Raw genomic sequence first — 57,671 nt, 5'->3', positions numbered from 1 at the left:
CAACCATCATGGCCGGGATCAATCAGACGATCATGATGGCACTCGCCATGGTCGTCATCGCCTCGATGATCGGCGTTCAGGGTCTTGGCCAGCCGGTGCTGAAGGCGATCGCCAACCAGTATTTTACCCTCGGCATCTTCAATGGCCTCGCCATCGTCGGCATCGCCATCATGTTCGACCGCATCAGCCAGGCCTATGGCAAGCGTCTCCAGAGGCACCGGGAGATCGCCCATGGCTGAGCACGTCTTTGGCGGAATCAAGATCCGCCACCTCTACAAGATCTTTGGACCCAACCCGCGAGCCCACATCGAAGCCGTCAAGAACGGACTGACCAAGACCGAACTGAACGCAAAGCACGGGCACGTGCTCGGGCTGCGCGACATCAATATCGAAATGCCGTCGGGCTCCATCCAGGTCATCATGGGGCTGTCCGGTTCCGGAAAGTCAACGCTGATCCGCCACATCAACCGCCTGATCGATCCGACGGCCGGCGAGGTCCTCGTCGATGGCGTCGACGTGGTGAAGATGCACGAGGCAGACCTGCGCGAGTTCCGCCGCCACCAGACCGCGATGGTTTTCCAGAAGTTCGCTCTGCTCCCCCACCGAACCGTGCTCGACAACACGATCTTCGGCCTCGAGCTCCAGGGCGTGTCTCGCCCGGCGTGCGTCTACACCGCCATGCGATGGCTCGAGCGCGTTGGCCTGAAGGGCTTCGAGCAGAAGTACCCGAACCAGCTTTCGGGCGGCATGCAGCAGCGCGTCGGGCTCGCCCGGGCGCTCGCCAACGACGCGCCGGTTCTCCTGATGGACGAAGCCTTTTCGGCGCTCGATCCGCTGATCCGCATGGACATGCAGACGGTCCTTCTCGACCTCCAGAAGGAGATCAAGAAGACGGTCGTCTTCATCACCCACGACCTCGACGAGGCGCTCAGGCTCGGCGACCAGATCGCCATCCTGCGCGACGGCGAGGTCATCCAGCAGGGCACCAGCCAGGACATCGTCCTGCGACCGGCCGACGACTACGTCGCCAACTTCGTCAAGGAGGTGAACCGCGGCCGCGTCGTGCATGTCGAGGCCGTGATGAGCCCGCTGAAAGCGGTGATCGCTGCGGGAGGGCGGCCGTCAATTTCGGCCGGCGTCACGATCGAGGAGGCCGTGCGCGCCCTCGCATCGGCGCCCGAGGGGGATATCACGGTCGTGGATTCGTCCGGCAAACCGCTCGGCACCGTCACCTTCCGCCAACTGGCGGGTGCGATGGTCAACGCCCATGGCGCCAGCCACCGGGCCGCAGCCTAAAGAAGCGGGCCGGCGAAATCGCCGGCCTTTTTCGTGGCTTGGTAATTCCTGAAATCAATTGCATTTGGAATCGCGCGATGTCGAAAAAATTCCCTCGCCTGTTCTCGCCCCTCAAGCTGCGCTCCCACACGCTGAAGAACAGGATCGTTTTCGGCGCGCATACCGCCAATATGGCCGTCGAGGGCCTGCCCACCGAGCGGCACGCCGCCTATTACGAAGAGCGGGCGATCGGCGGCGCGGCGATGATTGTCGTCGAACCCATGCCCGTGCACGCGGCGGCCGTACTCACCCGCGGCAATTTCCGTCATTGCGACGACGCGGTGGTTCCGCACTTCAAGAAGGTGGTCGAGGCCATCAAGGGGCATGGGGCTGTGGCGATCCAGCAGCTCTATCACGTCGGGGCGCATGGCGACTCCGACAACTCGTTCCATCCGCATTGGTCGCCATCCGGCATGCCCAGCTATCACGACAGTGACGGATCGCATCCGATGACAGAGGCGGAAGTCCTCGAGACGATCGACGGCTTCGTTGAGGCGGCGCGGCGATGCCGCGACGCCGGCTTCGACGGCGTCGAAGTCTGGGCGGCCTATCTCGGCATGGTCGATCAGTTCTGGACACCGTGGTGCAACCGGCGCGACGACCAATGGGGCGGCTCGCTCGAAAACCGCACGCGCATGTCGCGAGAAATCCTGGCGCGCATCCGCGAGGTGTGCGGCTCCGACTTCATCATTGGGCTTGCCGTCAGCGACGAGCCGGACGTGAAGGTCGCCCTCCAGCGCGATGAGCTCGCCGAGATCATAAGGCTGCACGACGAACTTGGCCTCGTGGACTATGTCACCTGCGGCTCGGGCGGCTATCTCGATTTCTACAAGCTCATGCCGACCTTCCTCTATCCGGAAAAGCTCGGCGCCGATCTCGCCTCCATCCTGAAGGGCGTCGTCAAAAACGCCGTCGTGATTGCCGAAAGCCATATCCGGACCCCGGAAAACGCGGAGACGGTGCTCGGCGAGGGCGCGGCCGACCTCGTTTCGATCGTGCGCGGCCAGATCGCCGACCCGCATCTCGCGACGAAGGCCGGCGAGGATCGCCCCGAGGACATTCGCGGCTGCATCTCCTGCAACCAGATGTGCTGGGGGCGCCGATCACGGGACTACTGGATCAGTTGCCTGATCAACCCGTCCGTTGGGCGCGAGTTCGAATGGAATGGCGATCGCTTCCACAAGGCCGGCGTTCCGAAACGCGTGCAGGTGATCGGCGGCGGCCCGGCCGGATTGGAGGCGGCAAGGGTGGCCGCCGAACGTGGCCATCAGGTCGTGCTCGCCGAAGCGTCGAGCCGCCTCGGCGGCAGCTTCCTCCTGGCGGGCATGCAGCCCCGCCGCGCCCAGATTCTCGATCTCATCGCCTGGTATGAGCGGCAGCTCGAAAAGCTCGGCGTCGAGGTTCGCCTCAACACCTATGTCGAGGCGGAGGACATCGACCCTGCCGACGTGGATGTCGTTGTCGTCGCGACAGGCTCCTACGCCGCCGAAACGGGGTTTCAGAAAGCGCTCCCGACAGTCGAGACGATGCCGGGCATCGATGGCGGCAAGGTCTTTACCATCGAGGCCATCATGGCTCGGCAGGCGAGGGCGGACAGGCGCGTTCTGCTTCTCGACGAAGGCGGCGGCTGGCGCGGCTGCGGAACCGCCTGGAAACTCGCCGAGGAAGGTCACGAGGTGACGATCATCACGCCGGATCCGTTCGTCGGCAAGGAACTACAAAGAACCGCTGCCGACGTTCCGATGCGGCAGGCGCTGCGTAAACTCGGCGTCCAATGGATCGTCGAAGCCAGCATCGCCGAATGGCATGGAACCGGCGCGACCATCATCGATCATAACACCGGCGAGAGACGGTTTGTCGAGGCCGACACGCTGGTCACGGCGACCACCAACATGCCGGCCGACTGGCTGATACCGGGCCTGGCGGAGCAGGGGTTGGCGATACGCCAGATCGGAGACTGCGCAGCGCCGCGGCAGGCGCCGTACGCCTTCTTCGAAGGCCGGAAGACAGGACTGGAGATCTGACACAGCAAGACCGGTCGAGTTCGAGGCCGGCCTGCCTCCTGCGACCACGCCCGCGGACCCGCCGGAGCACGGCGGAGCCTAACCAGGTGTCCGGAAGGGTCGCAATCCTGGCGATCAGCCCGCCATCCGCCAGCGGGTGATCCTGCGGCGGTCATCCATGTTGATCTGGGAATAGGTGCGTGTCATGCGCTGGCCCTCGCGTGAGATAAGGCATTGTTATATCCCGCAAGTCGCACTTCAAATTTGAACCCACCACACTCAACGCGACGGCGAGGCCCACAGCAGCGCAAACATTCTGCCCATGGATCGAGTCTATGCAAACAAAAGTGGAGTTTCCGACCACCGTTCAGGGCCACGAGCAATCATCGATCCGCGTCCGTAATGCTCCCAGAAGGAGACGTGACGTCGGCGCGAAAATCTTGATTGGCGGAACTCGTTGTAACTCGGATATTCGATGCGCCGCCAAGCACGGTATTCAGGGCTTGGAGCAAACCCGAGCTCTTCCAGCGCTGGTGGGTGCCAAAATCTGCACCTGGCATTTTGCTCCTATCGTGCGACATGGACGTCCGTACGGGCGGCACATATCGCCTGGAATTCGGTGCCGGCGGTTCAGAAACGATGGCCTTCTACGGCAAGTACCTCGAAGTGGTGGCGAATGAGCGCATCGTCTGGACCAATGACGAGGGCGAAGAGGGCGCGGTCACGACCGTGACTTTCGAAGATCAGGGCGGGAAGACAGTGCTGACCTTCCACGAAGTTTACCCGTCCCAGGAAACGCTTGAGGAGGCACTCCAAGGCAGTGCGGCCGCCTTGCCGGAACAACTGGAGCAGCTCGACGAATTGTTTTCCGGCAGGGGCGGGTAGCGGGCATCGGGAAACCTGCCTTTGCACAACACACTCCTAATGTTGGCTTCTTAACCAGCAGCGACAGGAGACCGCCGCCAAAGCGCCAACGGGGGGAAGTGACTTCAGCTTCGCGCCGCCCTTTCGGTCGTTCACACCACCCGCTCGAACTCCTGAAAGCCGTCCGTCCGCTTCGCTAATGTAGCCCCGTCCGGAACGCGCCAAGAGGAGATATGGCGACCGACCATGGTTCGGCGGTGCGAACAATAACGGGTTGCCTGGCTAACTCTTCTCCGGCCAATACACTGGCTTCGCCGTTGCAAACGTGAATATCACTTGTTCGCGGGAAGTGCTATAGTTCACTGGCAGCCGGAAGGGGCGCTTGCCAGTTGTTCTTACACGCTACGAAATGATAGCCAAGCTCGGTTTCGCGGCGGTGTGCCCGGTGTTTCGCCGCACCGAATAAACAGAAATGTTCGGACCGCTCCTTGGTGCATCGCCTGCACCATTGGAAGCCGAGTGTAGGAGCATCGCAAGGGATTGAGGATCGGATAACACGAGAAGAACCTCATGAGCTGGCTCGAGCCTACCACACAGGCCTTCATCGACAGCCTTGGCGGCGCAACCCCCATCTACACGCTCTCGCCCGAGGCGGCTCGCAACGTGCTCGCCGACGCACATGAAATAGGTGTCGGTGAAGCTCGCGCCCGCGCGCAGCAAGGACCGTGTCGTCAAGGTCGGTCCCAAGGGGCGCACCGACATCCGGAGCTATCGGCCAGAAAGCGCCAAGGCCCAGTGCTCGTGGTGATCTACACCCACGGCGGCGGCTGGGTGGATCACCGTCGAGCATGCGCCCGGCGGGTCGAGCGCTATCCACCGGCACAATGCACATGCGTTTGTTTACGTGTTGGAGGGCTCCGCCGTGTCGCAACTGAAGGGCGGCGTCGGATGTCCTCGAGTGGGCGCTGAACGCGCGGGCCGGCTCGTGTTCGAAACCGTTGTACCAGTCGGGTGCTCGAACCCGACCGCGAACACCGCGTTCGCCGGCAAACGTCAGCCGGTCGCCGCCGGTTGCCAACACCGGGACCGCCTTCTGCGGGAACTGGCGGCGAACCGCGAGCCGCTGGTGGCCACGCACCTGCAGTTCCCGTCTGTCTGCCATGTGGCGGCGGCCGGCGATGCCTTCCGTTGGGTACCTGCCCCCTTGGGAGTATTGACCGCTTGTCGGGCCAGGGCCGAACGGGGCGAGCGCATGCGTTTGAATACCCGGTTGAATCTCAGCTTTGTTCGACACCGCGTGTCTTCACCGGCTTGGGTTTCGCCTCCTCCACCGTGTTGCGCGCGAGAGTAGCAGTGAGCTTCAAACCGAAAGGGGAAGTCACATGACCGAGAGCAAGGAAACAGTCGATCAGGACCGCCGTCGGCTTTTGGCTGCGGCTACGGCGGGTGTTGCCGCCGCGAGTGCCTCCAGCCTGCTCCCCTCACGACTTTCAGCCACGCCCCAGGGTGACGGTATTCGTCCGTTTCGCTTCGAGGCATCCGAAGACCAACTTGCCGATCTTCGCCGGCGCGTCGCGGCAACCCGCTGGCCAGACAAGGAGCAGGTCGCCGATGAGACCCAGGGCGTGCGCCTTGCGACCGTGCAAAGTCTCGCGCAGCACTGGCAGACCAGCCATGACTGGCGGGCGGTCGAGGCGAGGCTCAACGCCTGGCCGCAGTTCATGACCGAGATCGACGGACTCGACATCCATTTCATTCACGTGCGTTCGAAGCACGAGAACGCGCTGCCAATGATCGTCACGCATGGTTGGCCCGGCTCGATCATCGAACAGATGAAAATCATCGGTCCGTTGACTGATCCCACGGCGCATGGCGGAACGGAAGCGGATGCCTTCCACCTGGTCGTGCCTTCGCTGCCTGGATATGGTTTCTCCGGCAAGCCCACGGAGGTTGGCTGGAACCCGCCGCGGATCGCCAAGGCCTGGGCCGTGCTGATGCAACGCCTCGGCTATGCACGCTACGTTGCCCAGGGTGGCGATTGGGGCAATGCGGTTACGGAGCACATGGCCTTGCAGCAGCCGCCCGGACTGATCGGAATCCATACCAACATGCCTGCCGCAGTTCCGGCCGAGATCAACAAATCCCTTGCCGCGGGAACGCCGCCCGGCGGGCTCTCCCCCGATGAGCTCGATGCCTGGAACCAGCTCGATTTCTTCAACAAGAACGGCCTTGGCTACGCGATCGAGATGAACAACCGCCCGCAGACGCTCTACGCCCTGGCCGATTCGCCCGTTGGCCTCGCAGCCTGGATGATCGATCACGACGACCGCAGCGAGAAGATGATCGCCCGCGTCTTCGCCGGCCAGACCGAGGGTCTGTCAAAGGACGATATTCTCGATAACATCACGCTCTACTGGCTCACCAACACCGGGATCTCCTCGGCGCGGCTCTATTGGGACAACGCGCATCATCCGACGGGCGGCTTCTTCGATGTACGCGGCATCACGATCCCGGTCGCCGTGACCGCCTTCCCGGACGAGATCTATACGGCGCCGCAAAGCTGGGCAGAGAAGGCCTATCCCAAGCTGATCCACTACAACAAGGCTCCCAAGGGCGGCCACTTCGCGGCCTGGGAACAGCCAACGTTTTTCGTCGAGGAGATGCGGGCGTCCTTCAAGTCGCTGCGCAATCCGACGTGACATCGGAAGGAGGCGTGCTCATGGATGGCAGCGGCCACCTGGAAGCTGTTGATTACGGCCGCCGCTCCGTCGTTGGCGCTGCGGCCGTGGCGTTTGCCGCCGTCGAGCTGGGATTAAGCGTGCCGGCAAGGGCGGCGGCCGCTGCGAGCGGGTCAGCAGCCCTCGTACCGTCCGCATTGGGCCCGCTCAAGCAGATCGATGCCGGGGTGCTCAGCATTGGATATGCAGAGCTGGGACCCGCGGCCGGCCCGCCAGTCATGCTTCTTCATGGCTGGCCATACGATATCCACACCTATGCCGATGCAGCGACACTGCTGGCGGCAAAGGGGCGCCGGGTGATTGTGCCTTATCTGCGCGGTTACGGCACGACGCGCTTTCTGTCGCACGATGCGGCGCGCAACGGTCAGCAGTCGGCGCTCGCCGTAGACGTCGTCGCTCTGATGGATGCGCTGGGCATCGAGAGGGCTACGATCGGCGGCTGCGATTGGGGTGCGCGGACGGCCAACATCGTCGCCGCGCTGTGGCCGCAACGCTGCAAGGCGATGGTCTCGGTCAGCGGCTATCTGATCGGTAGTCAGCAGCTCGGCAAGATGCCGCTGCCGCCGAAGGCGGAGCTGCAATGGTGGTACCAGTTCTACTTCGCGACCGATCGCGGCCGTGCCGGCTACGAGAAGTACACGCGCGATTTCGCCAGGCTGATCTGGGAGCTCGCGTCGCCGCAATGGCGTTTCGACGACGCCACCTTCGAGCGGAGCGCTGCAGCCTTCGACAACCCGGACCATGTCGACATCGTCATGCATAATTACCGTTGGCGGCTCGGACTTGTCGAAGGCGAGAAAGCCTACGCCACTCTTGAGCAGCAACTTGCAAAAGCCCCGGTCATCGACGTGCCGACGATAACGCTCGAGGGCGACGCGAACGGTGCGCCACACCCCGATGCCAGCGCCTATGCCAAGATGTTCACGGGCAAGTACGAGCACCGGGTGATCACGGGCGGCATTGGACACAACCTGCCGCAGGAGGCGCCCCAGGCCTTCGCAGAGGCGGTGATCGACATCGACACCGACAACTAGAACCAAGAAGTGCATCACCGGCCCCCGTGGAATGGAAAGGGACGCCTTATGGCCTTCAACATCGAAATCAACGGAAAGCCGCATACGGTCGATGTCGACGCCGACACGCCATTGCTATGGGTCCTGCGCGACGTGATCGGTATGACCGGCACCAAGTTCGGATGTGGAATGGCGCTATGCGGCGCGTGCACCGTACATATCGACGGCGTGGCGACCAGATCATGCATCACGTCGGTCCACAGCATCGGCGAGTCGAAGGTGACCACTATCGAAGCCATCGGCGCGACCCCGGCCGGGGCGGCAATCCAGAAGGCCTGGCTCGATCACCAGGTCGTGCAATGCGGCTATTGCCAGTCCGGACAGATTATGTCGGCGGCGGCGCTGCTTCAGAGCAATCCTGATCCGACCGATGCGGACATCGATAACGCGATGAGCGGCAATATCTGCCGCTGCGGGACCTATGTCCGCATACGCGAGGCGATCAAGCTCGCCGCGCAAGCTGGCAAGCAGGGAGGCTGACATGACCCTCGCTCGAACCCTATCCGCCGGCTCCAATCTTTCCCGTCGCAACTTCCTGGTGGCCAGCGCTGCTGCCGGCGGCGGGCTGATACTTGGTCTCGCTCTGCCGTTCGGTCGCAGCGAGGCCGCTGGTTCAGCCGACTTCACTCCGAACGCGTTCATTCGCATCGGCAGCAATGGCGAAGTCGTGTTGACCATGCCCTATGTCGAGATGGGGCAGGGGACCTACACCGCGATCCCGATGCTGATCGCAGAAGAACTGGAAATGAGCCTGGCGCAGGTTCGTCTGGAGCATGCCCCACCAAACGAAAAGCTCTACGCAAATCCATTGCTGGGGGTGCAGGCGACCGGCAACTCGAATGCGATTCGAGGGGCCTGGAAACCCCTGCGGGAGGCCGGGGCGACTGCGAGGACGATGCTGGTCGCGGCCGCGGCGCAGCGCTGGGGCGTTGATCAAGCGGCTTGCCGCGCGCAAAACGGGGAGGTGATCCATGAGCCGACTGGCCGGCGTGCCAGTTACGGTGACCTGGCCGCCGAGGCATCGAAGATGCCGGTTCCGGAAAGCGTGTCGCTCAAGTCACCCCAGGATTTCACGCTTATCGGCACCCCGGCCAAACGGCTGGATGCGACTGCCAAGGTCAACGGGACGGCAGTCTATGGCATCGACGCCCGCCCGGCGGGCGTGAAGATTGCGACCCTCGCGCAGTCACCGGTTTTCGGCGGCCGGGTGAAGAGCGTCGACGATACCGCATCCACGGCAGTCAAAGGCGTGCAGCAGATCGTCCGGCTCGATGATGCCGTTGCTATCGTCGCCGATCACATGGGCGCTGCGAAGAAGGGCCTGGAGGCGCTCAGGATCGAGTGGGACGACGGCCCCAACGCCGCGCTCGGTACCGAGCAAGTCGCCCGCCAGCTCGAAGAGGCGACGCTCAAAACCGGCGCGGTGGCGCAGAACGTCGGTGATGTCGAAATGGCGATGGCGAACGCCGCGACCAGGCTCAAAGCCCGTTACGAGGTGCCCTTTCTGGCCCACGCCGCGCTCGAACCGATGAACTGCACGGTGCATTTTCGCAAGGAGGAGTGCGAGATCTGGATCGGCAGCCAGGCCGTGGCTCGTGTCCAGGCGATGGCCGCCCAGGCCTTGGGCTTGCCGCAGGACAAGGTCATCGTACACAACCATCTGATCGGCGGCGGCTTCGGCCGTCGGCTGGAGGCTGATGGCGCTCTCCGCGCCGTCGAGATCGCCAAGCATGTCGACGGCCCCGTGAAGGTGGTGTGGACTCGCGAGGAAGATATCCAGCATGACATGTACCGGCCTTACTGGTTCGATCGACTTTCCGCAGGATTGGACGGGGAGGGCAGGCCAGTTGCCTGGTCCAACCGCTTTGCCGGTTCCTCGGTCATCGCGCGTTGGCTGCCCCCCGGGTTCCATGACGGCCTCGATCTCGACTCGACGGAGGGTGCTATAAACCTCCCCTATGACCTGCCGAACTTCCATGTCGAATATGTGCGCGTGGAACCGCCGGGCATACCAACCGCCTTCTGGCGCAGTGTCGGGCCCTCGCACAATGTCTTCGTCACCGAGAGCTTCATCGATGAAATGGCGGCGGCAGCGAGGCAGGACCCGGTCGCCTTTCGCAGGTCGCTTCTCTCCAAGTCGCCGCGAGCGAAGGCGGTGCTCGACCTCGCAGCGGAAAAGGCTGGATGGGGCGAAGCAGTGCCGAAGGGAAGAGGGCGAGGGGTTGCGCTGCAATTTGTGTTCGGCAGCTACCTTGCCATGGTCGCCGACGTCGAGGTGTCGGAGGACGGCGCGGTTCGTGTGCATCGGGCGGTCTGCGCCGTTGATGTCGGCACCGCCGTCAATCCCGACACCGTTGAGGCGCAGGTGCAAGGCGGCGTCATATTCGGAACGACAGCGGCGCTCTACGGCGAAATCACGTTGAAGAACGGGCGTGTCGAGCAGGCCAATTTCGACTCCTACCAGATGATCCGAATGAACGAGGCCCCGACGATCGAAGTGCACGTCGTCAAAAGCGAGGAGCCACCCGGAGGATTGGGCGAGGCCGGGACCTCATTGATCGTCCCCGCGATCGCCAATGCGGTCTTCGCCGCGACCGGCAGGCGGCTGCGCAAGATGCCGATCGGAACCGCTTTGGCGAAGCAGGGCAACTGACCGGGCGTGACACGAAAGGAACTGGGTTGAACGATTTGCTGGCTCATTCCGCTTACAAATATGTCCTCTGTCTCGCTCTGGCTGTCAGCCTGGCAGCTTCGGCATCGGCTGGTGGTGTCGAGCCTTTCCCGGCCGAATTTCACTCCGATCAGATCGCGACCAATGGCACGAGCCTGCATGTCCGCATCGGCGGCCAGGGGCCGGCGGTCGTCATGCTGCATGGCTTTGGCGATACCGGTGACATGTGGGCACCGCTAGCGGCCGTGCTGGCAAAGGACCACACCATCATCGTTCCCGACCTGCGCGGCATGGGCCTGTCGGCGCATCCGGACTCTGGTTACACCAAGAAGAACCAGGGTGTGGACATTGCCGGCGTGCTCGATCACCTGAAGATCGAAAAGGCCGATCTCGTGACCCATGATATCGGGAACATGGTCGGCTACGCCTTCGCCGCACAGTTCCCGGACCGCGTGACGCGCTGGGTCGTCATGGACGCACCGCTGCCTGGCGTCGGCGACTGGGACAATATCATACGCGATCCGCGCCTGTGGCATTTCAACTTCCGCGGCCCGGACGTCGAACGGCTGGTCGCGGGGCGTGAGCGCATCTATCTGGACCGTTTCTACAACGAACTTTCCGCCAATCCTGCCGCGATCGACGAGGCGACACGCAACCACTACGCCGAACTCTATGCGCGGCCTCTGGCGATGCATGATGCGTTCGAGCAGTTCGGCGCCTTTGCCCAGGATGCTGCGGACAACAAGGCGCTGCTTGCCAAAAGCGGGAAACTGGCCATGCCGATCCTCGCGGTCGGCGCCGAAGAGTCCTTCAACACCGCGATGGCCGACGACATGCGTTTCGTTGCTACAAACGTGACCGGCGTGGTGATCCCCAACTCCGGCCATTGGCTGATGGAGGAACAGCCGGCGGCCACAGTGAAAACCATCGCTGATTTTCTGGAAATGAAGTGAGGCGAACCGGCCAAATCGGGCGATATTTCCAATCATTGTTCGTGTAAGCTACTGCCAGAATGGCGCCACCGCCGCCATTACGAGGCGCCTAGACGCCGAAACGACAACGGGGCCTGCCAGGGCGACGCTTGTAGCCCATCGGTGCCTCGACGGTGCGGCCATGGCCGCGTTCGATGTGAGGCCAGGTCCTGGTGGTCGCGCGGCCCGAAGCGTCAAGACGGAAGCGCGACTGCAGTAGATTTTGTGATGTGAGCTCGAACGCGGAGGCGGTAGAGTGAAAGAACCATCACGCAGCTCGCCGAGCGCTACGCCGAACCCAACCGATTTGAAGAGTGCGCCGGACAGCGCCGGGCTAACCGAAGCCTCGGGCGTCGCTTCCCACGCAAAAATGGATAAATCAAACCCGTCGAACGAAACGGAAACGATTAGGCCAATCGATGACAACACTGCGCCGTCACCGACACCTCCGCCGCCAGCGGATCAGGCCAAGACCCCGTTCGCCGCAGCAACCATCGTTGCCATCAGCACTGCCGCGATCGTGGGGTTGTCGCTGTGGTATCTGGTGCAGCCGCAGCCTCTGCTGGTGCAGGGCGAGGCAGACGCGACGCGCATAGACATTGCGGCGCGCGTCGAGGGCCGCATCGGTCAGCGGCCGGTGTCTCGTGGTGACAATGTGACGGCCGGCCAATTGCTCGTCTCGATCGACAATCCGGAGCTGCGGATGAAGTTGAATGAGGCCGAAGCGGCGCGGTTGGTCGCGATTGCCGATCTCACGCGCATCGAGGTCGGTACCCGCGCCGAGGTCATCGCCGAGCGCAAGGCGGCCGTCGCTGCCGGTGAGGCGAGCCTGACGCTTGCGCAGGAGACCTATGACCGCACCGTGCAATTGACGAAGAGCGAAACCGCGTCGCTGCAGCGGCTGGACGAAGCGACGGCATCGCTCGACGTCGCCAAACGATCTTTGGAGCAGGCCAGGCTTGCCTCCGACGAGGCAGTCGCCGGATATACGGCCGAGGAGCGCGGCGTCGCAAAAGCTGCCGTCGGCAAGGCAGAAGCGGCGATCGTCACCCTCAAGGCACAGGTTGCGGAACTGACGGTCAGCGCCCCCGTTGCGGCGCAGGTCTATCAGGTTGCAGCCGAACCGGGGGAATATGTCTCGCCCGGCATTCCCCTGCTTTCGCTTGTCGATCTCGGCGACGTCTGGCTGCGGTTCGACCTTCGCGAGGACCTGCTCAAGGGACTGAAGGTCGGCGATCGCTTCTCGGCAAGGATTCCCGCGCTTGGCGACATGCCGATAGAGGTCGAGGTGCGGACGATTGCAACGCGTGGCGAATATGCCGGGTGGCGGGCGACGCGGGCAACCGGTGACTTCGACCTGCGTACCTTCGAGGTGAGGGCCTATCCGGTCAAGAAGGTCGACGCCCTGAGGCCGGGAATGAGCGCCTACGTTGACTGGCGGCCACGATAATGCCAGCCGGCCATCGCCCCGGAATTGTCAGTGTGGCAGTTCGCGAGGTAACCTGGATCTGGCGGGACAAGGTGGCGCTCCTGCTCGTGGTCGGCATTCCATTGCTCGCCTTCGCACTACTCGCTGCGACCTTCAGCAATGCCGTCATACGCAACCTCCATGTGGATGTCGTCGATCAGGACCGCTCGAAGACTTCGCTAACGTTCGTTCACGCGATCAGCGCCGCACCCGGCGTGGATGTCGACCGGCGGTCGGACGATCTCAATGATGCAATGCATGCGGTCCGATCAGGCAAGGCCATTGCGGCGGTCTATATCCCCACGGATCTCGAGCGGGACATTCAGAGCGGGCGGCGGCCGCAGATCGTGATCTTCTTCAACAAGCAGTTCTTCACGCCCGGCAATGTTGCATCCGGTGCGCTGCAGGGGGCCGTCGCAGCCGCCGTGGCCGACCTGCCACCCGGTCGACGCCCGACATCCTTTCAGCTCGGCCCGCTGATCGTCGAACAATATGTGCTGACCAATCCTGCGTTCAATTATGCGCAGTTTCTGCTGCGTGCGATCTTGCCGACGGTCCTCCACGTCGTGATCGCTATCGCTGCAGGATATGCCGTCGGCTCGGAGTTCGGGACACGCGACATCGGCGATTGGCTGGAGACTGCTGGAGGCAGCAGCCTGACCGCGCTCGTCGGCAAGCTGTTGCCCTACTTCATCATTTTCCAGCTCATGATGGTCATAGGGCTTGGCATCATTCACGGCCTGTTTGAGATACCGTTTCGGGGCAACGCGGCGCTTGTGGGCGTTTCGGCCTCCCTGCTGATCATCGCCTATCTATCCATAGGGGCGCTGCTGCAACTGCTGGTCCGAAATCTTGCCTTCGGACTGAGCTTGACGGGCATCGTCTGCTCCCCGGCCTTCGGATACGCCGGTGTGGGGTTTCCGGTCCTTGCAATGGGCGCATTTGCGCGTGGCTGGGGCGCGCTTCTGCCGCTACGCTGGTACATCCAGATTCTGTTTGACCAGGCGGCACGCGGTGTACCCGCACAGGATTCGGTCACGCCTTTCATGATGCTCGGCGGCTTGGCCATCGCCTATTTCGGCCTGGCCTGGATCAGGCTGCGCTCCGTTTCGCGTCGCCCGGTGCGCATTCCGGTGGACAGGCCGGTCCCACCCGGCCGGGGCCGGATCAGTGTCGTGCGCGCGTTCACTGACGAATACGGCCGCGTCCTTCGGGACCGCGGCGCCTTCAGCCTGATCGTGCTCGCGCCGCTCATCTATGGGCTGTTCTATCCCCAACCCTACCTTGGTCAGCTCATCAAGGATGTTCCGGTGGCCGTCGTCGACGACGATAGGTCGAACGTCAGCCTGACCATCATCCAGGCCCTCGATGCCCACGAAAATCTCAAGGTCGCGCTTCGGCCAACCACTCTGGCGGAAGCGCAGAGGGCGTGGGCGCGTCGCGAGGTTTTTGGAATCTTGAGTATTCCGGCTGGCACGGAGCGCGACGTTCTGAAGGGCGGTGGCGCAAGGTTACCTGCTTTCGTCGACTCCGCCTATTTCCTGCTCTATAATCGCACCCTTCAGGGCATTCAGGAATCGGTGGGGGCAGTCCGCGCCGATCTTGCAGCGCGAAGCGCGCGGCCGGATAGCAGCCTCTACCGGGCCGCGTTGGCTGGCAGCGCCCCCGTGGAGATCCTGAACCAGCCTCTTTTCAACCCCACCGGTGGTTACGGCAGCTACATTGTGCCAGCCGCCTTCGTCCTGATCCTGCAACAAACGCTCTTGATGGGGGTGGCAACGGTTGGCGGCGCGACGTTCGAAGGCGGTGGCCACGCCGCGCGCCGCAACCGCAACGCTTTGATGGCGGTGATCGGCCAGAGCCTTGCTCACCTGTTGCTGTCGCTGCCGGGTTACACGCTCTTCCTGGTCGTCCTTCCGCGAGTCTACGGCTTTTCCGCGAACGAACACGTCTTCGAAATCCTGGCGCTTGCCATTCCCTTCATTCTGTCCGTCAGTTTCCTCGGCCAGTTTGTTGGAAGCTGGTTCAAGCGCCGTGAGACCGCGGTGCTGCTGTTCATCGCGATCAGCCTGCCGCTCTTCTTCCTTGTCGGCGTGGCCTGGCCACCCGAAGCAATCCCTGCGGGTCTCCGCACCACCAGCATGATCCTGCCAAGCACGTCGGGAATTGACGCGCTGGTGCGCGTCAACCAGATGGGTGCTTCGCTGGTTGATGTCTTTGGTGACTGGGTGAGGCTCTGGGTGCTGGCGGGCGCATATGCGCTGCTGGCGGTGGCCGGTACCCGGATTGCATCTGCCCGGGGAGGCTAGAATGGATGCTGGATCTCGACGCCGTCTCCTGATCGCCCTGGCCGTCGCGGCCGTAACAGGTCTTTTGGCGACGAGGGGCGCACCCGCGCAAGACGCGGAGCGGTCGTTTCCCGGTATGGTCCGCCGGACGGAGATAAGGATCGCGCCGGAGATATCGGGTCGGCTGGGTTCGATTGCGGTTTCACCCGGCGAAAAGGTCCGGAAGGGCGACCTGCTTGCCGTCATCGACAATCCCGATCTCGTCGCCCTCGTGGGCGAAGCCAAGGCTGCGGCGGCGAGCGCACGGGCCGACCGCGACAGGGTCCTTTCGGGCGTCAGAAGCGAAGAAGTGGCAATCGCCGACGAAAGTGTGCACACGGCCGAGGCGAACCTCGTTCTCGCCCAACAGCAATACACGCGGACCAGCGCCCTCCTGACCAGAAACGTCGCCAGCCGCCAAGCCGCGGATGAAGCGGCCGCTTCGCTGGCAAAGGCCGAGGCCGACCTCGACCTGAAGCGGGCTCGGGCGGCGGCGGCGCGCGCCGGCCCCACGGTGGAAGAACGGGCACTGGCCGAGGCCAGGGTCGCACTTGCCGATGCGACGGTCGCGCAGCTCGGAGCGCGCCTTGACAAGACGAAGCTGATCGCGCCGTGCGACGGAACGGTCCGCATACGGGTGGCCGAACCGGGGGAGATCATGGGGCCCGGAAAGCCGGTTATGACGTTGGAGACCGACGAACGCCAGTGGTTTGCCTTCACATTGCGCGAGGACCAACTGCAAAATATCGCCCTTGGCGCTGCGGTGACGCTGGTCGCTCAGGATGGACGACGCATCGCCGCCCGCGTCACGGAACTGCGTCCGCTCGGCGAGTTCGCCACCTGGCGCGCCGCCCGAGCCGTTGGCGATCACGATGTCAACAGCTTCCGAGTGCGCTTCGACGCTGACGAAGCCGTAAACAATCTGGAACCCGGAATGACTGTCTGGCTCGCGCGTCCATAGCGCATCGGTTGAGCAATATGATGAACATCCTCGCCGATCCGTTCGTCCAGACCGGCGCTCTCGGGGCAGTCGGAGCCGTGATCACGCGCGTGTTGCTGCGCCGTCACCCGAGCGCCGCCTGATAGGCCAACTCGGGTTCTTCTTGGCGCTGACAGCCTTGCTCCTTTACCACGGCATCATCCCGTATGAACCGGGACCGTCCGTGCCCCTGTCCTCCAGCGGGTCTGTATCGCCATAGCCAAGATCATCTGGTGGACGAATGCGGCTTGGTCGCTGATCAGCATCGTCCGGGTCTTTTTGATCTTTGAGGTGCGCCTTCTTCAGGGCTGCGACCCGCCCAAAAGGTGGGGCTGGTGCTATATTGACGAGGTATTCATCGACATCGGCGACCGCATCACCCCGCAGAACGGTCCGCTTCCACGCTTTTACTAACTTTCGTCGGGGCCTTCGGAGGGTATGCGCGTGGGAAAATCCCCAGTCATTGTTCTCTTGAGAGTTCAGTAACTACTCGGTCGATGGTCAGAAGCCACGATTTTCCTCAGAACATCGCCGCTCGCGACGCGATGGCTGGTGCGCTGAAGGGAGGGGTGTCGGCTCTTGTACCACAGGGAAATCGCGCCTTTCGACATGCGTTTGATATACTAGGCCGACTACTCCTGGCGCATTGGTCCCCGCGTTGCTTCGCAACCTCAAGAAAATCGTGATGCCGCAGATGAATAAGTTTCAGCCGCCCCCTTGTCCTTCAAATCACTTAATCCAGTTTCAACCGAGCGAGGGGTGTCCGTTCGGCCGCTTCTCGGGTTCAATTTGCATATGGAAACGGATCGTCTCGACCAATGTCTACTCCGGCTAAGACCGCATCAACATGGAAGCGGTCGCCGTGGCGGCCGGTCTGCCGGATGCGCCAGTCCCGACCACACGTGCGAGAGCAGTCCGAGTTCTTCGTGTCAGAGATGCGAGAGTCGTCCAGGCCGCTACGCGGTTCGAAGTGAAAGAACACGACGCGGAATTCTCATTGATCGAAAGGAGGGAATTCGACATGAAAATATTCGCGGCTGTCCTAGCATTGGCTGGCGTCTTGCTGACAGGTTTTGTGCCCTTGGCGCAGCCGGCCAAGCCGACCATCGTCCTTGTGCACGGCGCATTCGCCGACTCGTCCAGTTGGTACGGTGTCATAAGCATACTGGAGAAGGCCGGCTACCCCGTCGTCGCTGTCGCAAATCCGCTACGCAGCGTGAAGGGCGACGCCGACACGGTCCGCAGCCTGCTTGCCACCATCAAGACGCCTGTCGTGCTCGTCGGACATTCCTACGGCGGCATGGTGATCAGCGGCGCGGCGAATGGTGAGGCGAACGTCAAAGCGCTCGTCTATGTCGCGGCCTTCGCGCCGGAGGCGGGCGAGAGCGCTGGCGGCCTTAATGCCAAGTTTCCCGGTAGCCTGATCGGCCCCGACACGCTGGCACAGCCGGTGGCCTTGGCAGGTGGCGGCAACGACCTCTATGTCCGACAGGAGAAGTTCCACGAAGCCTTCGCGCCCGACGTGCCCGTGGCCGATGCGAAACTGGCGGCGGCGGCGCAACGGCCGATCACCGACATTGCCTTCGGCGAAGCGGCAGGCGAGCCCGCCTGGAAGACCATCCCGTCCTGGTTCGTCTATGGCGACCACGACACCGCGATCCCGCCAAAGCTGCATGCGTGGATGGCTGAACGAGTTCACCCGCGCGAAACGGTGGTCGTCAAGGGCGCCTCTCATGTCGTGATGATTTCGCATCCCGAGGATGTGGCGAAAGTCATCGAAGACGCGGCAAACGCACCTTAATGCGATTCCCGCGTCGCTCGTCAGAGGCCACGCGTAACTCGAGGTGATGATCGAGAGATCGAACCATAGTCGCCACTTTCCACGAGGTCGACAGGGACGACCCCTTCGCCGCCTTGGAGGAGTTTGGGCTCTTCTCTCCGAGCTGAGGGCGGCCATCCGGTCCTTGCGGCAATCGAAATGAGATGAGCCGGCGGTTCTGCGCATGAAGCTTGGCGAGCACAGTAACGACGTGGAATTTCGCGGTATGCACCGCGATTTTGAGCTGGCGGGCGATCAGCTTGTTCGAGCCCCCGTCAGCAAGCAGCGCAAGCGTTCCCGATTCGCGGGGGCTGAGTGACAGGTTGTGAGGCGCGTCTCTTAGCAGCACTGCCTTGTTCAACGCCAGTAGCGCTTCGCATCGATCACATCGTCAAGCGCATTCTGCGCCATGCGGATCAAGTCGCCTTTCTTCTTTTGCGGCAAAATGCCTTTGGCCGCCTCTTCGTCGCTTCCCAGTTCTGCAAGCACGTTTGGCCCCGACATCAGGTCGTTAAGCGCGCCTAGATGATCCTGCAATTCCTCCATCGCCGCAATGAAACGGCGGCGCGCACCTCGCTTGTCAGAGAAAAACGATTTGAAAAACTAGCGTAGCGGAGTTTCTTGGCATCCTTTCGGATCTCATGCCGCTTCAAAAACCTAAAGGCTGCCAGTCCGTTGATCCAGCTGATGTGTTCGAGATGGGGTCGGAAGTCTACAGACCCAGCGGCCTGTGCGCGGACTTCAGTGGACGAACTGGACATCGGACAGCCCTCCTAATTGTCAAACGGATCACTGATCCGTTATGCCATACCCGGATCATTGATCCGGGTATCAAGGGGGTAAAAGTGGCTGTGCCTAAATCGCGGAATGCGATCGAGTCTGCCTCACTGACCAGGGACGAAGCGGAGATGCCTGCACCGCGACTGCGCGCCGATGCCCGCAGAAACGAGGAAGCGGTTCTGGAGGCCGCGAAGATCGTGTTCGCCCGCTCGGGGGTTGATGCGCCGATCCGGGAGATCGCGACACAAGCTGGTGTCGGCTGGGTATGCTCTACCGCCGTTTCCCGACGCGCGCCGACCTGGTGGCAGCCGTGTTTTGCCGCTGCCCTTTTGGGCGCGATGGCCTGATCAACGCCCGGCTCCGCTGCAGGCTTTCATGGAACGGTAAGCTGGTTGGCATCCTTGCCGTGGCCTTAGCGCGCAATGCAGGAAAGTTCGGCGCGGGTGTTTGCCGGTGGCGATTAGATTGCATGAAAAAGGTGCGAGTTGAATTTTCTTCTTTGGCGAGCTTTAGAAGGTGTTCAGTCGAATGTGCACTCGCGATTCACAGAGGAGGAAACGTGGCTCGAACGCTTGTCCGGCCTGGAGGTAGAAGTGAGCGCATTCAGCTTGCCGTCTATCAAGCGGTGAGAGAATTGCTCGCCGAGCGTCCCGGCGGAGAACTGACAGTGGCCATGATTGCGTCTCGCGCCGACGTCCCGCCATCGACAATATACCGCCGTTGGCAAACGCTTCAGCAACTCCTGACCGATGTCATGAGAGAGCGTTTCCTTCCCGTCAGCGTGCCGGTGGAGACGGGAAGTCTCAAGCACGACCTGGAAGTCTGGTTTGCGCAATTGGTCGACGCCATATCGTCTGGTCCTGGACATGCCATGCTGCGGGAGAGGCTGAGCGATGTCCGCATCGCGCGGATCGCCGCGGCATATGCGCGTCAGAACCTGGTCTGTCTCTGTAACCGATGTGCGACACGAGGCGAGCCGGTGCCGGTTCCGGATCGCCTCGTGGACCTGCTCGTCGCGCCGGCCATTTACCGGATCTTCTTCGCGGGCCAGACCATGTCCGCAGCCTACCAGGTCGAATTGATCGAGAACGCGCTGAAGTCTCCGATGCTAATGGAACCGTTCGAGAGCCAGTCCTCCATATGCGGTCATGGTCTCCACGAAAACGCTGGTCAGTAGTCGACGAGCAGCCAAGGTTCGTCGGTCCCGAAAAATGGCTGAACGCCAAGAAGCGGAGCCGCGCGGCTGACGATCTCCTTGACCATCGGGGCTGCTGTGTGCGCCGCCAGGCGGCGTCCCGCTTCGTCCCCCCGTGGCGCGTCGATGATCGACAGGACGATGTAGCGCGGGTTGTGCATCGGAAAACCGCCCAGAAATGCATTGAAATTGAGATCGGTGGCGTATTTACCATTCACCACCTTGTCGGCGGTCCCGGTTTTCCCGCCGACGTGAAATCCGGGCACCTGAGCGTTGCGACCGGAGCCGTTGATGCCATTGAAATTGAAGAGGTAGCGCATGTCGGCGCTCGTCTCCGGGCGAAGAACCTGGTTCGCCTGAGCCGTCACGCGGTCGGGACGTTGCGCCAGAAACGTCGGCCGGACGAGTTTGCCGCCATTCAGCAGCGCCGCAGCAGCAACGGCTGTCTGCAATGGGGTCGTCGCCATGCCATGCCCATAGGAGATGGTCGCGGAATTGATCTTCTTCCAGACGCGCGGCTGTGTCGGCGTCGCCACCTCGGGAAGTTCCGTCTCCATCCGCGACAGAAGACCGAGCCTGGTCAGGAACTCCTGGTGCGCGTCGATGCCCACCATGTCCGCTATTTTGACTGTCGCAATGTTCGACGAGTAGCGGAAGACTTCCGTGACGGTGAGCGGGCGGTTGCGGCCATGGAAGTCCTTGATCCTGAAACCGCCGATGCTGATCGGCCGCGAGGCGTCGACGACCGAGTCGAGCCTGATCTTGCCCGCGTCCAGCCCCATGGCCAGGGTGAAGCTCTTGAAAGTCGAGCCCATCTCGAACGTCGCATTGCTCATGCGGTTGAACCAGCCCTTTTCGTATTCCTTGTCGACGCTGCCATCGGGTGAGGTCCTCGCCGGCTCGTTCGGGTCGTAATCGGGGACGGAAGCCATGGCGAGAACTTCCCCGGACGCGACATCCAGCACGACCGCTCCGGCAGCCTCTGCTCGATAGGCGACCATCGCCTTCTCGATGACATCGTGCACGATGCTTTGAACGCGAAGGTCGATCGACAGCCGGACGGGTTCGAGCGGCACATCGTTCGTCATGCCCGCCGCCCTCAGGTCCGCGAGGCCCTGCCGGTCGATGTAGCGTTCCATGCCGGCCAGGCCGCGATTGTCCACATCGACGTGACCCAGAATGTGCGAGGCGGTGGCGCCGCCCGGATAGAACCGTCTCTTTTCGGGTCGAAAGCCAATGCCGGGTATGCCCTGCGCCAGGATGTCTGCCTGCTGTCGAGGCGTTAGCTGCCGCTTCAGCCACCTGAATGCGGATTTCGATCGAAGCTTTCTGTGTGTGTCGGCCCAGTCGAGGTCGGGGATGACGGCCACCAGCCTTTCGACAACTTCGTCGGGGTCTATGATCCTTCTGGGTTCAGCATAGAGCGACACCATGTTGATGTCGGTGGCCAGAAGGCTTCCGTTACGGTCGACGATATCGGGACGCGACGCCGCGGACGCGATGCTGCCGATCGCTCCAGTCGGAGCGGGCACCGCAAGGCCGTACTGGACGAGTCGCGCACCAATGACCAGATAGACTGTGGCAACGCAAGCCATCAGCAGTCCGAGCCGCCGTTTCCCCATCCGGGAGCGGGGCTTGCCGATGGCGGTTCGATGATCAGCGGCGCCCCGTCTCGTCACCAGAAAATGGGACCGACTCCTCAGCCTCACGACGCGAGCGATGATTGTCATTCCGGATTTACCCCAGACTATGGCTGCGACTGCGCGGGGCGCAGCGTCCAACTCACGATCGCGAGCATGCGCCACGCAGACGGAGCGCCTGACGAACACGAGAACGAAAGGTTCCCGGCTCTTAATGCGAGTAAAATCGCATTAAGAGCGTTACTAACACGTTAACGGACTGAAGATGTTGCCGTGCCGCTAGCGCTCGCCGAGGTGATATCGTGTCTTGCAGGCGAGGCTATCCTGCAAGTGTGGCACCGTTCACCGGCGGCACCGTCCTCTCAGAGGAGCACAAGCTCAAGCTGCCACCCGCGACCATCACGCAAAGCGGTTTGGCTCATAGGAGGTTTCCCTCTTCAACCCTGCGGCTGGGCGAGGAAATGCGGCTGGAGCGGGGGACCATCGTTTTCTATGGTTCTGCTATTTGGGTCGGATCGGATCGGCCTTAAAGCGGACATCTGTCGGATCGTGGAGGCGGCAACTTTGCGCCGGCATAACGGCCATTTCAGTCGTCGTGGCCTATTCCCCAAAGCTGACATGACGGCCTGCGACAACGCCGTCAGCCGCCCGGCTGCCCGCCTGCAATCTAAGACCAATCCTGGTTTGTCAGAGAGGTCCTCGCGCGAAGGTGGAGGTTGTTCTGCCATGCCATTTGAATGCGCGCCTCGATGACCTGGAGGGCCATGCGGTGGGCGCGAGCGACGTCGAAATCGCCCTGACGATGAGCGAACTGCAGCCAGAACCCATAGGACAAGGAGACGATCGTTTCGGCAATGTCGTCGGCCTCGTCCTTGGAGACGATATCCTTGAGGGACTTGGCCAGGTACTTGCGCAATTGATAGTCGCAGATGCGCTGCATCCGGTCGAACGCTGGGTCGTAGGGCACGCGGCTCCAGAAATAGAGCCAGGCCGACACGGCCGTCGGCGACACTTGCGATGGCGCGAAATTGCCGTCGACAATGGCGACGATCTCGTCGATCGTGCTGGTGGCCTGCTTGCGACGGTCGCGGACCTCGCGCAGAAGGCTGCCGACCAGGTCCGACATGGTGTCGGCGATCAGCGCTTCCTTGGTGCCGAAGTAGTGTGTGATGATACTGGTTGCGACGCCGGCTTCCGTCGCGATCTTCTTCAGCGTCAAGTCGTCGATGCCATCGCGATGCAGAACCAGGTAAGTGGCTTCGATCAGTTGCTTTCGGCGAATGGGCGCCATGCCCAATTTTGGCATCTCAATTATTCTCCTGTACGCAATCGGCCGCCTTCGTTCACTATCAAAAGTGGCGTCGGACGCCGCATGGCTGCGACGTATACATAGGCAAAACCCGGTTTCGGCGCTAGCTCCAGTGCTGAGCGCGGCAGAAGCGGGCGGACCGTGCAGACAGGAACATGTTGAAACGACCGGTACTTCTTGAGGACAAGGCGGTAGTTTCAGGCGCACATCGACCAAACAAAATCGGACTGCGGACGACACGCGCCGTCCGCAGTCCGACAAAGATGGCAAAAAATCCGCCCTACGATGCAGCGCCGAGTTGAGCGACCGCTATTCGGCGGCGTCCTGGACAGGAATGCTCGGTTCGAGGCCGCGCGGGATCTTCTTCTCCTTGTCGTAGAGCGGCATGTCGTCAAGGACAGCCGCATGCGACTTGCCATCGCGGCAGAGCACCTCGACGGCCGTGCCCGCTGCCATCGAACTGTCGAGGCGGACGATCGCCACGCCCTGTTTTAGATAGGGAGACCAGGCGCCGGCGGTGACGAAACCGACCTTCTTGCCATCCAACGACACGGCGCCGAGGCGCAGCGGCTCGCCCCCCGGGCACTTTAGCCCGACGACACGATTCGAGCCGGTGGCCTTGGCCAGCGCCGCCTTGCCGACGAAGTCGTCCTTGCTGAGGTCGACGAATGCGCCTAGGCCGGCTTCGAACGGGGTCATGGTCTCATCCATGTCCGAACCGTTGTTGAGGATCCCCCCCTCGATGCGGCGAATGTCCATGCTGTCGAGCGCGCAGATTTCCATGCCGTGCGGCTTGCCGGCGGCGAGGAAGCGTTCCCACATGGCCGCGCCGTCGAACTTGCCGCCGTTCGGCAACGTGTAGACTTCGAAGCCCATCTCATTGGTCCAGCCGGTGCGAGACAGGATCACCGGTTGGCCGCCGATAGTCGTCCTTGCCACGGAGAAGTACTTGAACTCGGCCGGAACGCCGGTGTCGCTCAGCGTGGCGAGGATGTCGAGCGAGGCCGGGCCCTGGATCTGCGTCACCCAGGAATCGGGATCCGATATCTCGACGTCGAGATCCTGCGAGTGGGCGATGAACCACGAAAAAACCGGACCGTCGGCCTGGACGTACCAGTAGGTGTCCTCCTCAAGGCGCATCAGCACGCCATCGCAGAGGATGGTGCCATTGGGATAGCAGAGCAGGCCGTAGCCGGCGCGGCCGGGCTTTAGCTTGGCGCAGTCACGCGTGAAGACGCGGTTGCAGAACTTGGCGGCATCAGGCCCCTTGATCTGGATCGGGCGCTCACCAGTGTCGAACAGGCCCGCCTTGGTGCGCAATGCCCAATAGCCGTCGAGGCGGTCGATCTTCTGCGAAACCGGCATCAGACGATTGTTGTACACGCAGTATTTGGCGCCGTTGGCGACATGGAATCGCGAGTACGGACCGCGGATCGTGCCATAGTCCCAGCCCGGCTCCTCATGGGCCGAGACAACGAGGCGGGTGAGATTGTCTGTCATTTATGGTCCTCCTTTGATGACAACGGTTGTTCTGGTGACGGGGAACGGGCAGCGACTCAGAGCGCCGCCTCCAAATTCCCCTGGCCTTGCGCCGCACCCTGCGACTGCAGGTTCCGCAGCCATTCGGCAGTGCGCTCGAAGCTGCCGAATGGGTAGAAGTGAACCGACCGGAACGTCGGGCACCCGGTCTTGCGCACGCCCGCCAGTTCGAGCAGCGTGTCTTCTGGCGAAAAAGACGTGGCCAGCTTGAAGGCGCGGCTGGCGTGGCGAGCCAGCATGCCGAGCGAGGCACCGACGCCGCAATCCTTGGCGAAGCGCATGAGGGTGGTCATTTTGGCGAGGCCAGGCAGCCCGACATCGACGGCGATCCCCGGCGCGGTCGGTTCGATGAAATCGGCATGCCAGGCAAACAGCTTGTCGGTGTCGAACAGGAACTGCGTGGTGAGCGAAATTTCCAAGCCGGCCTTGGCGGCGTATTCGCACTTGTCGATCAATGCGTTGCGCAGGACCTCGCGGCTCACCGCCGGGTGGCCGTCGGGGTGACCGGCCAGGCTTACCTTCTCGATACCGTGGCCTTCGAGCATGCCGGTCTTGAGAACGTCGAGTGAAGAGGCGTAGGGACCTTCCGGACTGGCAATATCACCGCCAACCAGCAGCACCTGCTTGACCGCGGCTCGCGAGGCGAGTGAACCGAGGAACCCCTTGAGTTCGTCATGGCTGACAAAGCGCCGCGCCGGGATGTGCGGTACCGGAACCATGCCCTGGTGCCGGAGCTTTTCAGACGCGCCGACAATCTCGGCGGTAGAACCGGACGTATAGGCAACATAGACCCGCGTGCCGGCGGGAAGATGATCGCGAAAATCATCGAACTTTTGCGTGTCTTTTGGCAAAACCTCGATGGAGAAGTTGTCGACGAGTTTGCAAAGACTCTCGTCGACATCGCTCCTGGTGGCTGACAAGTCCATTCCTTCCCTCCCGTTTTTTGCGCCGCACAAGCGGTTGAGCAGCCGATCGACCATGCGGGCGCTTTTTCATAGTATCGTGATACGATCATAGCAAGCCCCTCATTTTGATCCAGCCAGGGAGCCGTGGGATCCGTCGAGACTGTCTTGCTCAGGAAGCGAAGAGACGCGGAAAATCCAAATTTTTATTGTTTTGTAATAATATCAATATGTTGCGGAGGTTCGCCTCCCCAATGCGCGATTCTCGAACTGCGCATGTTTTGCAGAAATCACCTAAAGACCATAGGGCAAGTTGGGCTGCAGGCCCGGTCCCAGGCGAGCGGGCAGCGCCGATCTGCTGCAAAAGTTCGTTGTAAATCGTATTGGTGTACGATAAAAATCTGCCGACGATCGGAGGAGGTCGTCCTCAGAAACTTTCGAACAATGGCTGAACCGGTTTCGCCGTGCCGAGCACAAGGTTTGGCCGCCGGCTCTGAGAGGAGGAATTTATGACAGATATCGCCATGACGGTCCCGGCGCGGGAGGACCATCGGCTCATTCGCTCCCTGACCTGGAGAGATGCCTTCTGGGTGACTAGCGGGGTGCCGGCGCTCGTCCTGTTCACCATCGGTCCGATCGCGGCTACCGCCGGCAACATCTCGGTTGCCATCTGGACCGCCTCGATCCTGATGGGGTTCATCCAGGCATTCACCTATGGTGAGATCGCCGGCCTTTTCCCGCACAAGTCGGGCGGGGCGTCCGTCTACGGCGCAATCGGCTGGGTGCGCTACGGCAAGCTGCTTGCTCCCATCTCCGTGTGGTGCAACTGGTTTGCCTGGACGCCGGTGCTGGCGATCGGCGTCAGCCTGGGCGCCGGCTATATCCTCGGCGTGCTGTTTGCGGCCGACTCGGTGGTCAACACCTGGCAGTTCACACTGGTCGATCTCGGCTGGCTGCGCACCGGGCTCACACTGCGCATCAACTCGACCTTCCTGCTCGGCTTCGTGCTGATGCTGATCGTCTTCGCGATCCAGCACCGCGGCATCCTGTCGACGGCGAAGCTTCAGAAGATTTTCGCCGTGTCGTCGCTGCTGCCGCTGGTCCTGATCGGCGTCGTTCCGCTCTTTACCGGCGACGTCGTGTCGTCGAACTTCGCCCCCTTCGTCCCGCTCGCCCGTGATGCCGCCGGCAATGCCGTTAACGGCGCCTGGAACTGGCCCGGCATGGTGGTCGTCGCCGGCAGCATGCTGATGGCGGCATGGTCCACTTACGGCTTCGAGACGGCGGTCTGCTACACGCGCGAATTCAAGAACCCTGCCGCCGACACCTTCAAGGCGCTGCTCTATTCCGGCCTCTTCTGCCTCGCCATCTTCATCCTTGTCCCGCTGGCCTTCCAGGGATCGCTCGGCCTCGCCGGCATGCTGGCGCCCGACATCTACAGCGGCATGGGCGTCGCCAAGGCGATGGCAGCGATGGTTCATGCCGGCGGTGTCATGACCAATGTCATCGTTGTTATGCTGGTCTGCACCCTGTTGCTGTCGATCATGACGGCGATGGCCGGCTCTTCGCGCACGCTCTACCAGGGCGCCGTGGATGGCTGGCTGCCGCGCTACCTCGACCGCGTCAACGAGCACGGCGCGCCGACCCGGGCCATGTGGACCGATCTCGGCTTCAACCTCATCCTGCTCTTGCTGTCGGACATCGTCTTCATCCTGGCAGCGTCCAACGTCGGCTACATCATCTTCATCTTCATGAACCTGAATTCCGGCTGGATCCACCGCATCGACCGCAAGGACTGGGCGCGTCCCTTCCGGACGCCGGACTGGCTGCTCGCGGCAGGCACGTTCCTGGCCTACGTCAATCTCGTCTTCCTCGGCATGGGCGCCGATATCTGGGGCGAGGGAACGCTGGTGACCGGCCTGTTCTTTGCCTCCCTCATCGTGCCCGTTTTCGTCTTCCGCCACTACATCCAGGACAAGGGGCATTTCCCCGAGGCGATGAAGGAAGACATGTATCTAGGCCATGAGGAAGGGGCGGCGGTCAGGGCCGGCATGCTGCCCTACCTCGCGCTGCTGGGCGGGTGCGCGGTCGTGGCAATCTCCCACTGGCTGGCCAGCATGTAAGCCGGCTTCTCCGGGCGAAGGCGCGCCTGCGCCTTCGCCCCCGCTCCAGCGGGTGCGGAGCACTTGGCCGAAACGGTCTACCTGCCGATAGCGGCACCGCCCTTCGGAAGCCCCTCGCACCACCGTTCCAGGTTTCAGGAGTAGCCCATGAATGCGCCTCACAACCACTCGATCTTTGAAGCCGGGACGCCGATCCCCGAAAAGCAGGCGGCCCATCGGTCCCCGCGCCCAGTCGGCAAGGCGGCGGTCGAGTTCCTTGTGCTGGTTCTGCCCGGCTTTTCGCAGCTCTCCCTCGGCTCGCTGATCGAACCGTTGCGTCTGTCCAATGCGCTCACTCGGGACACCCCCTTCACCTGGCGCATCGTAAGTCTCGATGGCGAGCCGGTGGAATGCGCCAGCGGATTTTTTGTCAGCGTTGCCGGCAGCCTGTTCGAGGTGGAAAAGTCGCTCGGTCCGAAGGCGAGCCTCGTGCTGTGCGCCGGCGAAAATGTCGAGAATTGCGCAACTGCAGCGCTCCGTGGCGTACTGCGCCGCGCGTGGCGCGCCGGCGCCCAAATCTATGCGCTCGGCACGGCGACCTGGCTGCTTGCCGACGCAGCCGTCCTGCTCGACGCCCGCTGCACAATCCACTGGAGCCGCCTCGCGGCGCTGTCGGAGAAATATGCGAGCCTCGCCGTCGACGACGTTCTGTTCGTGCGCGACGGCCCGATCGTTACCTGCGCGGGCGGCCTTGCGGCCTTCGATCTCGCGGTCGACCTCATTCAGCAGATGGGCGGCCCGGAGCTGGCCCGCAGCGTTTGCCAGCACGTCACCGCTGACCGTTGGCGCGATGGAGCCAGTTGCCAGCCCATGCCGTTCGCCCTGCGCGGTGCCGGCAAGAGACTGATGCCGATCATCAGGCTTATGGAAACTCATATCGAGGAACCGCTGTCGCTTGAGGACATATCGCGGCGTGTTTCGCTGTCGCGCAGGCAGATCGAGCGCCTGTTCGAGAAGCATCTGTCGCGCACGCCCTGGCGACACTACCTCGCCCTGCGCTTGACAAAGGCCAGGCAGTTGGTTGAGCTCACCGACATGCCGATCACTGAGGTGGCGGTCGCCTGCGGCTTTGTCTCGCCCACGCATTTCTCGAGGACATTCCGCGACTATTTCGGGGCGCTCCCGAGGCTGCGCAACGTGCCCGGTACGAAGCGGTGAGGCAAGAACCCCGTCGCGGGCAAATACCGTTTCCCAGTATAATGCATTCCTATGGAAGCAATAGAGAAGGCTAGGTTCACTGCACTGCGGAAACCTAGAGACCCTTGAAAGGCTTCGCGTACATTGAGGATGCACTAGAACGAGCGGAGCACACTGAGGTCTGAGCGTGCCCGCCATCTCCAGTTCGGTTCCAGGGCTGTCGCATGAAAGCAGTTGAAATGATGACTGCGTTGGCCAGTGCATATCCATACGTGTCGTATGGAATAGTGCTGGTTCTGGCTCTTTCGGAGTCCTTGCCTGTGCTTGGCGCGGCCATTCCCGGCACGGCAATCATCGTTGCACTCTCAGCCCTGGTGCCGTCCGGGGTTTTGAAGCTTTATCCGTTGCTGGCGTCCGCGACGGCGGGGGCAATCATCGGGGACGGATTCGCATTCTGGCTGGGCCACCGATATCATCGTGAAATCGCGGACCGTTGGCCGTTCAACAGATATCCGACGCTGATTGAAAAAAGCGAGGCATTCTTTCACCGTCATGGCGGCAAGAGCGTCTTTCTTGCCCGCTTTACCCCGGGCGTGCGAGCTTTCGTCCCTCTCGTCGCTGGCATCACTCAGATGCCAGCCGGTCGGTTCTACGCCGTCAATATCCTCTCAGCACTCGTCTGGGCACCGTCGCATATCCTGCCTGGCGTATTCGCAGGAGCATTCGCGTCCTCTCAGGGGGCGGCTGGAACGCACCTGATCGTTCTATTGATCATCTTCGCCGCCGCTACTTGGCTGACACTCCGGTTGACGCGCTACGCGGTTCTCCGCGCGGTCCCTCTCGTTATGTACGGGGTCGACACGCTTCGCGACCGGGCCAGGCAAGCCGACAATCTCGTCAGCAGATTGGTCCTTCGGTTACTAGGCCCGACCGAAAACGAACTGCCAATCCTCGCTCTTTTGATCGCAATCCTGGTTGGAGCAGCCTGGCTGTTCTTCGGGATCGCTGAAGACGTCATCACCGGCGATCCCCTGGTCACATTCGATAAATCCGTGTTTGCCTTTCTGCAGGGCATCAGGACGAGAGCCGCCGACGCGGTCATGATCGGGATCACCGAACTTGGCGACACGACGGTCGTGCTCGCAGTATCTGCCGCAGTCTTGGTCCTCCTCGCTGCACGCCGGTCTTGGCGAACGGCAGGCTACTTCCTGGGCGCAGTCGTCGGAGCTTCAATCTTCAATACCGTGATCAAGGTCGCAGTCCATCGCGTGCGGCCGAGTCCCGATCTGTATGCAGGTTGGAGCAATTTCTCATTTCCCAGCGGTCATAGCACCGAGAATGCCGCCCTTTACGGGTTCATTGCCTTCCTGGTGTGTCGTCCACTGTCAAATGCAGGCCGAACGTGGGTCGCTCTGCCAATCACGATGCTCATCATCGCGATCGCCTTTTCGCGCGTCTATCTCGGGGCGCATTGGTTTTCCGACGTTGTCGCGGGTCTGGCATTTGCGGTTGTCTGGCTGACGATCCTCATCGTGGCATACCTCAACCACCCGTCATCCAAAGAAGCCACCGCCGGTCTGCTTGGCGTAGCGGGCGCTGCGCTGATCGCGGGCGGCGGTCTGAACATTTGGCACCAACACGCCGCTGACGTCGAACGTTATGGAATACGATGGGAGGTTCGAACCGTTTCCAAGCATGACTGGTTGGAAGCGGAGTGGGAAGCGCTGCCGGCCAGGCGTCTGGATATCGTTGGTGAGTACGAGGAACCATTCGTCATCCAGTATGCGGGCCCGCTATCTGGTCTGATCGCGCAGTTGGAGGCGAACGGCTGGAGACAGGGCAGTGTCTGGAATCCCTCCGGTCTCGCAGAATGGCTCAATCCGAACCCTGATATCGAAAAGGCCGCAACGAGCCCTCTTCTCAACCGGGGCAACCTGCCTGCGCTCATTTTGATCAAGGAGACCGGCAGCCCTGATTTTGGCCGCTATGTGCTTCGAGCCTGGCCGACCGAGCTGGCTCTCGACACGGAGCCGATCTCGCCCCTTTGGCTCGTATCCGCAATCGAAGAGAAGCGCCATGAGGCTCTTTTCGGATTGGGCTTTCCCGAAGATGTAGGCAGCTACGATGCAGCTGGGAAAGCAGTTGCCAATGCCCTCGATCCCAGGAAGGCGACGGAGAAAGTCCGTGCGGTCACCTCAGCCGACTGGAGCGGGCGCGTGTCCTTGTTCTCCGGCTCGTAGTTCCAGAAAGGAAGGCAATGAGGATAGTTTCGTTGAGCCAATGGCCGTTTCCGATCACAAAGCCGGTGCCGTTTCCCAATGGCGCCGAGAACGAGCGCGCTGGGGCGTCGAGGGCTTCCTGCTGCAGGTCCTCCCGCCACGATCGGGCGACGAAGCGTCTGCGGCAGGAACGGAACCTGAAGGCCGTGCAACGAGTGCTGAACCACGCCCGCATCACCACCACGGCGCCCGTGATGAGCCACCAAATCAACTTCTTGGCGCAGTTCTACCAACGCGCCATTCTCCTCAAAAAGATCCAAGCGCAGTAGACATGCTGACGGCGATTTTCTGCTCCTGACCGACGGAGGGACCGTCGTTGGCGTCGCGTGCTCCATCGCTGCGTGCATCCGCGGCGCAGACTGGCGCCTCCCGCGAAAGCAACCGCGCGCAGCGCCGACGCTGTGCGCGTGCGGGGCCGCCTTCAGGCCAGGTCGAGCGCCTGGGCGAGGTCGGCGATCAGGTCGTCGGGATGTTTGATGCCGATTGACAGGCGGATCGTCGAGTCGAGAACGCCGATGCGCTGGCGAACCTCCACCGGCACCCCCGAATGCGTCATGCTGGCGGGATGGCTGGCAAGCGATTCCGTGCCGCCCAGGCTGACCGCGAGCTTGAAGATCTGCAGTCCGTTCAGGAAGCGGTAGGACGCCGGCTGTCCACCGCGGATATCAAAGGAAAAGGTGGACCCGGCTCCGCTGCATTGGCGTTCGAAAAGCCGGCCGGGCCGGCTTTCCGGATCGTGATAGGGCAGGTAGTGGATCGTTTCGACCTTGGGGTGCCCGCGCAGGAAGTCGGCGACCAGCCGGGCGTTGGCATTCGCCTTTTCCATCCGGATCGACAGGGTTTCGAGCGAGCGGCCGAGCATCCAGCAGGAATGCGGATCGAGCTGGGTGCCGATCGCGCCGCGCAGCGCCTTCACCGGTTTCATCACCGCTTTGGCGCCGAGTGCCGCGCCGGCGATCAGGTCCGAATGGCCGCCGACATATTTCGTCAGGGAATAGAGGGAGATGTCGGCACCATGTTCGATCGGCCGCTGAAACACCGGGCCGAGCAGGGTGTTGTCGCAGGCGACCACCGGCCGGTGTCCCTGTTCATCGCCCACTGCTTCCGCGACGCGGCTGACCAGCGCAATGTCAACCAGGCTGTTGGTGGGATTGGCCGGCGTCTCGATCAGGATGAAGGATATGCGGCCTTTCCGCATCGCCTCGTCGGCGGCCGTCCGCAGCGCTATCTCGTCCGTGCCGTCGGCGAAACCAACGGCATTGACGCCGAGGTTCAGCATCGTTTTGGCCAGCAGTGTCTCGGTGCCGCCGTACAGCGGTTGGGAGTGCAGCACGACGTCCCCCGGCCGGACGAAGGCCAGCAGCGTCGTGGCGATCGCCGACATCCCTGAGGAGAACAGGACGGCACTTTCCGTCCGCTCGTAAAGCGCGAGGCGATCCTCGACGATCTCGCTGTTGGGGTGATTGAAGCGGGAGTAGACCAGGCCGCCGGCGCTTCCGGCCGGCGGCTCCCGGCGGCCGGCGGTGTAATCGAAAAAGTCGCGCCCCTCCTCGGCCGAGCGGAACACGAAGGTCGAGGTCAAGAACACCGGCGGCTTGACTGCGCCTTCCGACAACTCCGGATCGTAGCCGTAGTTGAGCATCTGTGTTTCGGGATGGAGTTCGTGATTTCCGATGCGGGTCTTCGACGGGCGCGGAGCAGTCATGAAGGTTCTCCTTCGGGCAAGGCTATGCCTGGCAGCTTCCCAGCACGAAAATGGCCCTCCGCAGCGCCCAATCAAGGATGCCTCGGCTCGATCGGCCCGCTGTTATTCGCTCTGCCGGAAATTGCGGATGCGGTCGAACAGGACGGCGAGGATCGTCGCGCCGCCGATGAAGGTGCCCTGCCAGAAGGCACTGATGCCGAGCAGCCCGAGGCTGTTGCGGATCACCTCGATCAGCGCCGCCCCGACCAGTGCGCCGAATGCCGTGCCGGTGCCGCCGGCGAGATTGGCGCCGCCGATGACCGCCGCGGCGATCACCTGCAGTTCCATGCCGGCGCCGATGTTGGTCGTCACCGCGCCGAGCCAGCCGGTCTGGATGATGCCGGCGATGCCGGCCGAGAGCGCCGAGACCATGTAGACGATCACCTTGATCTTGCGGACCGGCACGCCGGTCAGCGTTGCCGCATGCTCATTGCCGCCGATGGCAAAGAGAAAGCGGCCGAACCGCGTCCAGCGCAGCACGAAGCCGGTGAGAAGCGCCAGCGCGATCATGAACAGCACCGGATTGGCGATGCCGAAGAACCAGGCGCCGCCACCGAGCGCCAGCAGCTTGTCGTGGTCGGGACCGAACTGGAAGACAACGGTGTTGTTGGATGCCACCATCGCCAGGCTTCGGGCGATCGACAGCATGCCGAGCGTCACGACGAAGGGCGGAAAGTTGAGATAGGCGATCAGCACGCCATTGAAGGCGCCGATCGCCAGAGCCGTGGCGAGCGAGGCCGCAATGCCGACCCAGATGCCATAGCCGGCATGCATGACGACGGCGAGGATCATGCTGCACAGGCAGAGCACCGAGCCGACCGACAGGTCGATGCCGCCGGTGATGATGACGAGCGTCATGCCCAGCGCGATGATGGCGACAAAGGTGACGTTGCGGGTGATGTTGTAGAGGTTCGTCGAGGTCGCGAACGCCTCGGTGGTGAAGGTCAGAAAGAGGCAGGCCAGGATGACGGCGGCCAGCACCCAGAAGGTCTGGTGGCTCAGGATGGCGCCCAGCCAGGTCTGCTGCTTCTGCTCGATGCTCTGATCAAGGGTTATTGCCATCCTCGACCTCGTTTCCATGGCTGCCGACGGTCAACTCATACCGTCTCTATGGCGCCGGTGATCAATCCGGTGACTTCCTCGGGCGAACTCGTTGCGATCGGCTTGTCGGCCACCTTGCGGCCGCGCCGCATGACGATCACGCGATCGGCGACCGAAAAGACGTCCGGCATGCGGTGGCTGATCAGCACCACGGCGATGCCGCGGTCGCGCAGATGCCGGATATGGTTCAAAACTTCCGCAACCTGACGCACAGAAATGGCCGCCGTCGGCTCGTCCATCAGCACGATCTTGGCCTCCGACAGCATGGTGCGGGCGATCGCCACCGCCTGGCGCTGGCCGCCGGACATCTGCCGGACGACGTCGCGCGGGCGGGTTTCGGATTTCAGTTCCTTGAAGAGCGCACCCGCCCGTCGATACATCGTCCGGTAGTCGAGAATGCCGAGCGGGCCGAAGCCGACGCGCAGTTCCCGTCCGAGATAGACGTTTGCCGCAGCCGTCAGGTTGTCGCACAGCGCCAGGTCCTGGTGCACGATCTCGATGCCGTGCTGTCGCGCGTCGAGCGGGCGATGCAGGACGATCTCCCGCCCGTTGAGGCGCATGGTGCCGCCGCTCGGCCGGAAGTTGCCGGCGATCATTTTCACCAGCGTCGACTTGCCGGCGCCGTTGTCGCCCATCAGGCCGACCACTTGCCCCGCCTCTAGCGTCAGCGATACGTCGCTGACCGCCTGGATGGCGCCGAAATGCTTGGAGATGTTGGTGAGCTCGAGTGCGGCCACCAGCGTCTGCCTCCCGAAAGCCCTCCGCTCGCGACCTGCCGGGCCCCGCGCCACGGATCGATCCTGCCGAGCGCGCTTGCCGGCTAACCTCGCAAGCGATCAGGCATCATTTACGCAAACGCTTGCGACAGCGTCAATCATCCACCGACGGGCGATCCACAATAATATTATTATAGTATGACAAATAGAAGTTGACGGCCGGAACGGCCGCATATTCACTGCGGGGAGCGCAAGACCCTTACCCGTGGCTTTGATGCGCGGTAAGGTGGAACGCGGTGAGGGGAGGCGACGGCGGGGATGGAGGCGCGGTCGCAATCGCAACAGACAACCTTCCTCCGCGGCCAGGCGCCGCGACTGCGAGATGCTCATTGACCCGGAGACGTGCTGTACGCCGCCGAGCGGCCCACGCAACGTCCGGTGTTCGGGTCGATCGTGTGGCGGGCACGCAGCGCCCGTCTGTATCAATGGGAGGAACCAATGAGGAAGGCATTATTGCTTGCAGTCGCGCTGGCAGTTGTCGCCAGCCAGGCCGGGGCCCAGGAGAAGAAGCAGCTCGTGATAGTCGTCAAGGGACTGGACAACCCGTTCTTCGAGGCGATCAACCAGGGTTGCCAGAAGTGGAACAAGGAGAATGCCAGCTCCGAATACGAATGCTTCTACACCGGCCCGGCATCCACGTCCGATGAGGCAGGGGAGGCGCAGATCGTCCAGGACATGCTCGGCAAGGCCAGCACGGCGGCCATCGCGATTTCGCCTTCCAATGCCAAGCTGATCGCCCAGACGATCAAGACCACCGATCCGCACGTGCCCGTGATGACGCTCGACGCCGACCTCGCCGCCGAGGATTCGGCGCTGCGCAAGACCTATCTCGGCACCGACAACTACCTGATGGGGGCCCGGATTGGCGAGTACATCAAGAAGGCCAAGCCTAACGGTGGCAAGATCTGCACGATCGAGGGCAACCCCGGAGCGGACAACATCCTGCGCCGTGCGCAGGGCATGCGCGACACGCTGACGGGGCAGAAGGGGCTCGCAGAACTGAAGGGCGACGGCGGCTGGACGGAAGTGGCCGGCTGCCCGGTCTTCACCAACGACGACGGCGCCAAGGGCGTGCAGGCGATGACCGACATCCTGGCCGCCAATCCCGACCTCGACGCCTTCGGCATCATGGGCGGCTGGCCGCTGTTCGGCGCCCCGCAGCCCTATCGCGACCTGTTCAAGCCGATGGCCGACAAGATCGCCAAGAACGAGTTCGTCATCGGCGCGGCCGACACGATCGGCGACGAAGTGGCGATCGCCAGGGAAGGCCTCGTCACCGCGCTCGTCGGCCAGCGGCCGTTTGAGATGGGCTACAAGGCGCCTTCGGTGATGCTCGACCTGATCGCCGGCAAGCCGGTGGACGATCCGGTGTTCACCGGCCTCGACGAGTGCACCAAGGACACCGTCGACACCTGCATCCAGAAATAGCATCGGCCCGGGGCGCCGCAAACACGGCGCCCCGGTCACTTCCCGGACGGGGATGTGGTGGAGCCGAGACCCGGACATAGGAGAGCACCATGGCGAAACGGATCATGTTCACCGGTGGCAGCGGCAAGGCAGGACGACATGTCGTCCGCTATCTGGTTGAGCAGGGCCACCAGGTCCTCAACCTCGACACAAGGCCGCTCGACAATCCGAAGGTCCGCACCCTGATCACCGACATCACCGACTCGGGCCAGGTGTTCAACGCGCTGTCCAGCTACATGGGGCTGCACGAGTTCGATCCGTCGCTGCGCCCCGAGCCGGTCGATGCGGTCGTCCATTTCGCCGCCATCCCGCGTATCATGCTAACGCCCGACAACGAACTGTTCCGCATCAACGCGCTCGGCACCTACAACGTGATCGAGGCGGCGGTGAAGCTTGGCATCCGGAAGATCGTCATCGCCTCGAGCGAGACGACCTATGGCCTGGTCTTCGCCAATGAACCGCGCAAGCCCGCCTATTTCCCGCTTGACGAGGAATACGACGTCGATCCGATGGACAGCTACGCGCTCTCCAAGGTCGTCAACGAGAAGACGGCACGCGCCTTCGCCCTGCGCAGCGGCTTTGACATCTACGCGCTCCGGATCGGCAACGTCATTGAGCCGCACGAGTACGAGCTGTTTCCGAAATGGTTCGCCGATCCGGGGTTTCGCAAGCGGATCGCCTGGAGCTATATCGACGCGCGCGACCTCGGCCAGATCACCGCGCTGGCGATCGAAAAGGACGGGCTCGGCTTCCAGGTCTTCAACGCCGCCAATGACGACACCTCGTCCGACCTGCCGACGAAGGAACTGATCGAGCGCTTCTATCCCGGCGTGCCGCTGAAGCGGGAACTCGGCGAATTCGAGACGCTGCTTTCCAATCGCAAGGCCCGGGATGTGCTGGGCTTCCGGCCCGAGCACGGCTGGCTCATGTACGTCGACCAGAGCTGAGGCTTCACATTCCCTCTATCGTCGGCTTGTCTTCGGCTTGTCCCCATGAGTTGCGGCCTGGCTACCGCGGGGACGCTGTCGCCGATCTCGGGTGACTGCGGAGAGCCGCTGCCACAGCGGAAGGCATTTTTCAGCCCCTTGGCGTTTTTAGGTCAGCATTGCGTGCCTATTTTGCACCCGGCATGTTATCGAGGCGCGCAGCTACTCAAATCTGTATTCCCGAGAATTCATGTCCAAGGCAAGTGACTTCCTGACGCGCCTGGTGCCCGCCATCGCTCCCGTCAGTCGACTGGAACGGCTTCGTTCAACCATCGGCGCGCTGGTCGGCATTCTGCTGACCGGCTTGCTCAGCACGATTTTGCTCGGCGCCGGCGCCGGGCACCCGTTGCTGATCGCGCCGATGGGCGCATCTGCGGTGCTGCTGTTTGCAGCACCCGCGAGCCCGCTGGCCCAGCCCTGGTCGGTGCTCGGCGGCAACACGGTTGCGGCCGCCATCGGCGTGACCTGCGCCCTGACGATCGGCGATCCGATCATCGCCGCCGCGATCGCGGTGTCCTCGGCGATCGCCGCCATGATGGCGCTCGGCTGCCTGCATCCGCCGAGCGGTGCGGTGGCGCTCACCGCGGTCCTCGGCGGTCCGGTGACCCAGGAAGCCGGATACTGGTTCGTGCTGACCCCGGTCGGCATCAATTCGCTGTTGATCCTTGCCGTCGCACTGATCTTCAACAATGCCACCGGGCGCCGCTACCCGCACCTGGCGCCGGCCGCCCCGGCCAATCCGCACCACACGGCCGATCCGCTCCCGACCCGACGGCTCGGCGTCGTGCCCGACGACCTGCAGGCGGTGCTGGCTCAGTATGACGAAGTGATGGACATCAGCCCGGACGTGCTGGATGAGCTGCTGCACCAGGCGCAGATCCGCGCCTATAACCGTCGCTCCGGCGACATCAGCTGCGGCGAGGTGATGTCGCGCGATGTGGCGACGGTTTCCCCGCAGACGTCCTTGCGAGAAGCCTGGAAGCGGCTGCTGGATCATCGCATCAAGGCACTGCCGGTCACCACCGATGCCCAGGGGCTGGTGGGCATCGTCACCCAGACGGACCTGATGGACGTCATGTTGAACGCCAGCGGCGAGGTGCGGTTCGGGCTAGGCCGCCGGATCCGGCTGGCAGTCGGCAACCGTCAGGCAAAGCCTCGCACCGTTGCCGACATCATGACCCGAAACGTGCATACCGCGCTGCCCGATACCAGGATCGCCAAGCTCGTTCCCCCGATGGCAGACATGGGACTGCATCACATCCCGGTTGTGGATGAGACCAACCGCTTGGTCGGCATGGTCACCCAATCCGACCTCGTCGCCGCGCTTTTTCAAAGTGGGGTCGATCGAGCGACGCAGGCCGGCCGTGGGCCCGGAGAGGCCAACGTCGCCTGATCACGTTACGCGGCGACTGCGTTCCAGGCGCGGCCCACCGAATTACGGCGAGATGCACTGGCGTCGCGGGCCGTTGACGGGCTGATATGTATTGTCATAGGCCCTGTAGGAGCGGTAACGGGCATAACACCAGTCGACGTGACTGCTGACGTTATGATAATGCGGCGGCGCATAGTACCGTGGCGCATAGTAGCCGTAGCCTGGGCCGTAATAGCCGTCATAATACCCGCCGTAATAGGGTTGGGCGGCGAGGCCGCCGATGATCGCCCCGGCCGCAAGTCCGCCGAATAGCGGCCAGTAGTCATTGAAATCGTCGTCATGGTTATGCCCGTGCCAATGGCCTCCGCCCCAGCCACCGCCATGGCCCGAGCCACCGCCATGGCCCCAGCCGCCGCCATGGCCCCAGCCGCCGCCGTGGCCCCAGCCGCCGCCCCAGCCGCCGCCGTGGTCCCAGCCGCCCCTCACCAACTGAACCTGTGGCACTTCGAGTTGCGACGCGTAAATAGACGGAAACGCCTGGGCCGGCAGGGCACCGGCTAAGGCAGTCGCCAGCGAAAGTCCGACTGCTGCCATTCTCATCTGCTTCATCCTCCTGCTGCGCAGAGAATAACGCAAAGCGCCGCTTTTTGTGTCACCTCACCTTTTAGGTAACGCGCTTGTGATCACTGATTTTTCCCCCGCCGCGGCGGCTACGACGTGAGCAGAGCCGCCGACAGTGCGCTTGAAACTTGCAGTTCCAATTAACGCGGTCCGCACGGCTCAGTTAGCGTGCTGGGGCGGCGGCAGGGCGGCATTGGCGAGCCCGTTCTCGGACCGGAAGCAGGCGATGCCGCGATGGCATCGTTGATCGGTTGGTGAGAGTGGTTCGAGGCGACCGCGCGTCCGATTTCGCCATTGGTGCCCAGCGCCCGTAACTGCGCTAGATGCTTCCTCCGGCCCGGCGGCCGCCAAGCCGGGCATCGCCTCGGCTCAGTCGTTCGGCCGGGTGAGGATGAACGTCAGGGGCAGGGCCATGATACCTGCGACGACCAGGGCGACCAGCGGCCGCGGCGTGCCGAAGACTACGAACAGGGCGAAGCTCGTCGCCATCAACGCAGCCGCCATCGCCTTGGCGCGCACCGAGATCGCGCCCCTCTCGTGCCAGCGCCGCAGCGACGCGCCGAAGACCGGGTGCGTGAGAAGCCATTGTTCGAAGCGTGGCGACGAGCGCGCAAACAGGCCGGCGGCCAGCAGCAGGAACGGCGTGGTCGGCAGCAGTGGCAGGAAAATGCCGGCGACGGCGAAGGCCACCATGAGCCAGCCGAGGCAAAGGCACAAAATCTGCAGCGGCAGCTTCATCGGCGGATCCCATGGATGTGACTGTCGCGTTGATAGCATGGCCGCGCCGCCTCCGACAGTTGCGCGGGCCGCGGTTGCCGCCGCGACGGTCGTGGCCAATAACTGCGCCTGGTCGCGCGGCACGACTTCCCATTCGCCCCCATCGTGGCTAGTGTAGCGTTCTGTATTGCGGCTAGGGCCGAACCGAATGGTTCAGGAGGATGGCGCATGCGGTTACCGGCAGTTCTGATCCTAGCAATCGCGTCCGGTCCGCTCGCTGCGGCCGGCGCAGCAAGCCTGGCCCACGCCCAGCAGGCCCCCGCCCAGCAAGCCCCGGCCGTCGTCGTCGCACCCGCGAAGATCATGGATCTGCGCGAGAGCGCCGACTTCACCGGGCGGCTCGTCGCCTACCAGAAGGTCGACATTCGCGCCCGGGTCTCCGGCTTCCTGGAAAGCGTCAATTTCAAGGAAGGGCAGGACGTCAAGGCGGGCAGCCTGCTCTACGAGGTAGAGGACGGCACCTACCGGGCCGCCGTCCAGGAGATCGAGGGCTCGATCAAGGCCGCCGAGGCCCAGCGGGATCTCGCCATCATTGAGCGCGACCGGTCCAAGCGGCTGCTCGCCAGCAATACGGTCTCCCAGTCGCAGCTCGATGTCGCCGAAGCCCAGGTGAAGAAGGCCGAAGCCGATCTTGCCCGCCTCAACGGCAGCAAGGCCCAGGCCGAACTGAACCTCTCCTATACCAGGATCACCGCCCCCTTCGACGGTATCGTCGGATTGTCCGCGGTCGATGTCGGTGCCCTCGTCGGTCCCGAGGCCGGAGCGTTGACGACGCTGACACGCCTCGACCCGATGTATGCGGAGTTCTCGGTGGCGACATCGCTGCTGTTGACGTATCGTGAGGAGGTTCGAGAGGGCAAGATTTCCAGCGGCGCCAATGTTCGGATCATCCTGCCGGACGGCACGGAATATCCCTCGAAGGGCACGGTCAATTTCGTCTCGAGCAACGTGGCGCAAGGGACAGACACCGTCACCGTGCGAGCGGAGTTTCCAAATCCTCATGGCGTGCTGCTGGATGGTACCCTCGTGCGCGTCTCACTCGAGCAAACCAACGAGCAGGACGTGCTGGCCATACCGCAGGAGGCGGTGCAGCGCGACCAGCAGGGCGCCTTCGTCATGGTGGTCGGGGCCGACTCGAAGGTCGAGTTGCGGCGTGTCGACATAGCGCGGACGACGCGCGGCCACGCCGTCATCGCCTCGGGACTGAAGGAGGGCGAACAGGTGATCACCGAAGGCGTGGGCAAGGTAAGGCCGGGCATCGTGGTCGACGCGGCGCCCGCAGCGGCTGCGGGTGGTTGAGCGATGCTCTCCGAGATCTTCATCGATCGGCCGCGTTTCGCCGCCGTCATCTCGATCGTGCTCACGCTCGCCGGCGTGATCGCGCTGACGCAGCTGCCGGTCGCGCAGTTCCCCGACATCGTCCCGCCGCAGATCAGCGTCACCGCAAGCTATCCGGGCGCGGGCGCGGAAGTGGTCGAGAGTACCGTCGCGCAGCCGATCGAGGCCAAGGTCGTCGGCGTCGACAACATGCTCTACATGAAATCGACGAGCGGCGCGGACGGCTCCTACAACCTCACCGTCACCTTTGCGGTGGGCACCGATCCCGATATCGCCACCGTCAACGTCCAGAACCGCGTCGCACTCGCCGAGGCCGGCCTGCCGGCGGAGGTCAAGCAGAGCGGCGTCAGCGTGCAGAAGAAATCCTCGGCGCTGATGCAGGTCATCTCGATCTACGGCAAGGACAAGGACTTCGACAACCTGTTCCTGTCGAACTATGCGACCATCAACGTGCTCGACACGATCAAGCGTGTTCGGGGCGTCGGCGACGCGACGCTGTTCGGCGCCCAGGACTATTCCATGCGGATCGTGCTCAACGTCGATCGCATGACGAGCCTGAAGCTGACGCCGACGGACGTGATCAACGCGTTGCGGGCGCAGAACGTTCAGGCCGCGATCGGTCGCATCGGTGCCCAGCCGATGACCGACGACCCGCTGTTCCAGCTCAACCTGCAGACCCAGGGCCGGCTGACCGATCCGGCCCAGTTCGAAAACATCGTGCTTCGCGCCGAGCCGGACGGCTCGTTCGTGCGGCTGCGCGACGTCGCCAGGGTGGAACTCGGCGCGGCGAGCGCGGATTCGTTCTCGCGCTTCAACGGCAAGCCCGTCGCGATGATCGGCACCTTCCAGGCGCCGGGGGCCAACGCCCTCAACGCCGCGCGCGGCGTCAACGAAGCGATGGCGCGCCTGTCGAAGAACTTTCCGGAAGGCCTGACCTATGACGTCGCCTACGACACCGGGCAGTTCGTCCAGGCCAGCGTCGACAACGTGATGCACACGCTGATCGAAGCCTTCATCCTCGTCATCATCGTCGTGTTCCTGTTCCTCGGCGATTGGCGGGCGGCGCTGATCCCGCTGATCGCGGTTCCGGTCGCGCTGATCGGTACCTTCGCCGTCATTCTCGCGATCGGCTTCTCGCTCAACACCATTTCGCTGCTGGCGCTGGTTCTGGCGATCGGCATCGTCGTCGACGACGCGATCGTGGTGGTGGAAAACGTCGAACGCGTCATGGAGGAGAACCCCGGAATGGTGGCTGCCGAGGCGGCCCGCCTCGCCATGGGCGAGATCACCGGCGCGATCGTCGCGATCACCCTCGTGCTTCTGTCCGTGTTCGTGCCGGTCGCCTTTATCCCCGGCCTCAGCGGCCAGCTGTTCCAGCAGTTCGCCGTGGCGGTCTCGGTGTCGATGGTGCTTTCGGCCATCAACGCGCTGACGCTCAGCCCGGCGCTGTGCGCCATCCTGCTGAAGCCGCATCATGGCCCGAAGCGCGGCATACTCGGCTGGATTTCGCGCGGCATCGATCGCGGCCGCGACGGCTACGTGTTCGTGGCGGGCCTTATCGCGCGGCGGGCGATCATCGGGCTTCTGCTGCTCGCGGTCGCTGCCGGCGCAGCCGGGTGGCTGTTCCGCATCGTCCCGACCGGTTTCCTGCCGAGTGAGGACCAGGGAGCCTACTTCGTCGAAATCCGCTTGCCGGAAGGCGCCTCCGTCAACCGCACCGACGCGATCGTCAAGCGGGTCGAGACGATGCTCGGCGAGATCGAAGGGGTCGCGAAGGTGACCACCGTCGTCGGCTACAGCTTCCTCGACGGGCTCTCCAAGTCCAACAGCGGCTTTGCCATCGTGACGATGAAGCCGTTTGCCGAGCGCGAGAGCGCGGCCGCCTCCGTCGATGCGGCGGTCGCGACCACGATGGCAAGGGGATCGGCGATCCGCGACGCCCAGATCTTCGCCTTCAACCTGCCGCCGATCCTGGGCCTCGGCACGGGGTCCGGCTTCGAGTACCAGCTGCTCGACACCCAGGGCCGCTCGCCGGCGGATCTCGCGGCGACGGCGCGCGGGCTGATCATTGCCGCCAACCAGAGTCCCCTGCTGGGTCCGACGTTCACCACCTATTCGGCGAGCTCGCCGCAGCTGTACCTGTCACTCGACCGCGACCGCCTGCAGGCGCTCGGCGTTTCGGTGAGCGATCTGTTCGCAACCCTGCAAGGCACGCTCGGATCCTATTACGTCAACGACTTCAACCTGTACGGCCGCAGCTGGCGCGTAACGATGCAGGCCGCGCAGGCGGATCGTCGCTCGGTGGACGATATCAGGCGGCTGCATGTGCGAAACGCGGCCGGCGAAATGGTCCCGGTCGCATCGGTGGCGCGGGTGGAGTACATCGTCGGTCCCCAATCGATCGTGCGCTACAACAACTATCGCTCGATCACGCTGAACGGCCAGCCGGCGCCGGGTGTCTCGTCGGGGCAGGCCCTTGCAGCCATGGAAGCCATATCGGCGGCGACGCTGCCCGCCGGCTATAGCTACGAGTGGACCGGCACCGCGCTGCAGGAACTGGAGGCCGCAGGGAAGACGACGGTGATCCTCGCGCTTGCCGTGCTGTTTGCCTACCTCTTCCTGGTCGCCCTCTACGAGAGCTGGACGATCCCGGTTCCGGTGCTGCTGTCGGTCATCGTCGGCGTAGCCGGCGCGCTCGTGTCGATCCTCGTGGCTCACCTGTCATTCGACATCTACGCGCAGATCGGGCTTGTGGTGCTGATCGCGCTCGCCTCGAAGAATGCGATCCTGATCGTGGAGTTCGCAAAGTTCCGGCGGGAGCGGGGCGAGCCCATCTTCGATGCCGCCGTCGAGGGCGCGCGCACGCGCTTCCGCGCCGTCATGATGACGAGCATCGCCTTCATCGCCGGGCTCATTCCGCTGGTGACGGCGCAGGGCGCAGGCATGCTCAGCCGCAGGGCGGTGGGCACCGGTGTCGCCGGCGGCATGCTGGCCGCCTCGATGATCGGGATCTTCCTTATCCCGTCACTGTACGTCGTCTTCCAGAGGCTGCGCGAGCGGGCCCACCGCCTTTTCGGCATTGGCCAGCCCGTAGCCGAAGAGCCGCCCAGGACCGACGAGATCGCAGCCCACGACGAGGCCGCGCAATAGCCGCCCGGCAGTGAAGACGGCGGCGGCGATCCGCGCCGGGGCAGGGGCGCACCCCGTCTCCCCGCCTGCGGGGAGATGGGCCAAGACGATCGGGCGTTCAGCTGTAAGGCTCAGTAGCGGCTGAGGGCGAGATCGCTCGCTTCGATTTCCGGCTTGCGGCCGCTGACGAGATCGGCGAGCACGCGCCCGGAGCCGCAGGCCATCGTCCAGCCGAGCGTGCCGTGGCCGGAGTTGATGAAGAGGTTCTTGATCGAGGTGCCGCCGACGACCGGCGTGCCGTCCGGCGTCATCGGCCGCAGGCCCGACCAGAAGGTCGCCTTCGACTGGTCGCCGGCGCCGCCGAACAGGTCCTCCACCGAATGTTCCAGCGTGGCGCGGCGGGCGGCGGGCAGGTCGTCGCTGAAGCCGGCGATCTCGGCCATGCCGCCGACGCGGATGCGGTCGCCGAGCCGGGTGATGGCGATCTTGAAGGTTTCGTCCATGATGGTGGAGACCGGCGCGCGGCTCTCGTCGACGATCGGCACGGTGATCGAGTAGCCCTTCACCGGATAGATCGGCGCCTTCAGCCCGAGCGGGGCGATGAGGGCGGGCGTATAGCTGCCGAGCGCGGCCACGAACGCGTCGGATTCAACCAGGCCGTCGGCGGTCTCCACCGCAACGATACGGTCGCCGATGCGCTTCAGGCGGCGGATGTCGACGCCGAACCGGAAGGTGACGCCGAGCGCCTCGGCGTGCCCCTGCAATATGTTGGTGAACTTGAAGCAGTCGCCCGTCTCGTCATTGGGCAGGCGCAGGCCGCCGACGAATTTTTCCCGCACCCGGGCCAGCCCCGGTTCCGCGGCGATGCAGCCCGCCGGATCGAGCACCTCGAACGGCACGCCGTCGGCACGCAGCACCTCGATGTCCTTGCCGATGCCGTCGAGCTGCTTCTGGGTGCGGAACAGCTGCAGCGTGCCCTGGGTGCGATGGTCGTAGGCGATGCCGGTTTCCTGGCGGAGCGCGATCAGGCAGTCGCGGCTGTACTCGGCAAGGCGCACCATGCGCCCCTTGTTGGTGGCGTAGCGGGCGCTGGTGCAGTTGGCCAGCATCGACATCATCCAGCGCCAGGTGGCGGCGTCGGCCATCGGCCGGATGATCAGCGGCGCGTGCTTCATGAACAGCCACTTCACCGCCTTCTGCGGAATGCCCGGCGCCGCCCAAGGCGAGGCGTAGCCCGGCGAGATCTCGCCGGCATTGGCGAAGCTCGTCTCCAGCGCCGGACCGGGCTGGCGGTCGAGGACGGTCACCTCATGGCCGGCCTTGGCGAGATAGTAAGCGGTGGTCACGCCGATGACGCCGGCGCCGAGAACGGTGATTTTCATGATTGCCCCATGGATCGATAAACGCCTGTTGGATCAGCGGTATTCGCGGTGGTATCGGTTCCCGAGGCCCGTCAGGATCTCGTAGGATATCGTGCCGGCGTCGGCGGCGATCGCCTCCAGCGGCTGGTGCGGGCCGATGAGCTCGACGAGACTGCCGAGTTTCAGCGTGCCGGGCGGCAGTGCGGTGACGTCGATGGTGATGCTGTCCATCGATACGCGCCCGACGATCGGCAGGCGCGTCCCGGCGTAGTAGGCGGCCCCACGATGGCTGAGGCTGCGCGGCAGGCCGTCGGCGTAACCGGCGGCGATGGTCGCAAGCCGCGTCTCGGCCGTGGTGATATGGGCGCCGCCATAGCCGACGCGGGTGCCGGCCGGCACGGTGCGCGTCTGGACGACGCGCACGTCGAGCCGCACGACCGGCCGCATCGGATTGTCGGGCGCATCCGTCGGCACCCCGCCGTAAAGGGCGATCCCCGGCCGCGCCAACGCGCCGTGGAACTCGGGCCCGAGGAAGATGCCGCCGGAATTGGCGAAGCAGAGCGGCAGGTCCGGGAACAGGGCGGAGACCTGTCGAAGCACCGCGAGCTGGTCGGTGTTCTGGGGGCTTTCCGTTTCGTCGCCGCTCGCCAGGTGGCTCATCAGATAGAGCAGTTCGATGTTCTCGAGCAGGGCGGGATCGGCCGCGACAGCCGTCACTTCCTCCGGCGGCAGGCCGAGCCGCGACATGCCGCTGTCGATCTGCAGCAGCGCCGGGCGGCGGCTTCGACGATCCCTGGCGGTTCGCGCCCAGTTCTCCACCTGCTCAAGGCAGTTCAGCACCGGAATGATGCCCTTGGCTGCACAGACGTCCTCGGCACCCGGCTGCAGGCCGTTCAGCACGAAGATCCGGACGTCAGCGGGAAGCAGCGGCTCCAGCTGCAGTGCCTCGCCGATATGGGCGACGAAGAAATCGCGGCAGCCGGCCTCGTGAAGCACCGGCGCGACGCGGGCGGCGTCGAGGCCGTAGGCATTCGCCTTGACCACCGCCGCCACCGGCACGGGCGCCGTGCGCTCGGCCAGCAGCAGATAGTTGCGGCGCAACGCTTGCAGATCGATGGAGAGATATCCAGAGGCGCCTTCGCGCCCGATGATTTCGCGTGGATGTGTGTTCAATGCCGCCCTCCCGACAGTGGAGATAAGCTATTGAAACAATCGGGCGCTTTCATTCGAATTGTTGCTCTGTTATTTCATCTTTCGATAATTCGCCGCATATCGTGCGAGAAAATGGAAGATTCTGCATGAAGGGGCTGGACTCGATCGACCGCAACATCATCCGCCTGCTGCGGCTGAATGCGCGCATCACCAATGCGAAGCTCGCCGAGGAGGTCGGCTTGTCACCGTCAGCCTGCCTGCGGCGGATCAGCCTGCTCGAGCAGTCCGGCGTCATCCGCGGCTATACGGCGCTCGTCGGCAGCTCGGAGGGCGGGACCCCGATCGCCGTCATCATCAACATCACGCTCGAGCGCCAGACCGAGGAGCACCTGAACCGCTTCGAATCGGCCGTTCGCCGCCATCCGGAGATCCAGGAGTGCTACCTGATGACCGGCGGGTCGGACTACCTGCTGCGGGTCGAAGTGGAGAATGCCGGCGATTTCGAGCGGATCCACAAGGAGATCCTGGCGAAGCTGCCGGGGGTGCTGCGCATCCATTCCAGCTTTTCGATCCGCAACGTGCTGGCGTCGCGCGCGCCGTCGCGCTGAGCGTTCGGCATGGTGCCGCACCGCGCCGGGGAGGGCATGTGGGCGGCCGCAAGCATCAGGCCTTGGTACTCTCCAGTTGCGGGTTCACGCGCTGCTGCTGCCTCGGTGGGCGCTGATCCCGTATCAGCTCGATCACCCGCGAAAACTGGTGGCCGTCGGGCAGCGGCCGTCCGATCGCGACCACGGCGGCGTCGGCAAGCTCTGTCCGCAGCAGGGAGAGGACCCGCCTCTGCGACGGTCCCTCAAGGACTTCCAGCAGCTGGTCGATGACGATCCAATGCGGCCTTTGCAGCAGCAAGCGGGCGATGGCGACAAGGCGTGTCTCCTCGTCGTTCAGTTCGCGGTCCCACCGGGCGTCTTCATCGAGCCGTGGCGCTATGCGTTGCATGCCGACCTTCGACAGCGCCTCCGCCAGAGCGGCATCGGTGATCGTTTCGGTGTTCGGATAGGACAGCACGTCGCGCAGTTTACCGGGCGCCAGATAGGGCGTTCGCGCCAGGAAGGTGACGGCCTCGTCCTTCGGCAACCCGATCCGCCCGCTGCCCCAGGGCCAGAGCCCGGCGAGCGCCCGAAAGAACAAGGTCTTGCCCGCGCCGGCGTCGCCCATGATGAGGACGCGCTCGCCGGGGGAGATCTGGACATGCGGATCGTCCAGCCGGGTCCGGCCGGTGGATGAATTGACGCTCAGGCCGTCGATCGTCAGGCGGTTGGTTTCGTTCAGCTGGAATTCGATGCGTCCCTCGGCGTCCTCGAGGGCGTCGGTGCCGACGAGCGCGCTGCGAAAATCGGTGATGCGCTGGAGCGTGGCCCGCCAGTCGGTGATCGCGCCGATATTGGCGATGAACCAGCGCAGTGAGGTGTGAACCTGGTTGAAGGCGCCGACAGCCATCATCAGCCCGCCGAAACTGATGTGGCCGGCGAAGTAGACCGGGGCGGCGACGAGGAGCGGGGCAACGACGGTCACCCAGCCGTAGCCGTCGATGACCCAGCCGAGATTGATCTGCGCGCGAAAAATGCCGCGCATCGCGTCAAGCACCGAGTCGAGGTCGCTTTCCAGCCGCTGCTGCTCTCCCGCTTCGCCGCCGGCGAGCGAGACCGAATCGATGTGCTCGTTGACGCGCATCATGGTGAAGCGCAGCGTGGCCTCGCGATTGTAGCGCTCGCTGTTCAGGCCGATCAGCGGGCGACCGACCAGCCAGCTGAGGCAGGACGCGGAGCCGGCATAGATCATCGCCGCCCAGACCATGTAGCCGGGGATCTCGAAGGAGTGCCCGCCGACATCGAACACGAAACCCGCCGACAGTGACCACAGCACTCCGACGAACGAGAAGAGCAGGGTCGAGGATTGCAGGAGGCCGAATGCGAGGTCGGTGGTCAGCTCGGTGAGGTGCCCCGCGTCCTCCTGCATGCGCTGGTCCGGATTGACGCCGATCGCGCCCGCATGTGCAAGCCGGAAGGCCCGGCGCGGCCGCATCCATTCGGTGATCAGATCGGTCGTCAGCCCCTCGCGGAGCTTCAACCGGAATTCCTGGTTGAACCAGCGCTGCGAAACATTGAGCAGCAGAAGCACGCTGGCGATGCCTGCAAAGACCAGCAGTTGGTGGACGAAGGCATCGACGTCGCGCCGCTCGATGGCGTCGTAGAACGGCTTGTTCCACTGGTTGAGGACGATTTGCCCGATGGCGGTGGCCACGACGACCGCAGCGCTGCCGATCGATGTGCAGAGCAGGAACGGGAACACCGGCGATTCCCGGTAGATGCGCTGCATCATCATCATTTGCGACCAGAGACCGCGATTTTCCGTTGCCGGTGCCGCCGGGGCAGGGGGGCCGTTCTGTTCAGTGACGTTGGCCATACTTGCCTCCTTCCGTCACAGCGCGAGGACGCTCGCCGTTCACACTGGAACCGGCAGGCCCGAAGGGCAAGACTGGAGCGGTCGTCGGGCCCCCGCGGCGGCGCGCAGGCCGATCACGTTTGCGGCAGAGCGTGCTTTTCCATCGTGCCTTCACTGCCCCGGCGTCTGGCTTGCCGCCGCCACGACCAGCAAAAAATCTATAGACTTGGTGGAAAATTCCACGCAGGTTGACTTCCCGGCACGGATTTTTCAAACGCGGCTTGCCCAACAAATGACCATTCTTTGCCGCAGTGCTGATCATTTGAGATCTTCCCTTCGGCAAAACCGTCGGTCCTCCCAAGACCCGCACATGATGAAAGCAGGTAACGCATGACCAAGACCCTTCTCAACCTTCTCGACCGTGGATCCTTCACCCGCCGGACAGGGCTTGCCGCGATGCTGGCGGCAACCGTCGCAACCTTCGTGGCGACCATGCCGGCTCCGGCGAGCGCCGAAGACAAGACGACGGTCAAGGTCGGCATCATGAGCGGCGAGGACGAGGACATCTGGCGCGTCGTCGCCGCCGAGGCCGCCAAGAAGGGCCTGACGGTCGAGGTCGTCACCTTCAACGACTACACCCAGCCCAACGAGGCGCTCGAGCGCGGCGAAATCGATGCGAACGCATTCCAGCACGGCCCCTACCTGGAAAACCAGATCCAGGCGCACGGCTACAAGATCGCAATCGCCGGCTACACCGCCGTCTGGCCGATCGGCATCTATTCGAAAAAGCACACGGCGGTCGCCGACCTCCCCGAGGGGGCGGTGATCGGCGTTCCCAACGACCCGTCCAACGAAGGCCGGGCGTTGCTTGTGCTGCAGGATGAAGGCGTCATCAAGCTCCGCGAAGGGGCCGGCATTCTGGCCACCATCGCCGATATCGCGGAGAACCCGAAGAAGGTCGACATCAAGGAACTGGACGCCGGCATCGTCGGCCGCTCGGTCGACGATCTCGATGCGGCGGTCGTCAACACCGACTGGGCGCTGAAGGCCGGGCTGACGGTGGAAAACCGCATTGCCCAGGAGAAGATCGCCGACAACCCGTACCGCAATTTCATCGCGGTCCGCGAGGCCGACCTCAATGAGGCCTGGGTGAAGACGCTGGTCTCCTCCTACCAGAACGATACGGTGAAGGCCGAGTTCGACCGCGTCTACAAGGGCACCGGCACCGTCGCCTATTGACCTGCCCCCGCATCGGACGGATATCAGGCGGCTCGCAGCCCGAAGGGTTTGCGAGCCGCCGCGCCATTGCCAGATGGCGGAAAGGAACATCCATGACCCTGCAGCAAACTCCGGCCGGCCATCCGGCGGACGCCGAGAGCGGACGCGAGCCTGTCGTCCGGTTGTCCGGTGTGCGCCGCCATTTCGGTCAGACGCCGGCGATCGACGGCGTTTCGCTGACCGTCCGCAAGGGCGAGATCCTCGGGCTTATCGGCCGCAGCGGCGCCGGAAAATCGACGCTGATCCGCTGCCTGAATGGCCTCGAGCGCCCCGACAGCGGCTCGATCCAGATCGAAGGGCGCGAGATCACCAAGCTGAGCGAGGAGGAACTGCAGCCCGTCCGCCGTCGCATCGGCATGATCTTCCAGCACTTCAACCTCCTGTCACGCAAGACGGTGGAGGAAAACATTGCCTTGCCGCTGAAGATCGCCGGCTGGACGAAGGAAAAGCGGCTCGCGCGTGCGGCCGAACTCATCGACCTTGTCGGGCTGTCCGGCAAGGCAAGGAGCTATCCGTCGGCGCTGTCCGGCGGGCAGAAGCAGCGGGTCGGCATCGCGCGGGCGCTGGCCGCCAGCCCGGCGCTGCTGCTTTCCGACGAGGCGACCTCGGCGCTCGACCCGGAGACGACCGCTTCGATCCTCGAACTCTTGAAGGACATCAACAAACGGCTCGGCGTGACCATCCTGCTGATCACGCACGAGATGGAGGTGATCCGCACCATCGCCGATCGGGTCGCCGTCATCGATGCCGGCCGGATCGTCGAGGAGGGGCCGGTCTGGTCGGTCTTCGCCAATCCGCACACCGAGACCACCCGCAACATGCTTTCCGGGATCCGGCCGAACCTGCCGCCGCACGTCGCGGCCCGGCTGGTGGGCGAGCCGAGCGGCGAGGCCATCCTCGGTGTCGATCTCTCCGGACCGGATGCCGGCAATCTGCTGGCCGGCCTTTCGGCCGAGCTTCCGGACGGGTTCCGGCTGGTCCATGGCGGCGTCGACCACATCCAGCAGCAGTCCGTCGCCCGGTTCTTCATTGGAATTCCCCCGGCAGCCGACGCGCTGGCGCGGGCAATCGCATATCTGCAGCGCCACGGCGCCAAGGTGGAGGTACTCGGCCATGACCCCCGTCATGTTTGACCTGTTCGTCCGATCCTTCTGGGAAACGGTGATCATGACGGCCGCCTCCGGCGCCATATCGCTTCTGGCCGGGCTGCCGCTGGGGCTGGCGCTTGTCGCGACCGGGCGGGGCGGCATCGCCGAAAATCTCTGGATCAACCGTATACTGGCCGCGATCGTCAACGGCTTCCGCTCGGTGCCGTTCATCATCCTGCTGGTGGCGCTGATCCCGGTCACGCGCTTCATCGTCGGCACGTCGATCGGCATGTGGGCGGCCATCGTGCCGCTGTCGATCGCCGCAACCCCATACTATGCGCGCATGGCGGAGGTGTCGCTGCGCGAGGTCGACCGCGGCCTCGTCGAGGCGGTGCGGGCGATGGGCGGCAACCGCTGGACCATCGTGCGCGAAGTGCTGGTGCCCGAAGCGCTGCCGAGCCTGGTGGCGGGCTTCACCGTGACGCTGATCACGCTGATCGGCGCATCGGCGATGGCCGGCGCCATCGGCGCCGGCGGCCTGGGCGACCTTGCCATCCGTTATGGCTACCAGCGGTTCGAAACGGCCGTGATGATTGCGGTGGTGGCGGTGCTGATCCTGGTCGTCTGCGCAATCCAATGGGCCGGCGACCGGCTGGTCGCGCGCCTCGATCACAAGGCGTGAGCCGAATGAGCCACATCTCCCAGATCGACTACGCCACGGCCAGCGATGCCGTCCGGGCCGAGCACGACCGCGAACTGGCGCTCCGGGGCCGCATGACCAACATGAAGCGCACCCTGCTTCACTCGCCGCAGGCCCATCGCATCTATGCCGAATGGTTCACGCTGCGCGCGGAGCTGGATCCGGCGATCGATGACCGCGCCATCTGGATATTCTCGCACGCCATCTCCAAGGTCGCGCAGTCAAGGATCGCCGTCACCTTCTTCCGTCGGGCGCTGGTGAACGCCGGCCACGATCCGGACGCGCTGGAACTTTCGGCGGAAGAGGCGTTGCTCGACCGGTTCGGACGGGCGATCGCCACCGACTCAGCGGCGGTGCCGTCGGACATCTGGTCTGAACTGAAGCAACGCTACGACGAGAAGACCCTGGTTGACCTCGTCGCCTTCGCTGGAATCATGCTGGCGACGGCCGTCTTCAACAATGTCGTGGAGGTCGAGTTCGACCCGGAACTCGAGCCATTCGCCGAAAAGGGCTGATCAGCCCGAGACCGTCGTTACGAAGTGCGGGTTGCCGCGGATCGTGTTGCTGACGGTGCAGATCTCATCCTCGGCCGCGCGCGCGATCGCCTCGCGGGTCGGCGCGTCCAGATCGCTGCGAATGGTGAAGGCGATGTCGAACCGCTCGACGCGCGCTAGGCCGTCCGCTGCCTTCTGCCCGGTGACGACGGCGGCGATTTCCTCGATGTTCGCAAGCACCCCCATGCGGCTCGCAGCCATCCGCGCGCTGATGGTCAGGCAGGCCGCGAGCGAGGCGTATAGCAGGTCGAGGGGATTGAAGCCCGGCTGCGAGGCGCCGGTGACGATGTCGAGCGTCCCGCCGGTCGCGGAGGTGACATGCGGAAAGCCGGTGCGGCCGAGTGTGGCCGTCGCGCCGGTCGGCCTGGTCTTCACCCTTGCTTCGTTCATCGGTCCGCGTCTCCTCGTGCCTGGATCTTGATAGGAACGTTGGCTGGCGCTGGCAAGAGCGGCGTCCGGCACGGTCTGCAGCGAACCCCCCGAACTAATGCGTGCATTCGCAGTCGGCCGCCTTCAGAATTGCTGCCGCGGCCCGTCATTCTGTCGTATTGTCAATTGACTTGCGCCGGGTCGGACCCGGCAGGAAACGGAGATCGATATGCGTGCGGATAGTGACGTGGCGGAGCCGATGGAGGTCGTCGAGTTCTGGTGCGAACTGCTCGAACCGGAGCATTGGTTCTCGCCGCCGCCGCAGCTCGACGCCCATATCCGCAACCGCTTCGCAGCGACCCACCTCGCCCTGGCCCGCTGCGTTCCGGACGCGTGGCGCGAAACGCCGGATGCGCGGCTGGCGGCGGTCATCGTCCTCGACCAGTTCCCACGGAACATGTATCGCAACACGCCGCTGGCCTTTGCGACCGACTGGATTGCGCTGCGGGAGGCGCGGCTGGCGCTGGAAGCGGGCGCGGACGCCAAGGTCGCCTTCGCCCGCCGCCACTTCTTCTACCTGCCGTTCGAGCACTCCGAGGACATCGCCGACCAGGAGCGCTCCGTCGGCCTCTTCAAGGCTCTCGGCGACATGAACTACCTGGACTATGCCCACCGCCATCACGCGGTCATCCGCGACTTCGGCCGCTTTCCGCATCGCAACGCCGTGCTCGGGCGCCGGTCCACGCCGGCGGAACTCGACTATCTTGCCCTGCCGGGTTCCGGCTTCTAGGAAAAGTTGCGGCCGGCTTGCCTTCACTTCGCCTGTGTGGCGCAATATTTTGCGCCGCGAGTCCCGAACGCTGCCCCGCGATGGCAGCGAATCGCCGAATCTGGCTTTCGCCCGTCCGCCTGGACGGGCGCCGAATCGATCAAGGGTTGCCGTGACGACATCGAAACGCCTTCTTTTTCTCCTCCTGGCAATCCTGCCCCTGCTGCTGCCGCCGCTGGCCTTCGCCGAGGAACCGGCGCCTCCGGCGCTGCCTGCAGCGCCCGCGAATACGATTTCCGAAGCGAACGACAGCCTTGAAAAGGCTCGCAGGCAACTGGCGGACCTGCGCAAGCAGGTCGACGACGCCCGCGACAACGACAGCAAGCTCGCCGAGCTCAAGCCCAAGGTCGAGCAGCTCGCCCGCACCGCGCTGGAGGCCTCGGTCTCCACCCGCGAGCGCTTCAACTATATCAAGGGGAGGCTCGATCAATTGGGGCCGGTGCCGGCTGAAGGCCAGCCGCCTGAAGCCGAGCCGATCAAGGAGGAACGCGCGAAGCTTGCCGAGGAACGGGCCGCCATCAACGCCGTCACCGGAAGTGCCGAGTCGCTTTCGATCGAGGCGACGCAAATGGCCAACCAGATCACCGAGATGCGCCGCAATCTGTTTTCCGAAACGCTTCTGAAGCGCACGGCGGTGAGTACCGGGGTATTCGAGGACGCGCTCACCGCAGGGGCTGAACAGGGAACCGACCTGCAGCGGACCGTTGGCGGATGGTTCCGTTTCGTCTGGGCGTTCAAGCGGGAATCGCTGATGGCCGCCGTCTCGCTCTCCCTGCTGATTGGTTTGCTGCTCTACTCCGGCGGCCGTCGGGTGGCCGGGCCGCTGATCGAGCGCAACAGGAGGATCGAGAAGCCGCACTACATCACCCGGCTGATGATCGCGTTCTGGTCGATCACCATTCCGACGCTGGCAGTCGGCGCCTTCGCCTTCGCCTGCTATTCGCTGCTCTACAGCTTCAACGTGCTGCGGCCGGACATCGCCCCGATGGTCTCGCAGCTCTTTGTCGTCTGCGTCGGACTCTACTTCGTCTCGGCGCTGACCCGTGCCGTCCTCGCACCCAAGCGCCCCGAGTGGCGGCTTGTGAACGTCTCCAACAGCGGCGCCAGGAGGCTGGAGTGGTCGATCTTTGCGATGGCCTCCGCCAATGCGGTCGACTACTTCCTCGGCGCCGTCAACGTCGCGCTCGGCTCTCCCGTCGTGCTGACGGTGGCCAAGAGCCTGATCGCCTCGATCGTGATTGGCGTCATCCTCCTGTGGATCGCGTTCATCCGGCCGATGCTGAGGCCCGGCGAGGATCCGGCGAGCGAAGGGCGGCCGTGGCCGCGGGCGCTGTCGACGGTTCTGATGCTCACAGGGTTCGGGCTGATCGCGCTGGCGGTGATCGGCTATGTCGGTCTTGCGCGCTTCGTGGCGACGCAGATCGTCGTCACCGGCGCGATCCTGGTGACGATGTATATCGGCATTCTCTCCGGCCGGGCGATCGGTGTGCAGGGGGCGCTGGCCCGGACCTATCTCGGACAGAGGCTGGCGGAGCGCTACCAGCTCAACGAGGTGGCGCTGGACCAGGCGGGGCTGGCGGCCAGCCTCGGCATCTACCTGCTGGTGCTGCTCCTGGGCGTGCCGGGCATCCTGCTGCAGTGGGGGTTCCAGCCGGGCGATATCGAGAGCTGGGCATTGCAGCTCTTTACCGAGATCCGGCTCGGCAGCATCTCGATCTCGATCGTCGGCATCCTCGCGGGCCTCGTGCTGTTCGCGCTCGGCCTCTTGGTGACGCGCTGGTTCCAGCGGTGGCTCGACGGCACGGTCATGGTGCGCAGTCACGTCGATCCCGGCGTCCGCAATTCGGTCAGGACCGCGATCGGCTATGCCGGCGTGGCGCTCGCGGGGCTGATCGGCATATCGGCGGCCGGGATCAACCTTTCCAGCCTCGCGCTCGTCGCCGGTGCCCTCTCGCTCGGTATCGGTTTCGGCCTCCAGAACATCGTGTCGAACTTCGTGTCCGGCCTCATCCTGCTGGCCGAGCGCCCGTTCAAGGTCGGCGACTGGGTGGTCGCAGGAACGACGGAAGGCTTCGTCAAGCGGATTTCGGTGCGCGCCACCGAGATCGAGACGTTCCAGCGCCAGACGATCATCGTGCCGAACTCCGTCCTCATCAACGGCCAGGTCGGCAACTGGACCCACCGTAACAAGCTCGGGCGTATCGAGATCCCGGTCACCGTCTTTTCCGGCAATGATCCGCGCCGGGTCACCGAACTGCTGCTCGAGGTCGCGGCGGCCGCGCCGGTGCTCCGCAATCCGGAGCCCAACGTGGTGTTCGTCAACTTCTCCTCTTCGACACTCGAATTCGAGCTGCGGGCCTTCGTCGCCGATGTCCTGAGCGCGGGCTCCGTGAAGACGGAACTGCGCACCGCAATCCTGGAGCGGCTGCGGCAGGAAGAGATCCCGCTGGCCGGACCCGGCGCGCCGACCATACCGATCACGATGGATCCCGAGAGCGCGCAGCTGGTGAGCGCCATGATCGAGAATGCCAAGGCGCAGGCGGGGCGCACGGCGGAGCCGGTTCGCAAGCCAAGTCCGAAGCCGGTCGAGGAGGGTGGTGACGAGACGGGCTGACGAGGATTGCCGCATTCATGCCATGTTCAGTGACGGCGGCATAAAAGACATGCAAAGCCATCGAAGCGGGGCTAGGCTCTCGCGGGGTTTGAAACAGGGGCGGCGCCTCGGCGCCGGGCAGACATGATGCGAATGCTTGCAATACTGCTTCTGACGGGCGCCACCGCCGCGCCTGCCGTGGCGGCATCGATCACCAACCGGGATAGCGAAGCGGTCGTGCTGTCGATCGTCGAGAACGGCAACCGCAGCGAACTCGCCCTCGCGGCCGGCCAGACCGAGACCGTTTGCCGCTCGGGCTGCTTCGTCACGCTTCCGAACGGCGACCGTGTCGGCCTCAGCGGCAACGAGAAGGTCGAGATCACCGGCGGATCGGCCATCATCAAGTAAAACGCTCCAGCTTGTTGCCAAGCGACGCCGGGTGCCTCATCCGGCGCCGCCGCGCGGTTTCGTGCGCTCCCGGGCGCATGCCGCCGCATCAGGCATCCGCCGCCCGGTGTCTTAACGCTTTCGCAAACGCTCGCCGCTTACCGTCCCTCGTATAAACCGGGGGGTGTATGATCGCCTCGGTCAGGACCATGCGCAGGTCCGGTGCCGCCTTTCCGCCGATGCCGCATGCCGGGACGGGTAGCATGCGAATAAGCTCACCTGGAAAGGCTCGAAATGTCATTCATCGGTATCTCCGGCATGCAGTATGCCGGCGCGTCGCTGTCAGGCCACCGGATCCTGCTCGTTGAAGACTCCAACCTGTTCACCTCGATGATCGGCGCGCGGCTGAAGGAGCT

General features: G+C 63.8%; 47 protein-coding genes and 4 pseudogenes (2 of these 51 running past the window's edge). 35 read left to right on the top strand and 16 right to left on the bottom strand.

All coding sequences use genetic code 11. The features are described 5' to 3' along the window. From C7449_RS12805 to C7449_RS12790, 4 genes are all read left to right on the top strand, one after another. Positions 1-239, top strand: the 3' end of a protein-coding gene (locus C7449_RS12805) for an ABC transporter permease (RefSeq protein WP_108003162.1). 649 nt of this gene lie to the left of the window's left edge; the window shows 239 of its 888 coding nt (coding positions 650-888); its start codon lies off the left edge, out of view; the stop codon is at positions 237-239. Beyond that, positions 232-1,296, top strand: coding sequence for a quaternary amine ABC transporter ATP-binding protein (locus C7449_RS12800; RefSeq protein WP_108003161.1), 1,065 nt, complete (start codon positions 232-234; stop codon positions 1,294-1,296). The genes C7449_RS12805 and C7449_RS12800 overlap by 8 nt, the downstream gene beginning before the upstream one ends. A gap of 77 nt (positions 1,297-1,373) precedes the next feature. Further along, entirely contained in the window at positions 1,374-3,359 is a 1,986-nt protein-coding gene (locus C7449_RS12795) for an oxidoreductase (RefSeq protein ID WP_108003160.1), read from the top strand. A gap of 423 nt (positions 3,360-3,782) precedes the next feature. Further along, positions 3,783-4,223 carry an SRPBCC family protein gene (locus tag C7449_RS12790; protein WP_108003159.1) on the top strand — a complete coding sequence of 147 codons (441 nt, stop codon included), beginning with the start codon at positions 3,783-3,785 and terminating at the stop codon, positions 4,221-4,223. A gap of 949 nt (positions 4,224-5,172) precedes the next feature. Here the strand turns inward: C7449_RS12790 and C7449_RS22455 are convergent. Beyond that, positions 5,173-5,280: pseudogene (locus C7449_RS22455) on the bottom strand (MBL fold metallo-hydrolase); the annotation flags it as partial. Between the two features lie 3 nt (positions 5,281-5,283). Between C7449_RS22455 and C7449_RS22090 the strand changes: the two are divergent. From C7449_RS22090 to C7449_RS12730, 11 genes and pseudogenes are all read left to right on the top strand, one after another. After that, positions 5,284-5,400, top strand: a pseudogene (locus tag C7449_RS22090) (MBL fold metallo-hydrolase); the annotation flags it as partial. A 184-nt stretch (positions 5,401-5,584) separates the two neighbouring features. Continuing rightward, positions 5,585-6,901, top strand: a complete 1,317-nt coding sequence (locus C7449_RS12775) for an epoxide hydrolase family protein (protein ID WP_108003158.1) — start codon at positions 5,585-5,587, stop codon at positions 6,899-6,901. Positions 6,902-6,921: 20 nt separating this feature from the next. Then, the gene (locus C7449_RS12770; RefSeq protein WP_108003157.1) at positions 6,922-7,974 is read left to right on the top strand and encodes an alpha/beta fold hydrolase; all 1,053 of its coding nucleotides are present in this window, start codon (positions 6,922-6,924) and stop codon (positions 7,972-7,974) included. A gap of 48 nt (positions 7,975-8,022) precedes the next feature. Continuing rightward, a complete protein-coding gene (locus C7449_RS12765; protein WP_108003156.1) occupies positions 8,023-8,493 on the top strand; it encodes a (2Fe-2S)-binding protein in 471 nt (156 codons plus the stop codon). A 1-nt stretch (position 8,494) separates the two neighbouring features. Then, complete coding sequence (locus C7449_RS12760) at positions 8,495-10,666, top strand: xanthine dehydrogenase family protein molybdopterin-binding subunit (RefSeq protein WP_108003155.1); 2,172 nt, start codon at positions 8,495-8,497, stop codon at positions 10,664-10,666. 26 nt (positions 10,667-10,692) lie between these two features. Beyond that, on the top strand, positions 10,693-11,637 hold the full coding sequence (locus tag C7449_RS12755; protein ID WP_374828263.1) for an alpha/beta fold hydrolase: 945 nt from the start codon (positions 10,693-10,695) through the stop codon (positions 11,635-11,637). Between the two features lie 538 nt (positions 11,638-12,175). Beyond that, on the top strand, positions 12,176-13,105 hold the full coding sequence (locus C7449_RS12750) for an HlyD family secretion protein (RefSeq protein ID WP_245414370.1): 930 nt from the start codon (positions 12,176-12,178) through the stop codon (positions 13,103-13,105). Between the two features lie 32 nt (positions 13,106-13,137). Then, a complete protein-coding gene (locus tag C7449_RS12745) occupies positions 13,138-15,432 on the top strand; it encodes an ABC transporter permease (RefSeq protein WP_245414369.1) in 2,295 nt (764 codons plus the stop codon). Position 15,433: 1 nt separating this feature from the next. After that, the gene (locus tag C7449_RS12740; RefSeq protein ID WP_170115869.1) at positions 15,434-16,411 is read left to right on the top strand and encodes an HlyD family secretion protein; all 978 of its coding nucleotides are present in this window, start codon (positions 15,434-15,436) and stop codon (positions 16,409-16,411) included. Positions 16,412-16,726: 315 nt separating this feature from the next. Next, positions 16,727-16,843: pseudogene (locus tag C7449_RS22525) on the top strand (UBP-type zinc finger domain-containing protein); the annotation flags it as partial. 607 nt (positions 16,844-17,450) lie between these two features. Next, positions 17,451-18,230 carry an alpha/beta fold hydrolase gene (locus C7449_RS12730; RefSeq protein WP_108003223.1) on the top strand — a complete coding sequence of 260 codons (780 nt, stop codon included), beginning with the start codon at positions 17,451-17,453 and terminating at the stop codon, positions 18,228-18,230. Here the strand turns inward: C7449_RS12730 and C7449_RS22395 are convergent. After that, positions 18,202-18,597: a response regulator transcription factor gene (locus C7449_RS22395; protein ID WP_342588254.1), complete on the bottom strand. Its 396-nt coding sequence runs from the start codon at positions 18,595-18,597 to the stop codon at positions 18,202-18,204. The genes C7449_RS12730 and C7449_RS22395 overlap by 29 nt on opposite strands. Positions 18,598-18,605: 8 nt before the next feature. Further along, complete coding sequence (locus tag C7449_RS12720; RefSeq protein ID WP_146165080.1) at positions 18,606-18,785, bottom strand: hypothetical protein; 180 nt, start codon at positions 18,783-18,785, stop codon at positions 18,606-18,608. 371 nt (positions 18,786-19,156) lie between these two features. Here C7449_RS12720 and C7449_RS22080 point away from each other — a divergent pair. Together C7449_RS22080 and C7449_RS12710 are read left to right on the top strand one after the other, a co-directional pair. Continuing rightward, positions 19,157-19,350: pseudogene (locus C7449_RS22080) on the top strand (helix-turn-helix domain-containing protein); the annotation flags it as partial. Between the two features lie 237 nt (positions 19,351-19,587). Then, positions 19,588-20,205, top strand: a complete 618-nt coding sequence (locus C7449_RS12710; protein WP_210204723.1) for a TetR/AcrR family transcriptional regulator — start codon at positions 19,588-19,590, stop codon at positions 20,203-20,205. Here C7449_RS12710 and C7449_RS12705 read toward each other — a convergent pair. The 4 genes from C7449_RS12705 to C7449_RS12690 form a co-directional block, all read right to left on the bottom strand. Continuing rightward, positions 20,199-21,953, bottom strand: coding sequence for a peptidoglycan D,D-transpeptidase FtsI family protein (locus C7449_RS12705; protein WP_108003149.1), 1,755 nt, complete (start codon positions 21,951-21,953; stop codon positions 20,199-20,201). The two genes, C7449_RS12710 and C7449_RS12705, sit on opposite strands and share 7 nt — an antisense overlap. Before the next feature lie 577 nt (positions 21,954-22,530). Then, a complete protein-coding gene (gene betI, locus C7449_RS12700; RefSeq protein ID WP_108003148.1) occupies positions 22,531-23,169 on the bottom strand; it encodes a transcriptional regulator BetI in 639 nt (212 codons plus the stop codon). 312 nt (positions 23,170-23,481) lie between these two features. Beyond that, the gene (locus C7449_RS12695; RefSeq protein WP_108003147.1) at positions 23,482-24,672 is read right to left on the bottom strand and encodes an aminomethyltransferase family protein; all 1,191 of its coding nucleotides are present in this window, start codon (positions 24,670-24,672) and stop codon (positions 23,482-23,484) included. Between the two features lie 56 nt (positions 24,673-24,728). Further along, positions 24,729-25,637 (bottom strand): methylenetetrahydrofolate reductase, encoded by a 909-nt coding sequence (locus C7449_RS12690; protein WP_146165079.1) that lies wholly within the window; start codon positions 25,635-25,637, stop codon positions 24,729-24,731. Positions 25,638-26,122: 485 nt separating this feature from the next. On the opposite strand from C7449_RS12690, the gene C7449_RS12685 reads away from it, so the two are divergent. The 4 genes from C7449_RS12685 (at position 26,123) to C7449_RS12670 (ending at position 31,460) form a co-directional block, all read left to right on the top strand. After that, entirely contained in the window at positions 26,123-27,736 is a 1,614-nt protein-coding gene (locus C7449_RS12685) for an APC family permease (protein ID WP_108003145.1), read from the top strand. 147 nt (positions 27,737-27,883) lie between these two features. After that, a complete protein-coding gene (locus tag C7449_RS12680; protein ID WP_108003144.1) occupies positions 27,884-28,933 on the top strand; it encodes a GlxA family transcriptional regulator in 1,050 nt (349 codons plus the stop codon). A gap of 203 nt (positions 28,934-29,136) precedes the next feature. After that, positions 29,137-31,152: a bifunctional DedA family/phosphatase PAP2 family protein gene (locus C7449_RS12675; RefSeq protein WP_108003143.1), complete on the top strand. Its 2,016-nt coding sequence runs from the start codon at positions 29,137-29,139 to the stop codon at positions 31,150-31,152. 32 nt (positions 31,153-31,184) lie between these two features. Then, positions 31,185-31,460, top strand: a complete 276-nt coding sequence (locus tag C7449_RS12670; protein WP_146165078.1) for a hypothetical protein — start codon at positions 31,185-31,187, stop codon at positions 31,458-31,460. A gap of 152 nt (positions 31,461-31,612) precedes the next feature. Here the strand turns inward: C7449_RS12670 and C7449_RS12665 are convergent, their stop codons facing one another. The 3 genes from C7449_RS12665 to C7449_RS12655 all read right to left on the bottom strand — a co-directional run bounded on the left by C7449_RS12665 (position 31,613) and on the right by C7449_RS12655 (position 34,827). Continuing rightward, complete coding sequence (locus tag C7449_RS12665; RefSeq protein ID WP_108003141.1) at positions 31,613-32,896, bottom strand: cystathionine gamma-synthase family protein; 1,284 nt, start codon at positions 32,894-32,896, stop codon at positions 31,613-31,615. A 102-nt stretch (positions 32,897-32,998) separates the two neighbouring features. After that, positions 32,999-33,997, bottom strand: a complete 999-nt coding sequence (locus C7449_RS12660) for an ABC transporter permease (protein ID WP_108003140.1) — start codon at positions 33,995-33,997, stop codon at positions 32,999-33,001. A 35-nt stretch (positions 33,998-34,032) separates the two neighbouring features. Continuing rightward, positions 34,033-34,827: an ATP-binding cassette domain-containing protein gene (locus C7449_RS12655; RefSeq protein WP_108003139.1), complete on the bottom strand. Its 795-nt coding sequence runs from the start codon at positions 34,825-34,827 to the stop codon at positions 34,033-34,035. Positions 34,828-35,250: 423 nt separating this feature from the next. On the opposite strand from C7449_RS12655, the gene C7449_RS12650 reads away from it, so the two are divergent. From C7449_RS12650 to C7449_RS12640, 3 genes are all read left to right on the top strand, one after another. Beyond that, the gene (locus tag C7449_RS12650; RefSeq protein ID WP_108003138.1) at positions 35,251-36,240 is read left to right on the top strand and encodes a sugar-binding protein; all 990 of its coding nucleotides are present in this window, start codon (positions 35,251-35,253) and stop codon (positions 36,238-36,240) included. A gap of 89 nt (positions 36,241-36,329) precedes the next feature. Then, a complete protein-coding gene (locus C7449_RS12645) occupies positions 36,330-37,226 on the top strand; it encodes an NAD-dependent epimerase/dehydratase family protein (protein WP_108003137.1) in 897 nt (298 codons plus the stop codon). Between the two features lie 229 nt (positions 37,227-37,455). Beyond that, positions 37,456-38,658: an HPP family protein gene (locus C7449_RS12640; RefSeq protein ID WP_108003136.1), complete on the top strand. Its 1,203-nt coding sequence runs from the start codon at positions 37,456-37,458 to the stop codon at positions 38,656-38,658. 42 nt (positions 38,659-38,700) lie between these two features. Here the strand turns inward: C7449_RS12640 and C7449_RS12635 are convergent, their stop codons facing one another. Both C7449_RS12635 and C7449_RS12630 read right to left on the bottom strand, forming a co-directional pair. Continuing rightward, positions 38,701-39,237 (bottom strand): BA14K family protein, encoded by a 537-nt coding sequence (locus C7449_RS12635; protein WP_108003135.1) that lies wholly within the window; start codon positions 39,235-39,237, stop codon positions 38,701-38,703. 390 nt (positions 39,238-39,627) lie between these two features. Further along, positions 39,628-39,996: a YbaN family protein gene (locus C7449_RS12630; RefSeq protein WP_108003134.1), complete on the bottom strand. Its 369-nt coding sequence runs from the start codon at positions 39,994-39,996 to the stop codon at positions 39,628-39,630. A 207-nt stretch (positions 39,997-40,203) separates the two neighbouring features. Here C7449_RS12630 and C7449_RS12625 point away from each other — a divergent pair, with 207 nt between their 5' ends. Next, positions 40,204-41,334, top strand: coding sequence for an efflux RND transporter periplasmic adaptor subunit (locus tag C7449_RS12625; protein WP_108003133.1), 1,131 nt, complete (start codon positions 40,204-40,206; stop codon positions 41,332-41,334). A gap of 3 nt (positions 41,335-41,337) precedes the next feature. Further along, the gene (locus C7449_RS12620) at positions 41,338-44,523 is read left to right on the top strand and encodes an efflux RND transporter permease subunit (RefSeq protein WP_108003132.1); all 3,186 of its coding nucleotides are present in this window, start codon (positions 41,338-41,340) and stop codon (positions 44,521-44,523) included. A 110-nt stretch (positions 44,524-44,633) separates the two neighbouring features. Here the strand turns inward: C7449_RS12620 and C7449_RS12615 are convergent, their stop codons facing one another. Beyond that, complete coding sequence (locus tag C7449_RS12615; RefSeq protein ID WP_108003131.1) at positions 44,634-45,884, bottom strand: D-amino acid dehydrogenase; 1,251 nt, start codon at positions 45,882-45,884, stop codon at positions 44,634-44,636. Between the two features lie 33 nt (positions 45,885-45,917). Then, entirely contained in the window at positions 45,918-47,036 is a 1,119-nt protein-coding gene (alr, locus tag C7449_RS12610; protein WP_108003130.1) for an alanine racemase, read from the bottom strand. A 125-nt stretch (positions 47,037-47,161) separates the two neighbouring features. Between alr and C7449_RS12605 the strand changes: the two genes are divergently transcribed. Beyond that, entirely contained in the window at positions 47,162-47,623 is a 462-nt protein-coding gene (locus C7449_RS12605; RefSeq protein ID WP_108003129.1) for an Lrp/AsnC family transcriptional regulator, read from the top strand. Positions 47,624-47,678: 55 nt separating this feature from the next. Here the strand turns inward: C7449_RS12605 and C7449_RS12600 are convergent, their stop codons facing one another. Continuing rightward, positions 47,679-49,478, bottom strand: coding sequence for an ABC transporter ATP-binding protein/permease (locus tag C7449_RS12600; RefSeq protein ID WP_108003128.1), 1,800 nt, complete (start codon positions 49,476-49,478; stop codon positions 47,679-47,681). A 369-nt stretch (positions 49,479-49,847) separates the two neighbouring features. Here C7449_RS12600 and C7449_RS12595 point away from each other — a divergent pair, with 369 nt between their 5' ends. From C7449_RS12595 to C7449_RS12580, 4 genes are all read left to right on the top strand, one after another. Beyond that, entirely contained in the window at positions 49,848-50,696 is an 849-nt protein-coding gene (locus C7449_RS12595) for a MetQ/NlpA family ABC transporter substrate-binding protein (RefSeq protein WP_108003127.1), read from the top strand. A 92-nt stretch (positions 50,697-50,788) separates the two neighbouring features. Then, positions 50,789-51,868 (top strand): methionine ABC transporter ATP-binding protein, encoded by a 1,080-nt coding sequence (locus C7449_RS12590; RefSeq protein ID WP_108003126.1) that lies wholly within the window; start codon positions 50,789-50,791, stop codon positions 51,866-51,868. After that, complete coding sequence (locus C7449_RS12585; protein ID WP_108003125.1) at positions 51,849-52,505, top strand: methionine ABC transporter permease; 657 nt, start codon at positions 51,849-51,851, stop codon at positions 52,503-52,505. The genes C7449_RS12590 and C7449_RS12585 overlap by 20 nt, the downstream gene beginning before the upstream one ends. A gap of 5 nt (positions 52,506-52,510) precedes the next feature. Then, on the top strand, positions 52,511-53,038 hold the full coding sequence (locus C7449_RS12580) for a carboxymuconolactone decarboxylase family protein (protein ID WP_108003124.1): 528 nt from the start codon (positions 52,511-52,513) through the stop codon (positions 53,036-53,038). Here the strand turns inward: C7449_RS12580 and C7449_RS12575 are convergent, their stop codons facing one another. Next, positions 53,039-53,467 (bottom strand): OsmC family protein, encoded by a 429-nt coding sequence (locus tag C7449_RS12575; protein ID WP_108003123.1) that lies wholly within the window; start codon positions 53,465-53,467, stop codon positions 53,039-53,041. A gap of 208 nt (positions 53,468-53,675) precedes the next feature. Between C7449_RS12575 and C7449_RS12570 the strand changes: the two genes are divergently transcribed. From C7449_RS12570 to C7449_RS12555, 4 genes are all read left to right on the top strand, one after another. Beyond that, complete coding sequence (locus C7449_RS12570; RefSeq protein ID WP_108003122.1) at positions 53,676-54,236, top strand: DUF924 family protein; 561 nt, start codon at positions 53,676-53,678, stop codon at positions 54,234-54,236. A 151-nt stretch (positions 54,237-54,387) separates the two neighbouring features. Further along, a complete protein-coding gene (locus C7449_RS12565) occupies positions 54,388-56,889 on the top strand; it encodes a mechanosensitive ion channel family protein (RefSeq protein ID WP_146165077.1) in 2,502 nt (833 codons plus the stop codon). A 123-nt stretch (positions 56,890-57,012) separates the two neighbouring features. Then, positions 57,013-57,276: a hypothetical protein gene (locus C7449_RS12560; protein WP_108003120.1), complete on the top strand. Its 264-nt coding sequence runs from the start codon at positions 57,013-57,015 to the stop codon at positions 57,274-57,276. A gap of 273 nt (positions 57,277-57,549) precedes the next feature. After that, positions 57,550-57,671, top strand: partial view of a response regulator gene (locus C7449_RS12555; RefSeq protein WP_108003119.1) — the 5' end (the start) only. Its footprint extends 706 nt past the window's final position; the window shows 122 of its 828 coding nt (coding positions 1-122); its start codon is at positions 57,550-57,552; the stop codon falls past the right edge of the window.

The sequence above is a fragment of the Mycoplana dimorpha genome (assembly GCF_003046475.1).
GTDB classification, from domain to species: domain Bacteria; phylum Pseudomonadota; class Alphaproteobacteria; order Rhizobiales; family Rhizobiaceae; genus Mycoplana; species Mycoplana dimorpha.
Note: the sequence above shows the minus strand (reverse complement) of the source record. Positions and strands in the feature narration are given on the sequence as shown.

Coding starts and splice junctions, on each gene's coding strand:
- C7449_RS12800 (WP_108003161.1), top strand. CDS start 232: ATGGCTGAGCACGTCTTTGGCGGAATCAAGATCCGCCACCTCTACAAG.
- C7449_RS12705 (WP_108003149.1), bottom strand. CDS start 21,953: ATGACAATCATCGCTCGCGTCGTGAGGCTGAGGAGTCGGTCCCATTTT.
- C7449_RS12730 (WP_108003223.1), top strand. CDS start 17,451: ATGAAAATATTCGCGGCTGTCCTAGCATTGGCTGGCGTCTTGCTGACA.
- C7449_RS12590 (WP_108003126.1), top strand. CDS start 50,789: ATGACCCTGCAGCAAACTCCGGCCGGCCATCCGGCGGACGCCGAGAGC.
- C7449_RS12595 (WP_108003127.1), top strand. CDS start 49,848: ATGACCAAGACCCTTCTCAACCTTCTCGACCGTGGATCCTTCACCCGC.
- C7449_RS12635 (WP_108003135.1), bottom strand. CDS start 39,237: ATGAGAATGGCAGCAGTCGGACTTTCGCTGGCGACTGCCTTAGCCGGT.
- C7449_RS12765 (WP_108003156.1), top strand. CDS start 8,023: ATGGCCTTCAACATCGAAATCAACGGAAAGCCGCATACGGTCGATGTC.
- C7449_RS12690 (WP_146165079.1), bottom strand. CDS start 25,637: ATGGACTTGTCAGCCACCAGGAGCGATGTCGACGAGAGTCTTTGCAAA.
- C7449_RS12665 (WP_108003141.1), bottom strand. CDS start 32,896: ATGACTGCTCCGCGCCCGTCGAAGACCCGCATCGGAAATCACGAACTC.
- C7449_RS12675 (WP_108003143.1), top strand. CDS start 29,137: ATGAAAGCAGTTGAAATGATGACTGCGTTGGCCAGTGCATATCCATAC.
- C7449_RS12650 (WP_108003138.1), top strand. CDS start 35,251: ATGAGGAAGGCATTATTGCTTGCAGTCGCGCTGGCAGTTGTCGCCAGC.
- C7449_RS12580 (WP_108003124.1), top strand. CDS start 52,511: ATGAGCCACATCTCCCAGATCGACTACGCCACGGCCAGCGATGCCGTC.
- C7449_RS12620 (WP_108003132.1), top strand. CDS start 41,338: ATGCTCTCCGAGATCTTCATCGATCGGCCGCGTTTCGCCGCCGTCATC.
- C7449_RS12660 (WP_108003140.1), bottom strand. CDS start 33,997: ATGGCAATAACCCTTGATCAGAGCATCGAGCAGAAGCAGCAGACCTGG.
- C7449_RS12695 (WP_108003147.1), bottom strand. CDS start 24,672: ATGACAGACAATCTCACCCGCCTCGTTGTCTCGGCCCATGAGGAGCCG.
- C7449_RS12585 (WP_108003125.1), top strand. CDS start 51,849: ATGACCCCCGTCATGTTTGACCTGTTCGTCCGATCCTTCTGGGAAACG.
- C7449_RS12685 (WP_108003145.1), top strand. CDS start 26,123: ATGACAGATATCGCCATGACGGTCCCGGCGCGGGAGGACCATCGGCTC.
- C7449_RS12615 (WP_108003131.1), bottom strand. CDS start 45,884: ATGAAAATCACCGTTCTCGGCGCCGGCGTCATCGGCGTGACCACCGCT.
- C7449_RS12760 (WP_108003155.1), top strand. CDS start 8,495: ATGACCCTCGCTCGAACCCTATCCGCCGGCTCCAATCTTTCCCGTCGC.
- C7449_RS12605 (WP_108003129.1), top strand. CDS start 47,162: ATGAAGGGGCTGGACTCGATCGACCGCAACATCATCCGCCTGCTGCGG.
- C7449_RS12775 (WP_108003158.1), top strand. CDS start 5,585: ATGACCGAGAGCAAGGAAACAGTCGATCAGGACCGCCGTCGGCTTTTG.
- C7449_RS12795 (WP_108003160.1), top strand. CDS start 1,374: ATGTCGAAAAAATTCCCTCGCCTGTTCTCGCCCCTCAAGCTGCGCTCC.
- C7449_RS12645 (WP_108003137.1), top strand. CDS start 36,330: ATGGCGAAACGGATCATGTTCACCGGTGGCAGCGGCAAGGCAGGACGA.
- C7449_RS12575 (WP_108003123.1), bottom strand. CDS start 53,467: ATGAACGAAGCAAGGGTGAAGACCAGGCCGACCGGCGCGACGGCCACA.
- C7449_RS12570 (WP_108003122.1), top strand. CDS start 53,676: ATGCGTGCGGATAGTGACGTGGCGGAGCCGATGGAGGTCGTCGAGTTC.
- C7449_RS12625 (WP_108003133.1), top strand. CDS start 40,204: ATGCGGTTACCGGCAGTTCTGATCCTAGCAATCGCGTCCGGTCCGCTC.
- C7449_RS12770 (WP_108003157.1), top strand. CDS start 6,922: ATGGATGGCAGCGGCCACCTGGAAGCTGTTGATTACGGCCGCCGCTCC.
- C7449_RS12600 (WP_108003128.1), bottom strand. CDS start 49,478: ATGGCCAACGTCACTGAACAGAACGGCCCCCCTGCCCCGGCGGCACCG.
- C7449_RS12740 (WP_170115869.1), top strand. CDS start 15,434: ATGGATGCTGGATCTCGACGCCGTCTCCTGATCGCCCTGGCCGTCGCG.
- C7449_RS12640 (WP_108003136.1), top strand. CDS start 37,456: ATGTCCAAGGCAAGTGACTTCCTGACGCGCCTGGTGCCCGCCATCGCT.
- C7449_RS12560 (WP_108003120.1), top strand. CDS start 57,013: ATGATGCGAATGCTTGCAATACTGCTTCTGACGGGCGCCACCGCCGCG.
- C7449_RS12680 (WP_108003144.1), top strand. CDS start 27,884: ATGAATGCGCCTCACAACCACTCGATCTTTGAAGCCGGGACGCCGATC.
- C7449_RS12630 (WP_108003134.1), bottom strand. CDS start 39,996: ATGAAGCTGCCGCTGCAGATTTTGTGCCTTTGCCTCGGCTGGCTCATG.
- betI (WP_108003148.1), bottom strand. CDS start 23,169: ATGCCAAAATTGGGCATGGCGCCCATTCGCCGAAAGCAACTGATCGAA.